Source organism: Pseudomaricurvus alkylphenolicus, assembly GCF_011683955.1.
GTDB lineage: Bacteria > Pseudomonadota > Gammaproteobacteria > Pseudomonadales > Cellvibrionaceae > Pseudomaricurvus > Pseudomaricurvus alkylphenolicus.
In genome coordinates this window covers 173,014-230,684 of sequence record NZ_JAAQPI010000001.1, presented here as the reverse complement: position 1 = coordinate 230,684, position 57,671 = coordinate 173,014, and the positions used below count along the sequence as shown (strand labels likewise).

Below are 57,671 nucleotides of genomic sequence, written 5' to 3'. Positions count from 1 at the left end.
CTGACCTGTATAGCGGTACCGGCGTTGCGGATCAGTGCCAACGGAGCATCGCCCAGTTGCGGCACCGCCGTGCATTCAAAAGCATAGTCGGCACCAGACGGGACCAAATCCTTTAATGCAGCCACCATTTGGGCGAGATCGCCCTGAGCGAGAATCGTATCCGTTGCGCCGAATCGTCTGGCGTAGTCGAGTCGGTCTTGTTTCAAATCAATGGCAATGATACGGGCGGCCCCTGCCACCCGACAGGCCTGGATCACATTCAGCCCGACACCACCACAGCCGATAACGGCGGCGACACTGCCGGGTTTTACTCTGGCCGCATTCACCACAGAACCGTAACCGGTCATTACGCCACAACCGATAATGGCGGCGCTGGTGTCGGGAATATCGCTCTGTATTGGCACTACTGCAGCTTCCTTAACCACCGTAAATTCACTCAGTGTCCCCAGGTGGAACGCCCGTTCTACAGGGCGCCCCAGGTAGCGGCTGGCCTGTGGGTGTGCATGCCCTGCCAGGGCGTGGCCAGTGACCGGAGAATTAACATCGCAAATATGTTGGTTGCCTTCACTGCACTGATGACAATAACCGCAGGGAATCGCCCAGTTTAAGATCACCCGGTCGCCTGGCTGCACCCTGGTCACTCCAGAGCCGACGGCAGTGATCACTCCTGCACCCTCATGGCCTGCCACAAACGTTTTGTTCCAAGTGTTGATGGCATCCCAATCCGTGTGGCACAGTCCGGCCGCCTTGATCTGAACCTGAACCTCTCCGGGGCCCGGCACACCCACCTCGATGGTTTCGATGCTGAGACGGCCCCGACCATCGGAGATAGCAGCGTGGCAGGTAACAGGTGTTTCCCTGTGACGATTCATTATTGAATATCCGCCGTTTCCACCGAGCTGGCTTCAAAAGTGACCTTGCGCAAGATGGTATTGCCGATGGGCACCAGATTGACGGTTTCCAGATCCCTGGTAGTGTTGTTGTAGAGGGCACCGGTCAGCGAAAGCTCGGTGGCCCAGGGTTTTTGCGGGTCTAACGGTGCTCGTGAAAATTTGAATTCCGGGGCAGAACCGGTCACATATTGATAACCACTCTGTTCGGGTGTCGCCGGTGCATATTGGAAGTTGTGGAAGCCGTCCAGGGGAAACGTCTTGGTGACTGTTTCTTCGCCGGATAAGGGCAGCGCATAGACCAAAGGCCCGTGACTGAGGTAGTAGTCGTTGTTGAGGTCCTGATGCTGTTGGACATCAGCCTCGAACTGCACATCAATCCTGTCGCCGTTCTGCCAGGTTTTCTGCAGGCGAATATATTCTCCGGAAGCGTCGATCTCTGCCCCTGCGGCGTTGAGTTCCATGTCTGTCATCCAGGCAGGTTTTCTCAACAGGATCTCAAAGTTGACCGGTTCTTCCACGGAAATGGTAAAGCTGGCACCGAATTCAAAGGGGTAGTTGGTGCTTTCCAAAATCTTGACACCGACACCATTGACCTCGGTGTCGACTTCACTGGGGCCATAGAGTGAGGCCACCAGCCCCCGGTCATGACGCAGCCACATGCTGTTGACAAAATACGGATAGATGCGACCTGCGTTTGGAACACAGCAAACGGCGACATCCTTATGCACCGGCGAATATTTGAATCGCGTTTGGGCATGGCCCGGATCATCCGGACCATGAGAATGCAGCTTGCCTTCCATGGACAGGGAATTGTCGGTCTTACAGTAGGCAATGGCGCTTTCTTCAGGGTGGCGAGCTCCCTGGCCGGCGTTAAACAGCAGCCATTCTATGCGATCGGCCCAAGCGGATGTCCCTTCTTTTTGCAACAACTGGGTGTAAGAGGCCAGCAACTCGTGAATCGAACAGTATTCGTATCCGGTGTCACTGGCGTGAGCATGGCGATGGGCCACCCACTCGTCGCCGATGGGGCCACCGCTGGGGGTTAATACCGTGTCGAGTTTTTCCAGATAAGCGTCAAGCGCGGCTTTAAGCTGGGGATTGCCCGAGGCGTAATATGCGGTCACAAGAGAGCGCAGATGCTCATAGGTGTGTACGCCGTGACCCTTAAAACGGTAGTCGGGATTCATGAGGTTGTCGTAGTGGATATCCACTTCTTCCAGATCGTGCTGGTTGTAGTCCTGATAGAGCCACAGCGCATAATCCATGTATTCCCGCTTGCCGGTCAGCTGGTAAAGGCGATCAAGGGTGTCGGTAAAGGTCAATCCATGGCCGACGCCGGCAAACGGTTTTTCCACCTTAAATGGCGTGGACTCGCCGATGGGATAGTGATGCATGGTCACGGCCACGGCACGTTCCACCGCAGTCAGCACTTCGTCTTTTCCGGTAGCCTCGTAATAACCAAGCAGCACGCGAAACAGCGATGACTGCGCCCAGAGTTCACCGTTTTCACCGCTGAAGTTATAGCGCAGATCGGGTGCGTAGATACCCAGGTAGCCGTCATCATCCTGGTAGGAGAGCATACGTTCTACATAGGCATCCACCTTGTCCAGGAATTTGCGGTTATTGGTCAGCAAGGCGGTTCGGACCAGACCGTCCCACCAGTTGGACTGGGTTTCGCTGTTCCACCACAGGTACTGGACTTCCCATTCGGCATCGTGGGAGACGGTGCCCACGTCTTTGCTCTTGACCTTGCGGGTAAGGCGGTCCTTGCCGTAAATATCATCTTCATGGATCAGGTCCGGTACCAGCTTGTCGAGCTGGCCAACAAAGCCCTCGGTGAGGTCCTGCTCCATTTGCTGCCGAATCCATCCCCGGGGTTTGACCTCTCCAAACTGCAACCACTCGAAGGTCTGTGCCGGCGGCGAAATGATCCGGTAGGTTGCTTGAAGCTCTGTTTGTGAGTCCAAGGGCTGACAGGCTGCCACTGACAGGGCCAATGGCAGGTGGGTAAACAGGGGTTTGCGGAAACGCTGTGTTTTTTTCATAGAGACGCGCCGTTGCTTGGATTTCAGGTTCAGTGTTCAGCTTGCTGGAGTTGCGGGGCGGAGTCTTCCCCCCCTGGGCAGATATTGGGGGCGTAGCGAACGGGGGGATACACGGCGCAGAGGGGTGGGGTAGTATATCCTTGAAAGATAACAGGAGACCGAGGCTTGTCGACGTTGACTCTGAAACTGCTGCCATCCAAAGTCACATGCCCACCGTGGCCACCTGCCGCACTGGAGAGAAGCCGCCCGCTGGTAGAACTCAGCGGCATGGCTGCGCCGGCCTTGGTTCTCGTGCAGGCCCCGGCAGGCTTTGGCAAAACCCTGTTGGTATCCAGCTGGCTGCGCAATCGGGAAGGAAAAGTTGCCTGGTATTGCCTCGAAGGCTCTGACAACGATCCGGCCAGGTTTGTCGCCTATTTGTTGGAGGCCCTGCGGGTTGCAAGGGCGCAGCCCGTGGCGCTCAGCCCTGAGCCGATAAGCAGCCCTGAGCCGATAACAAACAGCCCTGAGCCAATAGCAAACAGCCCTGAGCTGAACAAGAGCCCTGAGCTGAAAAACAGTGCAGACGTTGAACACACACTGGAGCCGGTGATGGCTGCCCTGCTGGTTGAACTGGCAGGCATTGACGACCACCTCTATCTGGTGCTCGATGACTACCATTGTATCGAATCCGACACCATCCATAGCGGGGTTCGATTCCTCCTGCGCCATGCGCCTGCCAACCTGACCTTGGTGGTCAATAGTCGCACGGAGCCACCGTTGGGGATTGCCGCCCTGCGAGTGGCGGGAAAACTGCAAATTATCGATGCTCAGGCGCTGGCATTTGATCGGCAGGAGGTGGAGCAGTTCATTAAAGGGCAAGGCAAACTCCAACTTGATTCGGCCTCCATTGACCAGTTGCTGGAGAGAACGGAAGGCTGGCCATCGGCCTTGCAACTGTTCGCCCTGTCGGCCTTGGATGCAGAGACCTCGGATCAATTGCTGGAAGAAATGGCTCAGGGTCATGGGCATGTTATCGACTATCTGTCTGAAGAAGTTCTGGCGCGGCTGGAGCCCGACTTGAGAGAATTTCTTTTGCACGTCTGCATTCTCGATCACTGCAACCACCGGCTGGTCAACGCACTTACGGGTGGCAGTAACGGCCAGGCCAGGCTGGAGCAATTGGAAAAGATGGGGCTCTTTATTGTGCCTCTGGACAATGGTCGCCGCTGGTACCGTTTTCACGCATTGTTTCGCCAGTTTCTTCGTCACCAACTGCAACTGGATCATCCACAATTGGAGCCGGTGCTTCATGGGCGAGCTTGCGATGCCTGGCGCGTTGAGGGGCAGCCTTCTGAAGCTCTGGCCCATGCACTCGCGGGCGCTGATGCGGTAAGAGTCACCGAAATACTGATTGCGCATGGAGATGATTTTTATGAGCAGGGCCAGTTCCGGCTGCCGAGCCGTTGCCTCGATTGGTTGACCGCGGAACGGGTGAGTCGGGATGCCCGGTTGGCACTGCTGTACACGCATCTGCAGCTGGCGCAGTGTGAATACCAGCGGGCTGAAAAGATGCTGCGTCAGGCGCAGCAATATATGCAGCAGGATAGGGAACAATGGCAACAGGTCCGGGGAGAGTTCGGTGCCCTGCGCGCACAAATGGCCAACGACCTTGGGGACAATGCACTTGCCAAGTCCGTCGCCGAAGAGGCCCTTGTGCATATAGGCACAGAGCGCTACAAACCCCGCATTATGGCGTTAACGGCGGCCGCCGGTGCCAGCTTCGGTCTCGGTGACCTGGAGCTTGCGCAAATTCACATGGCCGAAGCAGAGCAATTGGCTCGCAGCTATAACGCCAACCATGTGGTGATCTACACACTCTGTCTGCAATCGGATATCGCCGCTGCTCAGGGGTATTTGCAGAAGGCGTTTAAAGTACAGGAGCGAGCGCTGCAATTCGCCCGGCAACACCGGCTGCAGTCACTCAGTGAAATGGAATTTGTGTACCGTATCCGCGGGCAAATATTATGGGAGTGGCACCGAATCGACGAATCCGAGCAGGCCGTACAGGAGGCCGAAGCCATTGCCCGACCCTTGGGAAAACACTGGCTGCTTCAGGTCTACAGTCTGCGCTTGAAGTTACAGCAGGCCCGCGGCCAGGTTGAACAGTGCGCGCGCACAGCAACGCAGATTCAGAGCCTTCTATCCGAAGAGGGTTACCATCGCGACTGGCGTGCCAATGCCGAGGCAGCACTTGTAAACTATTGGCTGGCAGTGGATGCGCGGGCTTCACTGGAAGAATGGTTACAGGTGGTCACCCCACCCGGAGAATCGGCAGCCAATCACTATGATCAGTGTCACGCCCGCAACCAGGTCAGGGCATTGATGGGAGTGGGCAGCCTGGAGCGCGCGCAGGATATTCTCAAGGGCCTTCAAAGCCAGGCAGAGCTGCACGGATTGGTCCTGGACCAGAATCGCAATCAGATTCTGTTGGCCGAGTGGCACTGGCGACAACAGCAGCGCCAAACGGCGCTTGAGCACCTGCACCGCGCCCTGGAACTGGCGAATACCACGGGCTGCATCAGCAGTTTTCTACGGCTCGGAAAACCACTGCTGGTTATGCTGAAAGCACTCAGCGCTGAGCGTCCGCTGGGCGAATTTGAAAACCAGCGTCTGGAACGTTTAAGCGCCCTGTGCCGCGAATTACCGGAACTCACCGGGCGGGCTAAGATCCAGGTGGATGAAGCCATTATTGAAGACATTCTCGATAGTGAGGAGGTGCCAGAGTTATTGCAATACACACCGCTGAGCAAGCGGGAGTGGCAGGTGTTGAAACTGATCCATCAAGGGCTCAGCAATGAACGTATTGCCCAGGCCCTGAAGGTGGCGCCGAGTACGATCAAGACCCATATCCGTAACCTCTATCGCAAACTGAACGTTGCCGATCGCAAGGAAGCCATCGCCCTGACCGAAAAAATCCTGCTGTCCGTGCAGGGGGAGTAGTCCACACCCCAAAACTACGCCCCCATTATCTCCCCCAAGGAGGATGTTGGCCACGCCTGTTTTCAAGAGAATTTCACTCATCAAAACAATGTTGATACCAGCAACGGTGAGATTCTCCTATGACAGATACACACCCTCACAATTCTTCAGCCAGAGTCACGCTGCTAACCATGGTGCTTGCTTTGGGAGGGTTGCTCTTTGGTTACGATACTGCGGTTATTTCCGGAGCCGTGGCCTCGCTGGACGCCTTTTTTATCCAACCGCGTCAGCTCCAACCTTTTGAGGCCAATTCCCTGTTGGGTATAACCGTATCCTGTGCATTGCTGGGCTGTGTGATTGGCAGCGGTCTTGCGGGCTGGCTCAGTCACCGTCTCGGGCGCAAGCCGGTGTTGATTATCAGTGCAGCGCTGTTCTTTGTGTCGGCCCTGGGTTCCGCCGTACCGGAAATGGGTTTTCTACCCATCGGCGGCGATGAGGCGCATCTATCGCTGACACAGTTCTTTGTCTATCGCATTCTGGGGGGCGCAGCCGTCGGTCTGGCATCCATGGTGGTGCCCATGTATATCGCTGAAATAGCTCCACCGGCCATACGTGGCCGTCTGGTAGCCTTTAACCAGATGGGTGTCGTCACCGGCATCATCGTTGTGTATTTCGTCAATTACGTGATCGCTTTGCAAGGCGGTCAGGACTGGAACCAGAGCATGGGGTGGCGTTACATGTTTGCGTCGGAAACTCTGCCGGCTCTGTTGTTCTTTGGTTTGTTATTCCTGGTGCCGGAGAGTCCACGTTGGCTGGCACTTCGGGAGCGACCCGCCGAAGCGAAATCCGTACTGGCACAACTGCACGGAAAAAAGATGGCTGCACGGGAGTTCGAGGCCATCGACAACTCCATTCACAACCACTCTCATAAGCTGATGTCCTACGGTCTGCCGGTTCTGGTCGTCGGTATCTGCCTGTCGGTGTTGCAGCAGTTTGTGGGGATTAACGTAGTTATGTATTACGCCCCGGAAATCTTCAAGACCATGGGCTCGGGTAATGATTCAGCCATGCTGCAGACCATCATCGTTGGTGCTGTCAATGTTGTCTGCACCCTGGTGGCAATCGCCACAGTGGATCGTTTCGGACGTAAACCGTTGATGATTTTTGGCGCACTGGGGATGGGAGTGGCGATGACCAGTCTGGGACTGTGTTTCTACTTCGACTCCCTGGGCTTGAACGCTCTGATGATGATGTTGCTGTATGTGTGCTGTTTTTCCCTGTCCTGGGGGCCAGTCTGCTGGGTACTCCTGTCGGAGATCTTTCCCAACGCCATCAGAGCCAAAGCGCTGGCGATTGCCGTGGCCGCGCAGTGGATTTCCAATTATCTGGTGTCCTGGAGTTTCCCGATTATTGATCGCCACGAGTCATTGGTTGCGCTTTTCAACCATGGCTTCGCCTACTGGATCTATGGCGGGGTGGCGTTTGCTGCGGCCCTGTTTGTATGGAAGTTGGTTCCCGAAACCAAAAACCGGTCTTTGGAGGAGATTGAGTCCCTCTGGGCTCCTCACGCCAGAGGCAACCGGGGAGCGGCGCCGACGCCGGAGCGCGTTGCCCAGCCCGGAAGTTTCTAAATTCTACTGCGACACATCAATGGAGCTTAAACAATGAGCATTGATAAAACAGATCCTTTTCGAGAAGCCCGAGAGAGCGATAGAACGGTAGTGGCAAACTACTCCGACGAACGCATTCCCATGATTTTGCGCCATCGGGAGGTTCGTCTGGCTGCCAGAGACTGGCAAACCTACTCCTCCGATGCGCCTTGCCGTGTGCCCATACCCGAGGAGTCCGATGTCAGACAGGTGCGTCAGTTGCCAATTGAAGTGGACCCGCCGGAGCACACCGATTACCGCAAGTTGGTGCTGCCTTTTTTTCAGCGCCCGCTCGACCCGACCATGGCCCCCAAAATTGAAGCCCTGGTAGACACTCTATTGAGCGAGGCAATGACCAAAACTTCCGTGGACGTTGTCGCGGAGTTTGCCTTACCCCTGCAATCCAGGGCTTTGACCCATCTGCTGAACATGCCGATGGAGGAATCGGAGCTCTGGATCAGCTGGGGCACCCACGTGTTTCGCACCGGTGGCGACAGTCTGGATACCGAGCAGGCCGGAGCACTGGATCGTTATATTGAGCAACAGCTGGATCGCGCTGAAGACAATCCGGGCGCGGACTTTTTCAGTGAACTGCATCGAGCGCAATTCAAGGGACGGGGGTTAACCCGTGAGGAGATGACCGGCATTGCCAACCTGACCTTCGCCGGGGGCCGGGATACCATCATCAATCTGGTTTCCAGTGGCTTGGGCTATCTGGCGCAAAATCCCAAAGCACTGCAGCAACTGCGGGAAAATCCCTCCCTCATCAATACCGCCACCGAAGAATTCGTACGCTACTTTTCGCCAAAGACCCACATAGGTCGGGTGGCCACAAAAACGTTAGACATAAAGGGCGAGGCGGTGGAGGTCGATCAGCGTGTGTCTTTGTGTTGGGCGTCTGCCAATCGCGATGCCTCTGTGTTTGAAGCGCCCGCAGAGGTGCGTCTGGACCGAAAACCCAACCCTCACTTGGGATTTGGACATGGGCCGCACAGCTGCCTGGGGGCGCCACAGGCACGCCTGGTGATGCGCTCGGTGCTCAAGCGTTTGGTCGAACGCGTTTCCACCTTGGAGTTGATCACCGCTGAACAGGCGATCGAGCAGATCGGTGGTATCGAACGCAACGTGGGTTTTGAACAGCTGCACATCCGATTTTCAGAATAAGGAGGCTATAAGTCATGCCATTAGTGAAGTATATCCAGCACGACGGCTCGGAACGTCAAATTGAGGTTGAAGTGGGTCAAACGGTGATGCAGGGCGCCGTGGATAACATGATTGATGCCATCGCCGCGGAGTGTGGCGGCGCCTGCAGTTGCGCAACTTGCCACTGTTATGTGGACGAATCATGGCGATCCAAAGTGCCCCCGGCCAATGATATTGAGACCGAAATGCTGGAGTGTGCGGTTGAACCCGCAGCGGGCAGCCGCCTCAGTTGCCAGATTACCGTAACCGATGAACTGGACGGCCTGGTGGTACACCTGCCGGAGTCACAGTACTAGTACCCTAGAAGCGGCTGCTTTAATCGCCGGGAGGCGCCATAACCCTTGGGAGAATTCCAATGAATACGTATGTAGCGCGTGGCAATGCTTCGGCAAGAGGGCGTATATTGAGCCTGAGGAAGCCGGACAGCCTATTGCGGCACGGTGTGGATTATGGCGCCACTATGACTACCATAAAATCACTCGATAAAACCAAAGAAACATCCGGCAAGGGGAACACATCCCAATCGACGGCGTTGTCTGAGTCATTTCTCAACAATACCGGTATGCTCAAGCAGTTTCTGACCCGGTTTCTGAAGCGTCATCAGGATATCGAGGATGTGGTTCAGGAGACCTACCTAAGGGCCCATCTGGCGGAACAGAAATCAGAAATCCAGCAGCCCAAGGCGTTTCTATTCCGAGTGGCCAAAAACATCGCTCTGAACGAACTCAAAAAAAAATCCCGTCAGATCACGGATTTTATTGAGGATTGTGACCCCCAAGTTGTCATAGAGAATACCGACACGCTGGAAAGCGAGCTGGAGGCACAGCAACATCTGGGGCTTTATTGCGAAGCCATAGCCCAGCTGCCGGAAAAATGCCGCCAGGCCTGCCTCTTGCGCAAGGTTCATGGTATGAGTCACAAAGAAATCGCCGAGCGTATGGACCTCACCGTCAGCTCGGTAGAGAAGTACCTGGCAAAAGGGGTGTTGGCCTGCCAAGCTTATATCCAGAAGCGGGAGACGGGGCAGGCGGGCAATGGCGCCAAGTACGGAAAAGTTAATGACAAAGCCCAAGTATCACGTCATCGCCGCTAATATGGCGTAATGGCAGAGACCACAGTTGATGGACAATATTCACCAATTTACGGCCAAAGATACCATTAATGAGGAGGCCGCCGCCTGGCTGATTCGGCTCGATGGGGACGAGCCTCTGAGCGCCGGTGATCGCGAGGAGATGCAAGCCTGGATGGCTCGCAGTACCCAGCATCGCGACAAGCTGGCGGAATTGGCTCGGCTTTGGGGCAAACTGAATGTTCTGACTGAGTTGTCTGTACCCATGGCAACGCCTGCATCGAAACGTCAGTCGAGAATTCGCTCAGTCTTGCCTGTGGCCGCATCAGTCCTGCTGGTCGGTTTCATGGCACTGTTGGTCAATCAGCTGTTCTCTGAGCGTTGGCTGCAAACCAACGGAGACTACCTGACCGAAGTCGGTGAACAGCGGCGCATCGAATTAGCCGATGGTTCTATGGTCACTCTAAATACTGACAGCCGCATTCGTGTCGCATTTAGCGATCATTACCGAGATATCCATCTCTTAAGCGGAGAAGCTTACTTTGAGGTGGCGAAGAATCGCTCCAAGCCGTTTAAGGTCTACGCAGGTCAACGCAGCGTTGAAGCAGTGGGCACTGCATTTTCTGTCAGTCTCAAGCGACGTGATGTTGATGTGATGGTGACAGAGGGGCGGGTGGCCCTCGCGGCGCTGTTGGAAGAGGTGTCGACGGCTCCTGACGCGGAGCAGGGTGAAACGCTGCAAACCGCTCGTGAACCCGCAAAGGAGATTGGCCGGCTTCAGGCCGGTCAGCGTGCAGTGATGCATACCGCTGAGAGTTCTGACTCCGGCGAGAGCAGGGTACAGACCGATATTCGCGAATATAAACCGCAAGAGATGGAGCGCCTGCTGTCCTGGCGCCAGGGGCTGCTGACGTTTGCGGGAGAGCCATTGGACCAGGTGGTTGAGGAGATCAGCCGCTACACTTCCACGGTAATTCTGATTCCGGATCCAGCCGTGAGGGCGCTGAGGATCGGTGGACAGTTTGAAGTGGGTGACACGGAAGCCATGCTCGAAGCACTTGAGGCCAGCTTCGGCCTGCGTATTGTCCATTCCAACCAAGACGAAATCACTATTCTGGCGGCCGGCGAATAAACGTTGATCGACGATCGTACGGTCGCCTCCTATACTTATCGATAATCCCAGACTACTGTTGCAGTGGTTTGTGACCTCCTTCTTGTTCTACTGACATCGGGTTGTTCAGCAATGATCGCCAGGACTTTGGCCCCCGTGGGAAAAAAATTCAAAAAAAATTACGATTTTTTTGCGGGTTTGCATTTTCGGGTTGTCATCCTTACTGAAAGGTCGTTGATAACAATCCGGAAAATGCGGCTGAATCTAATAGGAAACACATTATTGTGGTTGGTCGTCGGGTACAGCAGTTACCTGGACGCCTCCAAACTCGATAGTGGCCATTGCCACCAGATCGATATACCTCAGCTCAACGCGGCTGAGGCTATTGGTCAATTGGCAAAGAAGACAGGCGCCAAGTTGCTGTTCCCTTTTGATCCGGCTAAGGCCAGGCAAGCAAATGCTGTCAAGGGTTGCTACACCACTGAGAAGGCGTTGCAACTCTTGCTCGAAGGTTCTGGTCTTACCAGCGGTCTTTCCAAAAAAGGAGTCCTGACAGTTTTTCTGTCAACAAAGGGCTCGTCCACAATAAGAGAGGAAAGCACTGAAATGCAGCAGTCCAAAAAGAATATTCTGGCAGCCCTGATCGGATTTTTTGCCGCATCGGGTGGTAATCAGGCAGCGTTGGCACAGGCCCAGGCGAACGCCGAAAACAGTCAAAACGAAGTCACTCTGGAAGAAATTGTCGTGGTTGCCACCTATCGCCAGAGTCTGATGAATGCCATCGAGCAAAAGCGCAATGCCGATACCGTGATCGAGGCCATTTCCATGGAAGACATCGGAGTGCTGCCCGGAAAATCCATTGCTGAAAGTCTGGCCAGTATTCCGGGCATCGCCGGTGCCCGTACCGACGATGGCAATATCGGTCAGTTGTCCATTCGCGGTGCCCAGGATCTGGCGTTGGCGACACTGAATGGTAGAGAACAGGTGACCGTCGGCAATGCCCGTACCGTTGACTACGCGCTATATCCTTCTACCGTGGTATCGCAAGTGCAGGTGCACAAAACAGCCAAGGCCTCTCTGGCGGAAGGTGGGCTGACCGGGGTGGTGAATATGGATACTCTCAAGCCCCTGGATTTTGACGAGCAACGCATCGTGTTTGCCGCCGAAGGAACCATTACCGAAGTGGCCGACGACATCGAGTTCGGCGATCCGGAAGGCGGTCGTACCAGCCTTACCTACATCGACCAGCTTTCGGATAATTTTGGTGTGGTGATTGCGGCGGCCCACGCCAATGAAACCATCGCCCGCGACGGTAGCCTCTCGCCATTCGATTGGGGACTCTATCGCAGCGGCACCGGAGATGCCGGTTTCGATCTCGATGGCGATGGACAGGGAGGAGACGAACATATTCCCTTTGGTTTTGAAACCAGGCAGCTCGGCGGCGAGGAGAAACGCTCCAGCATCTTCCTGGCGCTGCAGTGGAATCCCAGCGATCAACTGGAAGCTAACATCGACTTGCTGTTCTCATCCAAGGATATCGATTCCGAAGCCCAGAACACCATGTACGCCGGTACCACCTGGCTGGCACCCGGCGCCTACACCAACACCGATTTTGTCGGTGATGACCTGGCTGCCGCGACGCTGAATATTGGCGCTAACGGCAACGCGGTACAGGCGACGGGGCAGCGCATCGCCATTGAAGATGAAGTCATCAGCACCGGCGCGAACATTCAATGGAACGGTGACCTGTGGACGCTAAGCGGGGATATCGCCTATTCAAAAGCTGAATCCACCCGTCAGTTTGATAATTTTACCCTGCGCATGACCGAACCCGATTCCCGCATCTTTAACTATCGCGCCTATGGCGATAACCCCTCACTGTCCGTGAGTGGCTTTGATGTTACCGACCCGGCCAACTGGACACCCACGGGATGGCCGTCGCTGGCCCGTATTGGCGAATTTGTGGAAGACGAGCTGACCGCCGTTCGTTTTGACGTGGTCAGGGATCTGGACCTCGGCACCGAGGCATTGAAGTTTCACACTTTCAAGGCCGGCCTGCGTTATTCCGAACGGGAAAAAGTGTTCGACAAGCTGTCCACGGCCAACTCCTTCGTGGTTAGCGGTTTCCAATGGCATCCAAACTTTGATCCCACCCTGGACATCAGTCCGTTGGACAGCTCCTTTGTAGATTCAATCGCCAGTCCCAGTAATGGTCCCGACTTTATTGTCTGGGACTTCGACCAAATCGCCGAGCGCCTGGGTGGTTTTGTGAAAACGCCGTCCGTTTCCGGTCGCAATGACGAACTGGTGGCCTCTTGGGCCGTGGAGGAGGATACCGAGTCTTTCTACCTGCAAGCGGACTTTGCAGGTGAGGGCCTGCTGCCTTACCGCGGCAATATCGGCCTGCGCTACGTCAGTACAGACAGCCGATCGCCCGGCTGGGTAGATCTGGGCGATGGCAATCCGGCCGTGCCGACGACTGCAGACCACAGCTACTCAGAAGTGCTGCCCAGTATTAACCTGAGCCTGGAACTGTCCGATACGCAGGTATTGCGACTGGGATGGGCAACCGTGCTGAGCCGCCCCAATATTGACGATATGCGTTCGTCGGCGCGGGTTTCTCTCAATACCTTAGCCAATCGTCTGGAGGGTTCGGGGGGTACCCCGGAGCTGGACCCTACCATTGCGGACCAGAGCACCATCTCCTATGAATGGTATCCGGAAGACGGCACTTCGCTGGTACTGGCGGCTCACTATTCTGACTTGGAATCATTTGTGGCTGAGTTTACCAATCAGACCACCATCAACGGACAGACTGCTCAGGTTTCCGGTGTCGGTAATGGAGAGGGTGGCTATATTCGCGGTCTGGAAGTGGCGCTGTTAATGAATTTTGACGATTTGCCCGCGCCTTTTAATGGCCTGGGCTTAAGTGCCAACTATGCCTACACAGAAACCAATGTGGACCCTTCCGGCGATAACACCTTTGGCCTGACCGGCCTCTCCAAAGATGTGGGTAACGCGGCGCTTTGGTGGGCTGGCGAAAAGATCGAAGCGCGAGTCGGTGTCGACTATCGCAGCGAATACACCGATATTGACGACTTTGGAAACTTCCTGACCATTAAGGACGTTACCACTGTGAGTACCAATTTCGCCTACAACTTCAACAAGGATCTGCGAGTCAATTTCTTTGTCTCCAACCTGACGGATGAAGAGCGTAGCAAGTATACCGGCGGTGTACCGCAGAGAACCTCGTTTACCTCCAGCTATGGGCGTATTTTGGGGCTGGGCGTTCATTACACTATGTAAGTCACAAGTTGACATCCTCGCAGTGAATGGTCTTGTTCGCCAAGATCGTGTTCCACTGCACTTGGGCCCCATTTGCGTGGGGCTTTTTTTCTCCAGATTTATTTGGAATGAAGAATGATCACTCGTAACACTCACACCAACCCGCGGCGGTTACTATGTTCAGCATCTGTTTTTGCGGTACTAACGCTGGCGGGATGTAAAGACGAAGTCGAACAACCGCTTTTGCATGTACCTTCGCCCGACTGGCGCGACCAGGTGATTTACTTTTTGATGATCGACCGCTTTAACGACGGCGATCCCAGCAACAACGATCAGGGTTACGGTGAATACAATCCGGCTCTGGAAAGCCACTACAGTGGTGGCGATTTAAAAGGCATCGTGGACCAACTCGATTATGTACAGGAGCTGGGAGCCACCGCCATCTGGCTGACTCCCCCGGTGGCAAACCAATGGTGGAGTAAGGATTCCAGCTATTCGGGCTATCATGGCTATTGGGCACGGGACTTTAAAGAAGTGGATGAACACTACGGCACGCTGGACGATTATCGTGCTTTGTCGGATGCGTTGCATCGCCGGGACATGTACCTGATCCAGGATATTGTGGTTAACCATACCGGCATCTACTTTGGCTACCCGCAAGGGTTCGACCCCGAGGATACGGCCCGGAATTTTCAGTTGTTTGAAACCGACAGCCCCATACAACAGGCACCGGATATGGCGCCGTTTGATCAGGTCGACCGCACCAATCCGCAACACGCCGAGGCGGCAATTTATAACTGGACGCCACCGATCAACGATTATCACGATATCGACCAACAATACACCTACCAGTTGGGTAACCTCTCGGATCTTAATACTCGCAATCCACTGGTGGTGGATGCTTTTAAGGAAAGCTATCGCTACTGGATGGAAGAGGTGGGAGTAGATGCCTTCCGTATCGATACGGTCAAGTATGTGGAGCATGAGTTCTGGCAGCAGTTTCTTCACGACGACGACGGTATCTACCCGGCGGCGAAACAGCTGGGCAAGGATCACTTTCTTACCTTTGGAGAAGTCTTTGAGTCTTCACCTCCCTATCAGGACAGTGGCGAGCGCACGGTCGCCAGCTATTTAGGAAGCGAGGAAGAACCGCAGCTGAACTCCGTCATTGGTTTCCCGTTGTATTTCGAGATCAATCAGGTTTTGGGCGAAGGCAAGCCCACGAGTCAGTTGGCCTATCGACTGAAAAAACACATGGCGGTTTATCCGGATCCCTATGTAATCCCTAATTTTATTGACAACCACGATACCAAACGATTTCTGGCCGGTGGCAGTCTCGCTGCGTTTAAGCAGGCTCTGGCCGTGATGTTTACCATTCCCGGTGTGCCGATTATTTACCAGGGCACCGAACAGGGGCACAGGGGCAGTCGCCAGGCCATGTTCGCCGGCGGATTCCAGGCAGAGGAGGACCAGTTTGATCAGCAGTCCGACCTCTATCGCTATATCCAGACACTGAGCGAACTGCGTACGGGGCATCGGATACTGACCCGGGGCGACCTGCGGCCATTAGCCTCGGAAAAGAGCGGGCCGGGTGTGTTGGCCTATGAGCGTCGCTATCAAGGTGAGAAGGCACTGGTGCTGATGAACACGGCGAATCATCGCATTCTGGTTAACCAGCTGGATGTGGAGGTGGAACCGGGCCAGACCTTTGATCCATTGTTTGCCTTGAACAGCAGCGGCCATGTGGTTGCTGATGCCCAGGGACGATTGAATATGGAGCTGGAGGCCAACGCGGTGCTGGTGCTGAAGACTGCGGGCACGATTGCTGACCATTCCCCGGCTACCCAAAAAAGCGACGAGCTGAGATTTTCTTTCGAGCAAAACATCAATGCAAAAAACCTGACCCGTGACACGCGACTGAGCGGCACCGTCAGTCGTGGCAACACACATCTTTTGGCGGTTATCGATGGCAATCTCGATAACGCTCAGGCCATTGAAGCCGACGCCGAAGGTCGCTGGCAGTTTGAGTTACCCATCCGGGACCTGGGCCTGGCAAAACGCAAACTTCAGCTTTACGCGCCTGAGCATAACGCCGTCAGTGCCGCCATGGTGTTCCACTCGCAAGTAACTGACGCCGACATAGTACGACGGGTAGACGATGGCACCGGTGATGCCAGCGGCCCTGAGGGTCGCTATATTCGCCCTCAGCATGAGGCCAGCGGTGCCCAAGGGGATATCGAGTCCGTCTCGGTTCGCAGCTCCGGCCGCAATCTGGAATTGGTGCTGACTATGAAAGAAGTGAGTGATGTCTGGGTACCGGCCAATGGCTTCGACAATGTCAGTTTTTCCACCTTTATCGATATTCCCGGCACAAGCGGCATCGATGTTTTGCCGATGTTGGACGCCCGTTTGGAACCGTCCCAGGAGTGGGATCTGGCTCACGTGGCCTACGGCTGGGGCAATTATATGTACAAGAGCCTGGGGGCGGAGGCGACCAAAACCGGTGAAATGCTGGGCGTTGCGCCCAAGATTACCGTGGACAAGGATGCTCGCACCATTCGCTTTTTTTACGAAGGCAGCAAGATCGGCATTGATGACTGGAACGATGCGCAGATTTACATCACCACCTGGGATATGACCGGGGAGGGTAACTATCGGGAGTTGGGTGAGACCCCACAGGCCTGGAGCTTTGGCGGCGGCCACCACGGCGAACCGAGAATTCTGGACGATGTTCGAGTCCGTGTGGCCAAGCCCGACAATCTGGCTGTGCACTAAAACGATTTACAAAAGACAAACGCAGGAGTTATTTATGGGAAAACTATTGGCTGGAATCTGGTTATTGTCACTGGGCCTGGTTGCCCAGACAGCGCTGGCGGAGCGCGCGCCTAATGTGGTGCTGTTGATTGGTGACGATCACGGCTACCCGTACTTTGGCTTTATGGGGGACCAACAGGTAGTGACGCCCACCATGGATATGATCGCCGAGGGTGGGGTGGCTTTTACCCAGGCCCATTCAACCGCCAGCATTTGCCGGCCGTCATTGCGAACCCTGATGACCGGCCTGCACCCGGTGCAATACAAACTGCAGGAAAACCGCATTCTGGAAAAACGCCGCAAGGCCGACAAAAACTACGCCTCGCTGAGCCAGAAAGAGAAAGGCATGTGGCACGAGGTTGAAAAGGCGGCGGCCATGCGCGAGTTTGATACCCTTCCAAAATTGTTGGCCAAGAAAGGATACGTGAGCTGGCAGGGGGGTAAATGGTGGGAAAACTCCTATAAGAACGGTCACTTTACCGAGGGTATGACCAAAGGCTGGGATATGTCTTTGTTTGGCAAGGATGACTTTTTTCATGAAATGATGGGCGCCGATGGCACGGAACTGGGGCGAACCACCATGAAGCCGCTGTTTGACTTTATCGACAACAACCAGGACAAGCCGTTCTTTGTCTGGTACGGCCCCATGCTGCCTCATACTCCCTTTGATGCGCCTTACGAGCACAGCAAGTACTACCAACACAAAAACCTGTCGGAATCCGCCCGGCTCTATTACAGCAATATCACCTGGTGGGATCACGGTGTCGGGCGTTTGATGGATCATATCGAATCACGGGGCCTGATGGACAACACCCTGTTTATCTACGTCAGTGACAATGGTTGGGAGCAAGACGCCAGGGTGGAATACGCGGGGGAGGGAATCACCTACGAGAACGACGCTGATTTCGCCAACGGTGGCCACAAGGGCAAGATCGGTATGTACGACATGTCGTTCAGAACGCCGATTATTTTTTACTGGCCCAATCGAATTCAAGGCACTATGAACGAGACCAGCCTGGTGACCAGCGAAGATATTGTGCCGACGATTCTGAATCTGGCCGGTGTTAAAAGCCCGAAAGGTCTGCCGGGCTATTCGCTTACGCCTTTGTTGCAGGGGCAACCCATGGCACAACGGCAATCGATCGTGGGCTATGTGAATCAGCGCCGCTCAGCCACCGATATGATGGGGGAGCGAACGGAGGGCTACTATGTGAGAACCCTGCGCTGGCACTTTATGTGGTTTAAAGACACCGGTGTGATGGAACTCTATGATATTCAGGTGGACCCACGATCAGAGCGTAACTTGATTGATGACTATCCGCATCTGGTGGAGGGATTCAAGCAGGACATCAAGCGCTGGAAGAAAAAAATGAAAATGAAAAAGCCGATTAACGTCAGTTGATCGTCGTTTTAAATGGATGTATTTGAGAGACTGATGGTGCCGCGTTCTGATTTTAGTGGTTGGCGTTCCGGGTTTGCCGCAGCCGTTATGCTGTTGGTAGGTTGTTTAGCGGCCAGTGCCCTTGCCAAGGGACCGCAGGTAAGCTCAGGCAAGCTGGTTGTGCATCGCGATTTTCCATCCAACTATGTGGCCAGTCGGGACATTATGGTTTGGCTCCCGGATGGGTATTCGGCATCGAATAAGTACGACGTGGTCTATATGCACGACGGCGACGCGCTCTTCGATGCCTCGACCCACTGGAATGGCCAGGAGTGGGGGGTGGATGAGACCTCCGCAGACTTGATATCCCGAGGCAAGGTGCGCCCCTTTATTGTTGTCGGCGTGCCCAATGGAGGGGCGCTTCGCCACAGTGAGTATTTTCCGCAAAAGCCCTGGGAGAGTTTCAGCCCGCAACAACGGCGCGAATTGCGGCAAAGCAAACGCCAGTCCGGCGCGGCGGTGTTTCATGCCGAGGTACAGTCGGACAATTACCTGAAGTTTCTGGTGCAGGAAATCAAGCCCTTTATCGATAAACACTATTCCGTTAACACGGGGCCTGCCCATACCAGGGTGATGGGGTCCAGCATGGGAGGGCTGATTTCCATTTATGCGTTGAGCGAGTACCCGCATATCTTTGGCGCCGCCGCCTGCTTGTCCAGCCATTGGCCGGGAGTTTTTCATGTGCAGGGTAATCCGATTCCGGAAGCGTTCTATGCTTATTTGGAAAGACATCTTCCCGCACCTGGTCAGCATCGGATTTACTTTGATTTTGGTACCGCCACGCTCGATGCCCTCTATCCGCCGCTGCAGGCACGGGTCGACGGTATTATGGCCGCCCGGGGGTATTCGGATGCCGAATGGATTACCCGTCGCTTCCAGGGAGCGGAACATACGGAAAATGCCTGGCGCCAGCGTTTGGATATTCCGCTGCGGTTTTTGCTTGGGAAGGATGAATCCTTGTGATTTAGCCGGGCCGCCCGGAAAACACACTGCTCTACCGGTTGATTATTGATCATCAATGTTCGGCGAAGACTTGTCTGCATGGCACACAAATGACAATAAATTTATATAAATCAGTGGGATAGAGTTGTTATACTCCCAATTTTCGAAAGTGGTAGTATAATGGTTATACTACTACTATGTGTTTCTGGGAGTATAACCATGCAACAGTATTTGGATCAGGCAACTATGAACGCCTACAGCGACTTGCTGGCCGCCTGTCGTCAACCCGCTTTTGATGGTACGGGCCTCTCATTCAGCACCAAAAGCGTGCGCGGAAAATCCTATGTCTATACCAATACCAAAGTTGGTCGGGTGCCCGTCCAGCGTTACCTGGGACCTGACAACGCCGAAACACATCAACTGATCGAAAAAGAAAAGTCTCTCTGGGCCCAAAACGAAAAGGACCAGAAGGTTCGGGCACGCCTGGTTGACATGGTGCTGGCCGGGGGAATGCGAGGGATGCCGCCGCAGGAGGGTAAAATTCTTAGAATGCTGGAGCGTGCCGGGGTATTTCTGGCGGGTGGGATACTGGTAGGCACACCGGCTTTTAATGCCATTGGAGCGGCAATGGGAGTGAATTGGAGCGCGCAGTTTGAAACCCGGGACATGGACATCGCCGTCGATAACCCCCTGCCCGTCGCGATCGGAAACGATCCGATAGACCTAAAAAGGATTTTGGAGGATTCTGGCATGGGCTTTATCGAGATTCCCATGCTCAACCGCAAGAGTCCGGCCACCAGTTTTAAGATTACGGGCGGGGAGTACATTGTCGAATTGCTCACCCCCGAGCGTGGCAAACCCGCTAAAGGCCCCATTCATATACACGCTTTTAATGCTGCGGCGGAACCGTTGAGGTACCTGGACTATTTGTTGGAAGAGGTGCAATCCGTTGCATTGCCATATGGTATTGGTATTCTTGTGAATGTGCCTGACCCAGCCCGCTTTGCCTTGCACAAACTGGTGGTCAGCCAACGCCGGTCTTCCATTGAGATTGCAAAGTCCGCCAAGGATGTGGATCAAGCACAACAATTGTTGGAGATACTGATGGATACACGCCCCGGTGCGGTTTATTCGGCGCTGGAAGCTGCCGAGTCGATAGCGGGCAAGTTTATTAAACAGATGCGTGTTGCTGCGAAGAGGCTTCCTCCGCAAATTGCGACGGAATTGCTTCACTGACGGGAGAGAAAAGACACCGATATTGCGGAACCTGAATCTGCGTCGGAGTTTCATCGAAAGATTACCGTTGTGGTATCCAACTCTGGCAGGTCGGTGTTGACCTCACGAGAGGGGAAATTTCGCAACTGATTTTGCGTGGCCATTCGTCGATGTTCTCTATTTTCATTGATTCGCTGAGTTGCAGTGCCAGTACCAACCTTGATGCCGACCCGCTGGAGGCGTATCACAGTCGTAACAACGGTTAGCCGACAACCCCCTGTGCGATCATCTATAATTTTCCTAACGTGCGACGGGTTCCTGTGGTCCGTCAGACAATAGGGTCCGCCAATGAGCGATATCAACAACTTACGAATCCATTTTTATGGTGTACAGGGCAGTGGCTCCATTTTCCCTTCGCTGAGTGAACGCAAAGCCACGCAAGACCATATGGATCGGGAGCTGCTGGCCTGTATCTTCGCCGATCTGGAGCAATACGTCGGCAAAGACGGTCGAATATCCGCCCGTGTCGAAGAAATCATCGGTGGGCCACCTACGCCTAATAATCTGTTGAACTATAGAGACAGGTTTAATATTCCAAGTCCACGGGTTTACGGTGGCTGGACCACCTGCGTACATGTTGAGACGGCTGATGGGGCCGATATCGTCTTTGACTGTGGCAGCGGCTTTCGTGTGTGTGCCGACAATCTGGTGCGTAAATGGGGAGACCGGGAAAAGCGGGAACTGTATATTTTTGGCAGTCATTCTCATTACGATCATACTGAGGGATTTGATCAGGCGGCGGTGTGCTTTGACCCGCGCAATCACATTCATATTTCCGCCAACCGCACATATCTGCGAGCCCTGGATCAGAATCTGGGTATCTTTACCCATCACGTGGATTCCAGCCACAAAGGCGTGGTAACCCCACTTTACTATGAGCTGATGCCGGCCAAATTCTATTCCTGTGAGATACGGGATCTGGCTCAGGAACCTCCATCGGCGGATGGTGATGCGCTGGCCAACCGCTACCACGATTTAAACAGCAGTTTTCAGATAGGAGAGACCTGTATACAACCCTTTGAGGTGTTTCACCCCAGCCCTTGCCTGGCTTATCGGGTTGAACGCAGGGGAAAGGTGTTTGTGTTCTGCACCGATCACGAACTTCGGCGTGGAGACGACCCGACTGATCCCAGGCAACGTGACAGTCTCGAAGCGGAAGCCCGCCTGCGTGAGCACAGTCGCGATGCTGACGTGCTCTATCGCGACGGTCAGTTTCTGCAGGCTGAATACGATGGATTTCAGGGGATTGGCAGCCCGGTCGGCGTGTCGCGTCTCGATTGGGGCCACAGTTGCATTGAGGATGTGATTGACATGGCGGTTGAGTGCCGGGTAAAGAGCACCTATATTGGCCATCATGATCCCAATCGCGACTGGTCGGAGCGCAACTGGTTTGATGAAACCCTGAGGCGCAAAAGCGAGCAATCGGGATATCATCTGCAGCTTGCTCAGGCAGAAACGGTTATTGATCTATGAAACTATAATAGTTTTCGCGCGAGGGAAAGGAAGGCGGTATTAACGTTCTCACCCGTCTTGGCGCTGGACCTGATTATATCCGTGTTGAAAGGTTCAAACGCAGTGCTTATCTCTTCATCGGTAATTTCCCACTCCAAATCTGATTTATTGACCACCGGGATAAAGGGAAGCCCGGGAATCTGTTCTTCAATGTCACTGATCAGTTCCATTGCGCATCTCAGGGACTGTGCTCGGGTGCCGTCAATCACTAACAAATATCCCGAGGCGCCGCGAATATAGCTCGCGGGCACTGAAAAGGTTTCTTCAGCGCCAGCGATATCCCATAGCATCAGTTTAATATCCCCACCGTCGATTGTGACGATCTTTTGATCGACTTTAACCCCCAGTGTCGATTGGTATTTTTCGTCATAGATACTGTGTACAAATTGCTGTACCAGGCTGGTCTTGCCAACGCCCCACATACCTAACAAGGCGATTTTTTTTGATTTCATCGTCTCGGCCCAATAGTGTGACGCTTGTAGAGATCAGTTTAGGCCTTAAGCGTAGAGTTTTCCTCTCGATAGGAGCCTATGGCTCTCCTTGCCTGTCAGGGGGACATTCTCAATAGTCCATCGAATCTGCCAGTGCCTCCATCACAGCTACTGCCAGTCGTTCGCCCAGCAGTGTATGTTTACCACAGTATTCGACCACGGGTTGAGCCCTGTGGCCGCTATCATTCACGGCGTTAATAAAGGCGATGGCGTCGGTACCGGTTCCCGTAGCAATGCGCTGTGAAACCGGGCTCAACACGGTGCGCTCTTGCAGTGCGGCTGCCTTGGCCTCGGTCGCGATCATCACCGCTTCAACCATAGCCGCCGGTGTAAACAGCGCGGAGCTGATGATCGCCAGGTTGATGGTGCCGACTTCCGTGACCGGTTCGAAAACAGGGTGGTGATCGGCCTTATCACCGGCACGCCGGGCATTTTCCATTCCACTGGTGAGCAGGACACACAGGCTCACGCCCTGCAGTACCACCTGTTTTACGCGCATAGAACGCATGGAGGCCGCCGTCATCATGCCCACCAGGTTTCCCTGCCAGCCCTGGCGTTGGCAAAAGGATTTCAATGTCTGTGCGGGGGTGGTTTCGTCTGAGTCATCATAGTCGTGCGGATTGACCCGCAAGTTTACAAAGTGGTCGGCCCAGGCGAGGCCCCCGCCGAGGACAGCTGAGCTGAGCACTTGCCTGGGCTGTTCCAGCGCCAGGTGTATGTATTGATCGGTTTGAGTGAGCCAAACACCCTCGATCAGTGGTTTATAGGAAGAAGGGGTGCGCATAAGGTCAAAAGCTCGGATGTCTCGATAGGTGTTCAGCATTTATCATATCAATAAATCTTTCTAAATCAATGGGTTATATCTATCCGAGCTGTTGGATACCAATGGGTGAAAAATAAGAGTGTTGCAAACCGACCAAGCGGTTTGTATACTCCTTCTCACTCTGAAACAGACCCGACCCCGGAAGCCAGGCTATGTCCCCAGTTCGCGATCCCGATGTGACCCGCCAGAAGATCCTGGAGGTGGCCGCCGAAGAGATGCGCGTGCATGGGTATAAGGCTGCCAGCCTGTCGGAGATTCTGTCCAAGGCAGAGGTGTCCAAGGGCGCGCTCTATCACCATTTTGCCAATAAGCAAGAGCTTGGCTACGCGGTGTTTGAGGAGTTGTACGCAGAGGAGTGCCTGTCTCGCTGGCGAGGTGCCCTGGCGCAGGAGGATGTACTCGATGGCATCTGCCATATGTTGTCGGATTTCGAGGACCAATGCAGTGATGAAGACATTGCCTGCGGTTGCCCGGTAAATACCATCTCCCAGGAGATGGCCGCCGTGGATGACGGTTTTCAGAAACAGACGTTCAACATGTACCAGCGTCAGGCCCGGATGATTGAGGAAGCGCTGCTGCGAAGCTCGGAGCAGGGGCTGGTCAAATCCGGTATCGATTGTGAACAGACGGCGCTGTTTATTGTTGCCGGATTTCAAGGCATCGCCAGTATGATGAAGGCGAGCCGCTCCCGCGAGACTTTGCATAAACTGCACGCCGGTCTTGCTGATTACGTACAACATCTTCGGGCCTGAAAGCCTGCCGCCTCTAGTCCTTAGGGGCAAAAAATTTACCCCACAACATACCGCGCAGTCGGTTTGGTGTGGGTTTGTTCAGACCGAGCGGTCGGTTTGAAGAAGGTATCAGAACCATATGACACAAACTGCAAAGCTCTTCAGAAGGAGGTAATGCGATGCAATCCCCCCAAGACTGGGTCAGCCGCTATGCGGACTGGCTGATTCGACGGCGCTGGCTCATTCTTATCGGCGCACTATTGTTGGCACTGATGGCCGCCAGTGGCGCCCGCCTGATCGGATTTAACAACGACTACCGGGTTTTCTTCAGTGAAGACAATCCCCAGCTGCAGGAGTTTGAGCAACTGCAGCGCACCTACACCAAAGTCGACAATATTCTGTTTGCCGTAGAGCCACTGGACGGTGATGTATTTTCCCCCGATGTATTGGAAGCCGTGGAGGCGCTCACCGCTCAGGCTTGGCACTTGCCTTACTCCCTGAGAGTGGATTCGATCACTAACTACCAGCACACCTATGCCGAGGGTGACGATCTGGTGGTGCAGGATCTGGTGGAGAATGCCAGTGGCTACAGTCGTGGAGAGTTGGGTGAGGTAAAAACAGTCGCCCTGAGCGAGCCGCTGCTGGCTCAGCGCCTGATTAATGCTGACGGCTCGGTTACCGGCGTTAATGTCACCTTTCAGATGCCGCAAAAGAGCCTGGACGAGGCGCCCACCGCGGTTGCCGCTGCCCGCCTGTTGGCGGAGGAAATCGAAGATCGCTACAGCGTGCAGGTACATATGACCGGCATGGTGATGTTGTCGAACGCGTTTTTTGAATCGGCCATGTCCGACATGAGCACGCTGGTGCCGATCATGTATGGCGTGATTATTCTGATTACCTTCCTTCTGGTTCGTTCGGTCAGTGCCACTATTGCAGCGTTGACTGTGATTGTTCTGTCGATGATGTCGGGCATGGGGTTGGCGGGGTACCTCGGGATTCAGCTATCGCCGCCGTCGTCTTCTGCGACCACAATCATTATGACCCTGGCAGTGGCGGATTCGATCCACATACTGGTGACTTTATTCGCGGGCATGCGCCAGGGCTTGAGCAAACACGACGCTATTCGCCAGAGTTTGAAGCTCAATATGGGCCCGGTGTTTCTTACCTCGGTGACCACTGCGATTGGCTTTCTTTCAATGAATTTCAGCGATGCACCGCCATTTCATGACCTCGGCAATATCACGGCCATTGGCGTGATGGCGGCGTTTATTTTGTCGGTAACGCTGCTGCCGGCGCTGATGGCGGTACTGCCTGCCAAGGCCGCCAAGGGATCGTCCAGACTCGGTCTCAGCATGGACCGTTTGGCGGATTTTGTGGTGGCTCGCCAGCGTTTTATTTTGTTCGGTAGTCTTGTGTTCTCCCTGGCGTTGCTCAGTATGATTCCGCTCAATCACGTGGAGGATGACTTTCTTAACTACTTCGATGAATCCCAGGAGTTTCGACGCGACTCGGATTTTATCAACGAGCGTCTGACCGGCGTTTACCAGCTGCAGTATTCATTGAAAAGTGGTCAAAATAACGGTGTCAGTGACCCTGAGTTTTTGCAAAAGCTGCAGGCGTTTACCGATTGGCTGCGTACGCAACCGGAGGTGCGTCATGTCAACACCATCAGCGATACCTTTGCGCGCCTGAACAAAAACCTGCACGGGGATGACGAAAGTTACTATCGCTTACCTCAAGACCCGGAGCTGGCGGCGCAGTATTTATTGCTCTATGAATTGTCGCTGCCCTATGGGCTGGACCTTAATAACCAACTGAATGTGAGTAAATCCTCTACCCAGGTGATTGTGACCCTGAACAATGCCGGTTCAACTCAACTGAAAGACATTGCTGAGCGTGGCAGCCAATGGCTTAAGCAGAATGCGGGACTTGAAGCTTATGGGGTCGGGCCCTCTATTATGTTTGCCTATATTGCTGACCGCAATATTCAGGGCATGCTGGTGGGCACCCTGGTGGCCATGGTGTTGATCTCATTGCTGATCGGGTTTGCGCTGCGCAGTGTCAAACTCGGCGTACTCAGTTTGATCCCCAATCTGTTGCCCGCCGGCCTGGCTTTTGGCCTCTGGGGAGGATTGGTCGGTGAAGTCAATGTGGCGGTTTCCATGGTGACCGGCATGGCACTGGGTATTGTTGTGGATGACACTGTGCACTTTCTCAGTAAGTACCTGCGCGCCCGCCGCGAGCAGGGTCTGGATTCGCAAGAGGCGGTGCGCCACACCTTCTCGACGGTAGGCGTGGCCATTGTGGTGACGTCATTGATATTGGTAGCGGGTTTTGCCGTGTTGGCGCAATCTTCGTTCGGTATGAACTCTAATATGGCGATATTAACGGCTATTGCCATCGGTATGGCGCTGGTTGCGGACTTCCTGCTGCTGCCTGTGCTGCTGATGAAGCTCGATCGCAAGCCGCTTTCTCCCACTTCGACTCAAGTTATTTCTCACTCTTCAGATAAGGAGCAAGACTATGATCCGCAATTGGCCTAAGCCCCGTACCCTGATTCGTTTCGCCGCGCTGCTGACATTGGCGGCGATGACACAGGCGGAGCCGACATCTCTGTCAGCGTCGCAGCAATTGGGGCTGGAAATCGCCCGGGAGGCGGACCGCCGCGACCTTGGATTTGGCGACAACGCATCAGAATTGACCATGACTCTGCGCAACCAATACGGTGAAGAAAGCGTGCGACGCATGCGCAACAAAACCCTGGAGCAGAATGACGACGGTGATAAATCGCTGATCGTGTTTGACAACCCCCGTGATGTAAAAGGCACCGCCTTTTTGTCTTTCACGCATAAAGCCGGTGCAGACGACCAGTGGTTGTACCTGCCGGCCTTGAAGCGGGTCAAACGTATTGCTTCCAGTAACAAGTCCGGACCGTTTATGGGTAGTGAGTTCGCCTATGAGGATATTTCCTCACAGGAAGTGGAGAAGTACAGCTACAACTTCCTGCGCAACGAGAGCTTCAATGGTCGCAATCACTTTGTCATTGAGCGTGATCCGGTAGATCCCAAATCCGGCTATTCGCGCCAGGAAGTATGGCTGGACACCGAGGAATATCGCGTCTGGAAAGTGGATTACTACGACCGCAAGGGCGATCTCCTAAAGACCTTGACCCTGAGCGATTACCAGCAGTATCTCAATAAATACTGGCGCGCCGACCACTGGCTGATGCAAAACCATCAGACCGGTAAGAGCACCGAGCTGAGCTACAAGGGCTGGCGTTTCGCTAACGGCTATCGCGACCGTGACTTTACCAAAAACAGTCTGGCGCGAGCCAAATAATCGGACAGCACAATGGTTAACGTCTTTTCCTTATCAAAAAAAAGGGTCAGCAGCCTCCTTGGGGGGCTGCTGTTGGCGCTGGCAGGGCAGAGTTATGGGAATGAACTCACCGGCTATCTGGCAGTGGAGTCTCGCTCCTTTTTTTCCGATGCCCTATACACTGACCAGAGTGATTATGGCGCATCCGCGTCGGCCGAAGTTGAGTACTACCATGACTGGGACGACTACCGTCAGCGCTTTGTCGCCACGGCCTATGCGCGTTGGGATCCTGAAGACAGTGAACGCAGCCATGGGGATATTCGTGAGCTTTATTGGTGGCGGGAGTTCGAGGAGTTTGAAGTTTATGCCGGGGTGCGCAAGGTTTTTTGGGGCGTTACGGAGACTGTCCACTTGGTGGATGTGATCAACCAGGACGATGCTGTGGAGAATCTCGATGGCGAAGATAAACTTGGCCAACCTATGATCAGTGTGCTGATGGAGCGGGACTGGGGTACGTTGGAGGCGTTTGCTTTATTGGGATTTCGTGAGCGTGCGTTTGCCGGAGACAACGGCCGACTGCGCGGGCCCTTGGTTGTCGACGATGACAAGGCGCTGTACCAGTCCGGTGCCGGAGACAAACACATTGATCTGGCGCTGCGCTGGAGTCAGGTGTTTGGCGATTGGGACCTGGGGGTGAGTCATTTTATGGGCACAGCCCGTGATCCGCAGTTGTTGCTTGACGCAGGCGCGGCAGCTTCCGAGCAATCTCAACCCCTGGGTCTTCGTCCTTACTACGCTCAAATCCAACAAACGGGTCTTGATGTACAAGCCACTCTCGGCGATTGGCTCTGGAAGCTGGAAGCCATCTCCGTCAAGCAAAAGGGCGAAGACCGCCAGAGTGCGGCGGTGGGTGGTTTTGAATACACCTTTGTAGGAATTTCAGATTCCGCGGCCGACCTGGGGGTGTTGCTGGAATATCAGTTTGACGATCGTCGCGGGTTAACCGAAACGACCGCGCAAAATGACATTGCCTTGGGGGCAAGATGGGTGCTCAATGATATTCAGAGCACTGAAGTGCTGGCGGCTCTGAGTGTGGATCTCGACAACGGCAGCCGCTTTGCCAGCGTCGAAGCCAGCCGCCGCCTCGGTGACAAGTGGTTGCTGGAGGCGGAGCTGCGTTTGTTTAGCAATACTGCTGACGACGACCCGGCCTATACCCTGCGCGACGACGATTATCTGCAGCTGGAATTACGGCGGTATTTCTGAGTGCCTGAATCTTAGGATTTTCTTCCCGCGTAGGTCGGATTAGCTCCGCTTCGCGGAGCGTAATCCGACGGTTCCGCTGGTGTTGTTCGTTGGCTGCGGCCCGGTTTTTAACACCCTGGGATGTTGCTGTAACAGGCGGTTTATAGGCGGCCGCCGCCAATTTAAACCTTCGGCGGATTACGGCTTCGCCTAATCCGCCCTACATTCGCGCGGCCGTTGCAGACATTATCGAATGCCCATCGTGCCCTGAACCAGGATTATGAACTTCCGGTTATGGCACTTTTCTGCCTACTCATTCCAGCTTTACGCTTCCTGCAGGTCAATAGTTCGAGCTTCAAATCATCTTTCGAACACTCTCGTTGGGGATGTAGGGAGCTGCGGATTCGTCCAACGCCTGAAACTCAAACTGGCGGTTGATGGGATTGATCCACTGCTTGGCCCTTGGCAACAGCTCGCGATCATCAGACTGCATACGACCACGGGCGACGATAATACCCATGTCCGCACCGAGGTAGCTGTATTCACCCTCACCATAGACTCGCAAATAAAAGGCGTCTTCTTCGTCACCCACGTTATTCCAGTCGATGCTTTGGCGCACATACTCTATTTCACCGTCGTCGCCCATACGCCAAATACCGGATTTTGGTGCTTTGGTGATGAGTCTCACTTGATCTTCGGTATGCTTCAATACCAGCTGAGTCCAGCTGCCAAAATCCGCCCAGCGGCTTTGAACCAGATCGTAATCAAACTCAAAATCGACATCCATAAACTCCAGCAAGTGGAACAGCATCAAGGGCGCGCCACCGTACTTGGATGTGACCAGATTGGTTAGCGGGCTGGCACCGCTGATCCGAGGATTGATTTCACCCAGGTAAACTTCCCCATCGTCGGTGTCCACCAGGTAGTCAAAGCAAAAGGCGCCGCGATAACCCTGTTCATAAAGCTTGTCTCCCATGGCCTTAACCATGGAGATAATCTTCTCCCGCTGCTTGCCGGCCAACAGTCCCGGAATAATGTCGTTGCCGCACCATCCGCCTTTGTAGGGAGTCAGCTCGGCGTAGCCGGTAATGTCGGTTTGCAGTGGCCCGACCAAGGTGCCGCAACGGGTTGCCACAGCCTCAACGGTACCGGGAACATGGTTGATGTATTTCATCACCTTCAGGGTTTCGCCAACGATATTGTCTGCGTGTTTATCCCAGTCTTCACGGTTGCGAATAAAAAATGTGGTTTTGCCGGAGTCGCCGTAGGGTGTTTGTACCACCAGGTTTTCGCCCAGACGCGCCTCTGTTGCCAATTCCATCAGCGCGTCGTAAGTGTCGGCGGTAACGTCAACCAGGTTGGGGGCACTGGGAACACCTGCTTCATTGGCCAGTTGCGTTGTCACGATTTTCGAGTCGATATGCTTGCGCAGACTGGCCGGAGGCAGTGCCATCTCCAGGCCAAGACGCTTGGCGATGGCTTCGGTCTCTTCATCAAACATCACTGTCAGCAGTTTGCCGCCACCTCCATTGGCTTCGAGCAGATCGGAGGTCTGCTTGTGGCTCAATAGGTAGTTGACCATATCCTCCATCGATTGAAATTCCCGTTCGCCTTCCAGCTTGGGATTGGTGATGCGAAAATGACCGCCGTCAAACGAGTCGAAAAAGGTGACGTATTTAAAACTCTGCACCCATTGGCCTATGCCTAACACGTTGTAGGCAGTGGGCGAAACAAAGTAGATCGGTGTTTTGTTCTTGCGGAAGAAGCGATAAATGTCAGACAGGCCTTGTAGCTTATTCTCGTTGGTCATAGTCAGGTCCTCTACCTTCGGGTTCAGGTTTGGTGAACACCACTTTGTCATGAGGTTCACCATCCATGTGCCTACGCTATAAGTTATATTGAATAGTGGATGTGGCATTCTTGTTCGCTGAATTGATCAAATGACAGCACCAGATTTTGATGCGGCCACAGGTATTGAACTTGCCCTGTGGCCGGAAAATAGGCGGCGGTATAAAGTGTTCCGGACGGATATAGCTGGTGTGGGCGATACAGTGGCGGTTGCAGAAAACAAAGCGCGGTTTCCTGCGCGGACAGATCCGATCGCGCCGATAGCGCATTCAAGGCGTCGAGGCGAATCTGTGAATCCTCCAAAAACAGTGCCGTGTCACCACTGACCGGCCCCCTTTGATTGGTGGAGGTGGTGACCTGCCCAACGCTTATATCCTGGCCGGGGGCGACAAACACCGTCGCGTGAGCGCCGGTCTGGTCTAGCAGCGCGATGTTGTAATCCAGATGAATTGGAATACGGCGAAGTACCGCGATCGCTTCGTTAACCGTGTTACAGGTTTCCAAAATGTATCGCAAGACTATGGTGACGGCGAATCCGTCACCTTGAAGTTTATGACCTCCATAGGCAATAGACAGGGCAAGCCCGGCGTCATTCATGCCGTCGAGTACACCCCAGACACCGTCGGCCATGGTAATGACTTGTTTGTCCAGCCATTGGGTATGCAACACGGTACCTTCACACAGAATGGGCGGGAAATCGTAGTTTCGAACAAGCGCTGTCTGTTCCCGAAACGCAATCAATTGGGAGCAACCGGAGTAAAAAGGGGGTGGTTGGTAAAGGCTCAGATAACGCGCCTGGAGATCATCAGCGTCCACCAGCTTCAGTATCTGTTTGTAAATCGGAAACAGTTCCGGCATGTAATGCTTAACGGCGTCCACGCATTCGAGGTAAGTGGGTCTGGCCGACTCACCTTCGTCGAGGTACCAGGCCCGATAGGCGGGCCAGTTGTTGTCGAACAGGCGACGGAATTTTTCGCCCGGAACGGCTTCCTTAATAACTTCGAACTTCAGATCTTGCATTGGAGTTGCGCCTCCAGTAAGACGATGCTGAGTGTCCGCCAGCGACCCGTCAGGTCAGGGCCGCCTCGGTGATAATAGCATCAGTACTTGTGGCAATACCCACCGGCGAGTTGTCCCAATCGATAATGTGTTCCAGGCTTTCGGCAAGATTAAGTATCGCGGCATCGGTTCCTCTGGGGCCGGAGATCTGCAGGGACAGGGGCAGATCATCATCTCCCAATCCCAAGGGCAGCGCACAGGCGGGCATACCGGTCAGATTGGCATCATAGAGAAAGCTGGCCCAGTCCAGCCACGGGAACTCAATTGACTGACCGCCAATGGTATCGGGATGGCGTTGGCCGTGCTTGAATGCCTCAAAACCCAAGGTGGGGGTCAAGAAGAAGTGGGTTCCATTGCGTTCAAACATCTGACCATAGGCGGCGTCAATAGTGGCGCGATGCGCCTCGGCTGCTGCGAATTCCTCCGCACTCAGTTCTGCGCCAAAACTCATCATCTCCAGAGTGTTTGGATCAAGCCCCTCCAGTGGAGCGGGTTTCTGCTGCTGGAAACTCCAGGAATCGTAGTGGGCGGACGTTGCCCAGGCGATAACAGAAGAGGGCAGGTTGGGTTGATCGTGGATCAGATGCGCACCGGCCGCTTCCAGGCGGATTAACAGGTCACGAAACATGCGCCGGGCATCGTCGTCCAAAGGAGCAAAACCCAGGTCTTCCGAGACAATAATGCGCTGACCCTGCAGCGGCATTGGCCCTGAATTGTGAGCCTGAAGGTCATCCAGATACGGGAATTCCTCATTGTTAGCCGCCAGCACGGAATACATCAGCCGGGCATCGGCAACGCTGCGAGCCATAGGACCGTAGGAAACCAAGGTGCTCCAGGAGGGGAAGCAGGGCTGGCGGGGTACAGCTTTGAATGATGGCTTAAATCCGACGATGCCGCAAAACGCCGCCGGAATGCGGATGGAACCGCCGCCGTCACCTCCGAGAGACAAGGTCCCCGCACCGGCCGCCACCGCCGCACCGGCACCGCCAGAGGAGCCACCGCAGGTGCGCTCAGCGTTCCATGGGTTAGAGGTCAATCCATAAAGGGACGATTCGGTGATGCCCTGCAGGCTGAACTCGGGGCAGGTGGTCTTGGCGAAGATCACCGCTCCAGCCTGTTCTAATCTGCTGACCGACTCGGAGGTTTCATCCGGAATAAAATCGGTCAATGTGTGCGAGCCGTTGGCGCAGGGTAATCCGGCCAACCACTGGGAATCTTTGATGGTAATGGGCAAGCCACAGAGCGGACCGCCCAGCCCCTGAGCCAATTGCGCGTCTGCTTCCCGTGCTGCCTCTCGGGCTCTGTCATAGAGTTTGACGGCAAAGGGGTTGAAGGCTTCAGACACACGTTCTGAGTGTTGAATGGTTTCTTCAAGCAGCTCTGCTGCCGAAATGCGCTTCTCGCGCAGTGCTTGGAGCAGCTCTACGGCTGTACAGGCAATCATACTCATCTAGCTATCTCATCCACTTGTGGCGCCCTACACCTTGGACCATAATGTATGCCTATTTTGAGCAAATGACAACACCATGGACCATGATGTATGACAATTTGAGCCTTGAGACCTTTTTGGGCATCGCCGGAACGGTCACTCAGGCAGAACTTCCCCTGGTGCGCAGCCAGGGGCGACTGGGGGACTATGCGGTGGTCTATCGTATTTATCGCAATAAACTCGGAGGTGGATTTGGCGACCAGAGCAAGCGCCCCTACGCCTGGGCGATATTGGTCTATATAGATGGCGTACCTCTGCGCTTGAACAGCGCCAGGGGGGAGTGCCGTGAGTGGTCAAATCTTGACGGTGCCGCTCAGTGGCTGACTGGTCAGGGGTTTACCTACTGGTGGACCCGCAATGACCTGGAGGTGCCTGAGCCCGACTTGTCTGAAGAGGAAGAGGGGTAATCTGCTAAAGACAGGGTAAGGTTATTTCCATTCAATAAGCATCGCCGCTTTGGTTTTCCCGGCAGTGGGTCGCCTGACTCGCAGGCCAAAGCGGATTCTTTCGCAGCATTAAATCATTCCTTTGTTTCGGCCATTTTTGACTGAGGGCGCCCCTTTGTCTTGTGTCTAAGAGTTAGGTTGCAGGCGGCCACGGTTTTCGGGTTAATGTAGATAAGTGAATATATTCTCACTTATTTAAAAGTTTAAAATGATGATTCCTTCACTTTTAAATAAATAAAAAGTAAATAAAAACAGTTACTTATAATATTTTATATTTTAAGTTGTTGACTTTGTTCTGCATGAGGGTAGGGTATATATTGAAGTTTGTGATATTTAATAAATATAAATACCCACGAGGAAGAGCCCTGTTATGAAGACTTCAAGATTTCCCCAATCGCTCCTGTATACGGCGGTGATGATCTGCGTCGGCAGTTCACCATTAGCCTGGGGTTTAGATACTCTCCAGATCGAGGAGGTGGTGGTTACTGCGCAAAAGAGAGCAGAGAGTATTCAGGATGTGCCCATTGCAATATCCGCTTTTTCCGCAGAAGAACTCCGTAATACCGGAGCTTCAAGTCTTCAGGATCTGACCGACTATGTTTCGGGTGTGGAGCTGTTTGACGATCGTGGGTCCGGTCAGCCTACCTGGGTTATTCGAGGTGTGGGGCTGGCGGATTTCAACTCAAACAATACACCCACGGCAGCAATCTACGACGATGAGTTTTACCTGATCTCCAATGTGATGGGTGGAATTGGCCTGTTTGACACTGAACGGGTGGAAGTCCTCAAAGGCCCACAGGGCGGCGTGTATGGCCGCAATACGACAGGTGGCGCGGTACGAGTATTGTCTACCCAGCCTTCGTTGGATGAGTCAGATGGTTATCTGACCGCCTCATACGGACGTTGGGGCCGTTACCATCTGGAGGGAGCGTTCGGTGCGCCCATTTCAGACACAGTGGCTTATCGCATTGCGGCTAAGACAGAGCAGGCAGGGGGATGGCAGGATAGCCTGGCCACACCCGGCGATGATGAGTACGGGGACCGGGATTTCTCCGCACTGAAAGCCCAGTTGCTGATTCAGCCCAGTGATGAGCTGAAGATCTGGTTGAAAGTAAACGCTGGTGAGGACAATTCTGAAACGACATTGGGTCAGGCGGTTGGTGCTTATGATCTGAATACTGGCGGCTTCTGTGGTGCTGTACAAAGTGGTCGGCGCGATCAAGCCAGCTGTGCCACTTTTGCATCCCTGACTGACTCCATTATCGGTGGTCCTGGTGGACTAAACCCGGCGGAGCAGAACGACGATGGCTCCAGCACACTTTCCAACCCTGTTAATGAACTGGACAACTCGTGGATGGGTATTACTGCTCGAATCGATTGGGATTGGGAAAAGGTAACGCTGACTTCCATTACCGGATACCTGCAATACGACAATCGTTTCGTGTATGACTTTGATGCGACCGAGCGAGTCTTTTTAACCGAGAATGGAGACGCGGAAATCCAGTCCTGGTCGCAGGAGTTTCGTTTTACATCGACCTCGGATGGTGTTCTTCACTGGATAGCTGGTGTGGTTATCGCCGGGGAGCAGAACGATGAATTTCGAATTGCCCACCACGACGATAATGTGTTGTTTCAAGCCGCGTTCTCCTGTGATGAATCGGGGACTGTTTGCGATCCTCGATTTCCGTTTTCCAGTTTTCAATCCAGCCGCGGCTTTTCACAGGAAGGCGAATCCTGGGCTGTCTATGGGCAGGCTGATTACGAGTTGAGTGATACGGTGACTGTCAACGGATCACTGCGTTACACCAAGGAAGATAAAGAGTTGGATGGTGGGTTTCTGAATGCCAGATCCAATGGTTATTTCCTCCATCAGGGAACCAGTGCCGACTACGAACTGGAAAAAAACTGGTCGGGTCATATCGGTATCGATTGGACTCCCACCAACAATTCTCTCATTTACGCCAAAGCCACGAGAGGTTTTAAATCCGGTGGTTTTTATGGGGGCTTCGCCATTACGCCACAGGACCTTCAGCCCTATCGCGAAGAAGTGGTTTTGGCCTATGAAGTGGGGTTCAAAACTGACTGGCTGGATCGTCGTCTGCGCATCAATGGCAGTGCCTATTTTTATGATTATCGGGATGTACAAGGTTTCGTCACCGGTTTTGACGAAACCCTGGGTACCATTCTGACCAAACTGGGTAACCTGGGAGATGCGGAGCACACTGGCGTTGAACTGGAGGCTCAGTGGATACCCGAGTCTGTCGAGGGATTGAGTTTCGCCGCCAGCCTGGCGTGGCTGGACGCTGAATTTACCGACTCGGATAGCGTGATCCTGTCCCAAGACGGTACCCCCGCTAGCGTGGAAGGTTTACAGCGTGCGACAGCTCCTGAATGGAGTTATACCTTCCAAACCCGATACGAGCGCAGTATTGCTGATAACCTGCTTCTGGGGGCGCAATTAAATTACAGTTATCGCTCAGATGTGAATCCATCCGGCTCCTACGCCGGGGTGCTGGATCGTGGTTTGAATCCCCACGATGGTTACGACCTGATTAACGCGAGGGTGTCGATTGGCACCGAGGAAGAGCGCTGGAGTGTGTCATTGGTTGGTCGCAATCTTGCCAACGAGGACTATGTGGTGAGTTCGTCGACCGACGACCTGGGAAGCTTCAACGATGTACCCGGTCTGCCGCGCAGTTGGTCTGTGGAGCTGGATTACCGATTCTGAGAACACTCATTTCCTTAAACGAATGACACATCATTTTAACCTCCGTAGCCGCGGGCTCTGAGAGCCTGCCCCGCGTTATCGGGTACCGCGACCGGTCGCCCTCGGAGCGGGCTGCTACAGAGAATACAGAGATAAGCGGACGCAATTAATGAAAAAACTACTGACAGCCACGGCTGCTTTTGCCAGTATACTGACGGCATCCTGCGGCACGATTCAATCAACGGAACAAGTACAAGCCTTTCAGCATTGCTCGGGCAAGCAGTTCATGTCGCTGAGCGACGATGTTCGTCCCGAATGTTTCCGTCATGCTCACGAGGTGTTTCCGTCGAGCCGAATTGAAAAGGGAGACTGGATCAGTGAATTCTCCCGGAGTGACAAGCGTCTAGAGTTCACTTATCAATATAATGGTGAAAACTTTTCGTTGAGTGATTTTGCTCATCGAAATCTCACAACAGGAATCCTGGTGGCGAAAGGGGAGGCGATCCTGCACGAGGAGTATTTTCTTGGTGCTGACGAAAACTCGCTGTTTACCTCATTCTCCGTTGGCAAGTCGATCGTCAGCACCCTGGTTGGGCTCGCCATTGAGGACGGCTATATCGACTCCATTGATGATAAGCTGACCAAATACCTCCCTCACTACAGCCATTCGGGATACAAGGACGTGACGGTCAAGCAGGCACTGCAAATGTCATCGGGGGTTAAGTTCGATGAGGCCTACGATGTCAGCGGTAAGGTCTCTGAGTTTTCCCGTTTGTTTAATGGCGCGATCATTGATCGAACCGCGAGTTTTAGCGAAGTGATGAGCAGTTTGGAGGGGGTGCATCAACCAGGGAGTGTCTTCAATTATTCGAGTGGCGAAAGTTCCGTGTTGAGCGAGTTGGTGATTGCCGCCACCGGAAAGAGTGCCTCCAGCTACCTGTCCGAAAAGATATGGTCACAAATCGGCATGGAAAAAGACGCTTATTGGTGGGTGGATAAGGAAGGTAAGGAGTTTGGAGCCGGCAGCTTAAGCATATCCTTGCGCGACTACGCACGTTTCGGTTTGGTAATGCTCAATAAGGGTAAATTTTCCGGCAAGCGCGTTCTGTCTGAAGCCTGGGTTGACGAAGCGACAACCGCCGATGCCGATCACTTGCAGCCGGGCCAGCTCTATGAGGGCTTTCCTCTCGGCTATCAATATCAGTGGTGGACCTTCCCCGGTGGTGAATCCCACCCCTATTCTGCTCTTGGGGTTTACGGACAATATGTCTATGTTAATCCGGCGTCTGAGCTCGTAGTCGTTATTACCAGTGCCTGGCCGGAGCCGGAGAATCCCCAACGGGATGCGGAAACCTTTGCCCTGTTTGCCGCTATCGAGCACTCTATTGAATAATCCCTCGAACAAAAGCTGCCCTGAAATTAAAGGAGTTTCCCCTGTCAGCGCAATTCAACTATAGTAGCGAGCCTAATGGCCAGTAAATCGACCGCAGAATGAACGCGTCCACCACACAGGAACGGAAGCAGCCCCAACAGGAAAGGGCCCAGAAACGTCGCCAGCAGATTCTGGCGACGAGTATAGAGATCATGAAGTCGGAAGGGCTGGACAGGCTGAATACGGCGTATATCAGCGAAAAGCTCGGTATTTCTGTGGGGTCAATTTATCGCTACTTTCCGAACAAACAGTCCATTCTTTATTCAATGGTGGCCGAGTGGCTGGATCAAAACCGACAGGCACTTGAAGAAATCGAGAAGTGGCCGGTCGAAGAGATGTCGGTTCACGACTTCGTTCACGATTTTTTTCAGCGCATAGCACCTATTTATCGCTCACATGGTGCATTAACACTGCTATTGCGGATTCTCGTCGAAGTACCGGAGCTGCGTGAATTGGGTGATCGTCACGATGAGTTCGTGATTAAGCTGCAGATGCGAATCCTAAACCGGCTTGGCGTCGGCAAGTCACGTGCGGAGCGTCGAAGAATCAGTGAATTATGGCTAAACCAGGGGCATTTTGGCTTGGCCCTGATGATTGAGCAGGGGCCTCGAATGGCGAATCGTACCCAGCAGGATCTTGTCTCAATGCTCGTCGGTTTGATGGAACGGCACTACATCGATAATTGACCATCATCCAGAGATGCTCCACAAGTTTCTGTAGAAAAGTGCCATAAGCGGAAGTTCATAATCCTGGTTCAGGGCACCGTGGGCCTTCGATGATGTCCGCAACGGCCGCACGGATGTAGGTCGGATTAGAAGCGCTTTGCGCTTCGTAATCCGACGTTCCGCCGAAGGTTTAAATTAGCGGCGGCCGCCTATAAACCGCCTGTTACAGCAACATCCCAGGGTGTTTAAAATCGGGCCACAGCCAACGAACAACACTTGCGGAACCGTCGGATTACGCTCCGCGAAGCGGAGCTAATCCGACCTACGCGGGAAGAAAATCCTGTCGTTTCGAACGGCAGCTCCTCGGCACATTCCCGTCGCTCAGGCGAGGTCTAAATAGACCATTTTCCTCTGATAGCCCGTACCTATATATTCCTTGCGCTACGCTTTCTCTGTCTATATTATTGAATAATTATTCGGTTAATTGGGGTGGAGGGAAGTTCTGTTATGTTTCTCTATAGAAATTGGAGTCTTCTGTTGGTGACCCTGTTTTCCTCCTTCTTTGGAGCCACACTGGCCATCGCGGAGGTGGTAAAACCCGACAAAATAACCCGTGACGAAATATCCGGTGATATCTTCAAGCGACCAGGCATGACCAGGGAGCAGCGCGGGGATTCAGCCATATTGGACGTTACCAGCCTGTTATCAAGCGACAAGAAATTCGTCTCCGGCATGTATCAGGCAGGGCCAGGTCGCTTTGAGATCAAGGACGGTGGCTATGGCGTCGATGAGTTTATGTACTTTCTGAAAGGCAGCGTCAAGCTGACATCAGAAGATGGATCGATTCAAGTGATCAATGCCGGTGAAGCTGTAACCATTCCCAAAGAGTGGAAGGGGCTTTGGGAATCAGACGGCTATACCAAGATTTACGTGATTTACTCTGGTAAGGGTGATTTGGAGTAAGCAGGATGTCCAAAAATTCCTCACTGAACATCAGTCGGCGCGATTTTATTAATGGTTGCGCGCTTGGGATCGCGGCCGGAGCGACCTTATCGCCAATGGAGTTGTTGGCCGACAGAACCGTTGCGCAGACTGCTGGCCCCTATTACCCTCCGTCCCTGACCGGACTAAGAGGCAATCATGCGGGAGCCTTCGAAGTGGCCCATTCTGTTGCCTGGCAGGGGAAAAAATGGCGTCGCCCAAAACACCAAACCGATGAGCTGTATGACCTGGTGGTGGTTGGCGGAGGTATATCGGGTTTAGCGGCTGCCTATTACTATCAGCAGGAGCAGAGTCAGACTGCCCGAGTGCTGGTGCTGGAAAACCACGACGACTTTGGCGGTCATGCCAAACGCAACGAATTCAATGTCGGGGGGAAAACCATTATTGGCTACGGCGGAAGCCAGTCAATTGACGGCCCCGCCAGCTACTCGAAAGAAGCCAGCGCGCTGCTCAAGTCCCTTGCCATCGATACTCAACGTTTTTACAAATATTTCGACGATGATTTTTACAGCCGTTGGAAGCTGGATGGTGCCCTCTATTTCGACAAGCGCAAATTTAGTCAGGATCGACTGATAGCCGATCCTTTCAGGGATTATTCTGACGAGCCCAATGCGGACCATTCCGCTACGATACGAAAATTTCCAATCAGCCAGAAGGCGCAGGAAGAGCTGATTGGTTTACTGACAGCGCCTAAGGATCCTTTCAAGAATCTGTCACCATCGGAAAAAAGAAACAAGCTGCGGAGCCTTTCGTATATCGACTATTTGCAACAGCATCTGCGTTTCTCGAAAGAAACTGCTGATTTGCTGCGCGATCGCTCTGTAGGGTTTTGGGGCGTCGGCTGGGATGCGCTCTCCACACTGGAGGCTGCAAGGATGTCCATGCCGGGCATGGAACCCTTTGCAGAGCTGATTGAATCCGAGTATCAGGCGGAAGACGACGAACCTTATATTTTCCATTTTCCCGATGGCAATGCGGGCATTACCCGAGCTTTGATCAGGCAGTTGATTCCGCAAGCCGTACCTGGCAACACCATGGAAGACCTGGTCACTGCCAGGGCGGACTATGGCCTGTTGGATCAGGCTTCGTCGCCGACTCGAATCCGGCTTAACAGCACTGCGGTTGATGTCCGGCATACAACGGACGAGTCCAAGGTTGATGTCACCTACGTCACGGGTGGTCAGGTCCATCGGGTTCGTGCGAAACACGTGGTGATGGCTTGCTACAACAATATTATTCCTCATATCTGCCCTGAGCTGCCGACAACACAGCGTGAAGCCATTGCCTATGCCACCAAAGTGCCTTTGGTGTACACAAACATCGCGTTGCGAAATTGGCGGTCATTTGCCGAACTCGGTATGGATCACCTCACCATTCCCAAGGCAGATCTTCACCAAACGATGTCATTGGACTATCCGGTCAGTATGGGCGGCTATGAATTTGCGAAGAACCCGGATGAGCCCATTCTTGTGCATGCCACCTATGCACCGACCGTTCCGGATCAGGGGTTGAGCGCAAGAGAACAACACAGGCTGGGACGTCACAAACTCTATCAACTGACGTTCGCGGAGTTTGAACAGTCTCTGCTGAATCAATTGGATGGAGCGTTGGGCCGAGCCGGTTTCGATGTTGAGCGTGACGTTGCGGGTATTACCGTTAACCGCTGGCCTCACGGCTATGCTTACGAATATAACGACTATTCAGATCCGGTAAATTGGGGGCCAGACAATGGCCCTCACATACAGGGGCGGGCGCAAATAGGGCGGATCTCTATCGCCAATTCCGATGCTTCTGCCTATGCCTATGTTAATGGCGCCATTGATGCGGCGCACCGTGCAGTATCGGAGCAGTTAGGGCGAATGACTTAGACACAGGGCAAAGAGTTCGTTAAGGCTGGAGATACCGAACTTGGCGTAGGCGCGCTTTCTCAAGGTGGCAACCGTCGCTGCCTGAATACCAAGCTCCAACCCAATGCCTGTGTTGGTCATTCCCAATAGTGCTCTGGCGCATACCTCCCGCTCACGATTGCTGAGGGGTATATTCAAGCGAGCGATGACTGCCTCCATTCGCGCTGCCGTCGGTCGGGTAGTGGAACTCAATTGCTCCGGGGGCAACAGGGTATAGTTTTTCTCCAGCAGAGAAGATAGCAGCTTGGCCAGCAATTCAAGTTGTTTGATATGCTCGGGCGAGAAGTCTCCAGAGTCGGTACTTCGGTACAGGTTGATCACAAACCAACGCCCTGCAAAATGGTCTATTAGGGAAATTCGATCCTGCAGTAAGTGCCGTTCAAAGATGTCCTCGCGATATTCACGGCAGTCGATATCTTCGACACGCAGCCGCGTTAGCGCCGGTTGCTCGTCTTGTGAGGTCAGAGTCCTCACCTGTAGTGTGTTAGGGTCGTAGCGATAGGCACCCCTGGATTCGTACTGCTTCCCAGCCTGCTTTGCAAGATTGACCGGGCCAGTGCTCTCCGCAGCCACTAAGTGCGGGATCAGTTGTTCATCGAAGAAGAACAGGGAGAGGTGGTCCACATCGAGTGACTGAGCCAGGAACTGCATCAACACAGAAGGAAACTCAGCTCTGCCGCAGTGTTCCACCAGTGTATGCAGTCTGCTGACAGTATGTTTCAACGAAATAGCTTTTAACATGGATGTACCTTCTCCAGAGGACATACAAATAAGCACCGACTGACTAGACTGGGATACCCAATAACGCAATTGGAGTGTTACGGTGACCACGGTTCCGACAATAAACGATATTACCTTAGCAGAGCTGAGTGAAAACCCCTATCCCATTTACGCACGTTTGCGAAAACAGGCCCCCATAGCCTGGGTGCCCGCGGCCAACATCATTCTGGTGACCCGCTTCGACACGATCAAGTATATCGATACGCACCCGGAGTTCTTTCCGGCCTTCAACCCCCAATCACTGCAAATCAGGGCTATGGGGCATTCCATGATGCGAAAAGACGGGGAAGATCACCGTCTGGAGCGCGCGGTTCTGCAAAAATCAGTCAACAGTGACACCATCCAGGGCTATTGGATGCCACGATTTGAGCGCATAGTCGACGAACTCATTGACGGCTTTCGGGACAAATGTGAGGCGGATCTGTTCACTGACTTTGCTGCACCTATGGCATCGCTCTGTTTGATGGAAATCCTGGGGCTCACCAATGTGAATTGGCAGGATCTTTGTGATTGGTCTCAGACGCTGATGGATGCTGTCGGCAACTACGGCGACGATCCGCAAATCTGGGCCCGACAGCAACAGGTCTCGAGCCTGATCGACAAGGCGTTGGATCAGATGATCGAGATCAAGCGAGCGACTCCCGACCCAACGTTTATTTCGCAAATGGCCAATAGCGAGACGCTCTCGCTTGAGCAGATTCGCGCCAATGTCAAGGTCATCATTGGTGGGGGCATTAATGAACCCAGGGATGCCACCTGTACGGCCCTGTACGGATTATTGTCCAATCCGGAGCAATTATCCCTGGTGCGGGAGCAACCTTCGGAGCCAATGTGGGGTAAGGTTTTTGAGGAAGCGATACGTTATTGTGCACCTATTGGTATGTACCCGAGAAGGGTGGCCAAGGACATGGAACTGGAGGGGGTTGCACTTAAGCGGAATGACCAATTGGGGCTAGTGGTAGCTTCGGCCTGCCATGACGAGAAATACTGGGATCACGGTGATCGGTTTGATATCAACCGCAAACGGTGTACTCATCTTGCCTTTGGCACCGGTCCGCATCTGTGTCTGGGATTTCGTACAGCCCGTATGCAAGTGGGGCAGCTTTCCGTTCCAAGTCTGATCGCGCGACTGCCCGGTCTGCGCCTTAACCCTGAAAAAGCGGCTCGGTTTGGTGGTTGGGTGTTTCGAGGCCCATTGTCACTGCCAGTAAAGTGGAATCTGTAGTATTCTACCGCCGCTCGATAAGGGTGCCGGTTTACCCCCTAAGTCAGAGGTATCATGACAGACAGACGTTCAGAGATATTATTGCTGGTGGTCGCAGCAATTGCGGCAGCGGGGTGGATTCTCTCCAAGTTGGCGCTGCAGGAATTTGAAGCTCATACCTTTATCGCTATCCGCTTTGCGCTAGCCTCATTGGCCCTGACTCTGTTTTGCACAGCCGAATTGCGCAGCTTGAGCCTTAACCAGATATTTCGCTGCCTGGCCACCGGCGCCACCATGGGCGGGGGCCTGCTGATGTGGGTAGTGGCTCTGCAGTTGACCGATAATGTCGGTGAGGGCGCTTTTATTGCCAGCCTGGCGGTTATCTGTGTGCCCCTGATCGGGTGGCTGTTTTTTGGTGAGAAGATCACAGTCAGTCTGGTGGCGTCATTAGTCCCGGCTCTGGCGGGGCTGTATTACCTGGCGAAAGACAATATGGTTCCGGGCCAGGCATTCAGTCTGGGCACTTCGCAATTGTTGTTCCTTGGCTCGAGTCTGGCCTTTGCTCTACACCTGAATTTATCCAATCATTATGTTCAGAATATACCGGCGTTGGCGCTGGCATCTTTGCAGTTGGCCATGCCGGCTGTATTGGCCGGTTTGACGGCATTGTTGTTTACCGGGAAAAATACTCAAGTGGGATTGGCAGAGATTTCGTCCAACGCATGGCTGCTATTGCTGGCCAGTGCACTCTTGGCGACCAGCCTGCGGTTCTATCTGCAGACCAGCGCACTGCAAGATATCAACCCGACTCACGCGGCCATGATTTTTTTGGCGGAACCGGTGATGACGGTGATGCTGAGTGCCTGGTGGTTGGGTGAACGTATGACTGTCAATCAAATGCTAGGATGTGCTTTGATCTTTTCCGGGGTGCTGTTTTATCGAGGAGCGCCTCTGCTTAGAAAGCGTTTTCGATAAGCCGTTCTCTTTACTAATACACTAGCCGGGCAAGCCGTGCTTTTTCCCGTTGGTGTTCATGCCAACTCTGCCACAGAATCGGCAGAATGATGAATGAGATGCCGAGAAGGGTCCATTGATCCAGTTGTTCGCCGAACATCCACCACCCCAAAAGGGCGGCGAAGACCAATCCGGAATATTCCGCAACCGAAATGGCGCTGGCGTCGGCCAGCCGAAAAGCGAAAATACAACACCCTTGATAGGCAATCAGACAAAGGCTGGTTCCAATACACAAAATCGCCAGGTCAACATTCACGGGTTTCCAATTGGCGGCGGCAAACCCCGCCATCACGGGGAGGGCCAGTGCATTTGCCCAAAATATCGTATTGATGGTGCGGGTACCCTTCGGCAGCCACTTGACTGACAAATTGTAGGCCGCGATAGCGAAGGCTGTGACAAACGCCAGCAAGGAGGCCAAACCAATGTCCTGAGGCCGAAGCGCGACAATAACACCGGTCAAGCCGAGGGTCGCTACCAGGATGCGGTGGATTTTAATGGGTTCCCCGAAAAACAAGAGCGCAAGTACGAGGGTTAGCATGGGTGCTGCGTAGAAAATAACATTGGCGGTTGCCAGTGATAAATAAAGCAGTGCGACAACGGCACAGGGCGCGCCGATACAGGTCATCAGGGCTCTGAACAAGTGTATCTTCAGCTTTCCCGGGGCGCGCTCCCTTGAGGAAAGGCGGGACCAAAAGGGCAGTAAAAACAGCACTACAGCGATTTGACGTAAAAACAGGTATTGAAAGATGCTGACATTGTCGGCATAGAGTTTGACAAAAACATCCACAAAGGTCGCGAACAGGTTGCCAATGATCAAGGCAGAAAAAGCCAGTAGAATTACGCCCGTTTTTGTCATCAGATCAAGCCTGAGGCGTCCTCTCCATGCCAACATGGGGCAGGTCATCCTCCAGATATTCGTCGGTCACCACGACAAAGCCCTGCGACTGGTAGTAATTCTGTAAATAGGATTGCGCAGAGATGTGACACACCTTATCCGGCCACAACTGATCCAATGTGTTGACGGCTCTTGCCAGCATTTGGTGGCCGATACCCTGGCCCCTGACCGACGGGGCAGCGGCGACTCTGCCGAGGGAGGGCATGTCCGGGTAACTGCAACCGGGCGGCAGTATGCGCAGACAGCAAACCACTTCCTGGTCTTGCATGCCGAACAGATGCAAGGCGCCGGGAACTGTGTCCTTTCCGTCCAGATCCGCATAGACGCAGTCCTGCTCAACAACAAAAATATCAGCCCTGAGCCGCAGAATGCTGTAGAGCTCGTCGACGCTGAGTTCATTGAAGGGCTTGATGTACCACTGCATAGTAGAATTCCATTATAGTTTAAGGCGATTGCTGACGGAATAATGAGAGCGGTTATTCTACGGCGATGTCGAATCGTTGCAATAACAATTGTTAATGGTCAGGCGTCCGATCAGAGCCCGAGGCGCTTTTTTATCCGGCTCAAACTGACGGGGGTCAAACCGAGATAGGAGGCGAGCAGAGTCGCTGGAACCCGGGTCACAAAGTCGGGAAAAAGCTGATAGGCTCTCTCCACCTTTTGTTCGTTAGAGTTTAACAGCAGCAGTTCTTCCTTGATTTCTTTAGCCAGTAGATGGATTTCCAGTTGCTTCAAGTGATAGTCCTTCCACTGCGGCTTGCTGTCTACCAATTTGCGATAAACGGCAACGGGAATCTGATACAGTTGGCAGGTTTCGACTGTGACGATTTTATAGGGTATGGGTTGTCCCGTGATCAAGTGGCGCATAGCGAATATGAGGTCGTTCTCCCAAAAGAATTCCTTACTGTATTCCTTGCCTGCTTGGGTGAAAAATACAGCACGAGCCAATCCGGTTTTGACGACATACAAGTGGGTGGGGATCTGATGGGCAGGGATCAATTCCTGCTGCGCCGGTACTTTGATCAATCGAGCGGCTGCCTCGAACTGATCAAAGCCATCCACAGGGGCTTGTAGGGTATGGCTCAGGATTTCAAACAGCTCAGACATATTTAAGTCAGCTTGACCTGGTTGATTCACATTGTACAGATAATATAGGCAACCCATGCCACCTGACTACTGTGGATTTACAATGTAACCGCCTGCCATCACATAACCCTAAACCACCGTTCCAGCCGGTAACCCTGTTCGTCCACTAACGAGAGTTGATGCCAACCGGGATTAACCGCGATGGCCTTTTCGTGTATGTGGCGTGTGCTTCCCAGGTACTCGTTATCCAGATGCCAGAACAGGGCTGCATTGCTGAGCCGGTGTTGGGCCTTAAAGATGGTGCGCCCCAGTTCACCGTTGATTTCCACGGGTATTTTTATACGGGCGCCTTCCGCCGGGTATTCCAGTTGCATTGGCAGATCCTGAGCAATCAGCGGGAGTTTTTCGTGGCAGTCCTGCCGCCATGGGGGCAGGAGCTGATGACCGGGATGTATCCTGCGGTAATGGAATTCTGCCACCGGCGGCAGTACAAAGCGAGAGACTGTCTTAATGGCGGAGACCGGTTGGCACGCTCCATGTACGCGCCAATACATGTCGGGATCCAAGTGAATGCGTTGATGATAGGGAGAGATCCGGGTATAGACGGCTTCACTGGGTGCATGGACTTGTGTGGTTGGACAACCGCCGGCTGGCAGGTGGCCGTCAGCTGTACAGACGGTAATTTCCTGCAAGGCGTGATGGGGTTTCTGTGGCCAGTCGACATCGGGCAGCAGTCGAAACAGGTCGAGCATGATCGGGGCTGCGGCCTTGCTGCCGGTCAATTCCATAGCTTCCTCGCCGTTGGCATTACCTGCCCATACGCCTATGGTGTAGCGGCCATTGCTGCCGATAGCCCAGGCGTCGTGCCAACCGTAACTGGTGCCGGTTTTCCAGGCCAGCTTGCGACTGCTGTCAAAGTCCTGCCAGGCGGCCTGAACGCCGGGCCGTTTTACGTCGGTTAAGGCCATCAAGGTTTGCCAGGCGGCGCCTTGTCGAACCGGGAATTCCAGGGTTGCAGTGCTCCCGTCAACCAATGTCTCACCAATCAACAGGGATGCCTGCCTGAAGGAATCAACCCGACCATCGGCGCTGGCAGCAAGCCCGGCATAGGCATTGGTAATATCCCAAAGCGTGGTTTCCGCACCTCCCAAAATCAGGGACAAACCGTACTCATCCGCCGGACGGAACAGCGTCGTTATTCCCAGAGTCTCCAGGTCCTGTTTGAATACACTGACCCCATACTGCTGTAATAGCCGCACCGCCGGCACATTGAGTGACTCAATCAGCGCCTGCCTGGCGGTTACTGCGCCTCGATAGCCGCGGTCGTAGTTTTCCGGGCTGTAACCATCGTAAAAGCTGGGAACATCCAACACCAGTGAGTCTGGCAGCAATTGACCCTGTTGCAACATCATAGAAAACAGAAAAGGCTTAAACACGCTGCCCGACGAGCGCGGGCGTTGAACGATATCCAGGGCAGGGGAGTAGAGTGGATTGCGTCTGTAGGTTTTATTGCCGACATAGGCCAGGACCTGATGATGGCGATTGTCGATCATCAGAATGGACAGATTATTCACTCCGGTCTTGCCAAGGCGCTCACTGTGGTGGTGGGCAAGGTCATTGGCTTGCTGCTGCAGACCGGCATCAATGGTGGAGCGGAATTGATGTTTGTCGGGATGCTGCGTCATCAGCGTGGACAGTAAATGCCGGGCACGATCAGGTAAACGCCGGGGTGCTTCCGGCAGTGGTTCCAGTTTGGCCAGCTTCAGGTCGAGCGAGTCCAGATGACCCTGCAGATGCAGCTTGTCCAGCAGTCGATTGCGTTTGTGGCGCAAAGTATCGCGATTTTTCCCCGGGTTAAGACTGGACGGACGATTGGGCAGCAGGGCAAACAGCGCGGCCTCGGCCCAGGTCATGGAGGACATATCGCGTCCGTAGTAGCGCCAGGTGGCTGCAGGCAATCCCACCTGGTTGCCGCCATAGGGAGCGTGGGTGGCGTAGAGCAGCAGTAATTCTTCTTTGCTGTAGTGCCATTCCAGTTGTAGCGCCAGGGCCACTTCGCGCACCTTTTGCGTGTAGGTTCTTGCGCGGTTGCCGCTGAGCATGCGTGCAAGTTGCATGGTCAGCGTGCTGCCGCCTGAGACTACTCGACCTGCCTTCAGGTTGGCGACAACGGCCCTGGCCAATGCCAAAGGGTCGAGGCCGGGGTGAACATAAAACCGTTTATCTTCATAGGTCAACAGCGCCTGCACGTACTTGTCGGGCAATTCCCTAACGGGTGGAAATCGCCACTGTTCATCTTCGGCGATGGTTGCCGCCAGTAACACTCCCTCTTTGGAATAGAGCACCTTGCTGTAAGAGGCCGAGTGCAATGTGGTGGGCAATGGCCTGACAATCAGAACGGCGGCGCCGACCAAGGCTAATGCCATGACTATACCTACGACGATTCCGGCTTTGTGCAGGGTGGATTTCACAGGTTTGACCTTTAGGGTATTGATGACAGTACTTGTACCCATCGACCGGCGGTAGTGGCTCGGATACCACCGTCGTACATGGACTCCACCCGCCAGCCCGGCAGATAAAAGCGCCCGGCGTAGGTGGCATTCAATGTGATGTCTACCGTGATCTCTCGACGGTATTGACGCTGCCACCAATAGTAATTACCCAGCGTAAAATAACTTAACACCCGGTCGTCACGGATGTCCTGATATTCCAGTTCCTTAGCGGGTTCAATTCCAGCCATGCGATCATTCCCGATTTCCCAACCACTCGGTGTAATCACTGATAACGCCAGATTTTCCAGGCGGGAATGGGGATTTGCGGCACTGACGCTAACTCGGGCCTTAAAGTCTGTCCCCTGCCGTAATGCACCGATATCAAGTGGCAGGCCTTGCATATCCACAAAAGAAACGGAGAGTCTCACACCCTGGCTGCTGGCCTTTTCTTCGGCATTCGCCGGGGTGCCGCGGTTGCCCAGCAACACGTAGATGGGTTTTTCCCCTTCGTTTTTGACCTCCAGTTTGATGGGTGTGTCGCTGTGAATATTTTCGTCGCTGTCGATGATCCTGCGCAGCATGGGAGAAATCAGCTCAGTCTTCTCTTCGGCCTGATTATTGATTTTCCAACTGAAGGGATGCGCCTGTTGTTTGGTATCACTGTCAAAGTAGTTCGACAGCGCAATCAGCGCCCAGGCCTGGGATTGAGTGGAAAGGTACTGTGGCTTTGACAGCTGCATAGCCACCTGCTGTGCCATATCCCAGGCTTTCTTCGGTTTGTCCATATGCTTATAAGTTATCGCGAGCAGTGCAGTGTCTCGCAGTTTTGAACCATAGGTATAGCCGGCCCAGTCGTAGTCGAGTGGTTGATTATCGGCTTGGCTCAACAATTCCTCCGAGGCCTCCAGCACACCTGCTCGCGCATAGGCAGCCGCTAACAACCATCGGGCAAGACGATGATTGGCGCTGGTCGCAGGCAGGGTGGCCAGCTTTTCTTTTAGACGATTCATCGCATTAAAATCGGCGGCGTCCGCCAGCGTCAGGCTGTAGAGCAGATAGGCATCGGTGGATTCGTAGCCGTCACGGTTTCCGACTTTACGGGCAAAGCGTTTCTGGGTCTTCAACCAGCGTTCGATCACCGAGGCGGGCACCGGATAGCCGACATTGCGAGCTTCGAGCAGAAAATGCCCTACATAGGTGTTGGCCCAGTGATTGGAGTAGTGGCCACCCGGCCAATAGCTGAATTCGCCGCCGGCACTCTGGTAACCGGTGAACTTGCGCAACCCCTCCTTGATATTAAATTCGATATCCGTCTGTTGTTGATCCGTCAGGGGCAACAACCGGTTGAGAAAAATCTGCGGAAACAATTTGGAGGTCGTCTGTTCAAGACAGCCGTGAGGATAACCGATCAGCGAGTTCAGTCGGTGCTCCAGATTGATCGAAGGCACACGACTGAATTCAACATAGCTGTAATTGGTGTTGGGCATGCCGTTAGGCAGCAGGCTCAATGTCTGACTTTCGCCAGCCTTGATAGCAGTTCGCTCGCTAACGGTCTGTGGCAAGTTGGGGGATCTTACAGGAATGGATACCTCGTGACTGGTTTCGTGCTCTCCGGATTTCGCCTTTACCAACAGGCTGCCAGTACCCACGCTGGCGGCGGCAGATAAATCGAAACTGATGATCTGATCGCCGGGGCGGGTAAAGCTGAGGCTTTTCTCGGCTTGCGTTGCGCTGATCAATGAGTCGGTGTCCACAGACAGCGCAACTTCCTTGATGTCGGGGTCGGTCACAAACACATTGACCGGCAATTTCAAGCTCTCTTCGGGTCCGAGGACACGTGGCACCGTCGCCAACAGGGTCAGAGGTTGCGTGACTTTCACCGTCCCATCCGTTTTACCAAAAGCAGCCACTCCTTCAGAGATATCCCCAGCCACCAACATCACCCGCACACTGCCCATATACTCCGGCAGCTTGACAACATGCCTGGCCTGTTCTCCGGCCGGCAAATAAAATGGCCCGAGAAATTCTACAACCGGTGGAAATCGACGCTTCTTTCGCAGTGCATCTGTATCGTCTTCGGCATCGCTTCCGCCAATGGTTAACAGTCGCTCCGTATTGAAGACAGACGAATTTGACAGCAGATCGTACATATCCCAGGTCAGTACGCCGAGGGCTTCACGTCGGTAGAGGGTGTCATAGGGGTCAGGTGTTTTGTAGTTGGTAATGCTCAACAGCCCCTCGTCCACCACGGCCAGAGTGTAAGTCATGGCTTTGCTTCGGGATTCCGCTACCACGATCTTCAATTCTGATTGCGGTTTGACCTTCTCCGGCAGTGTCAGCTGCGGTGCAAGACGACCGTCCGGGTTATCCACCAATATAGGAGTGATGCCGTAGAGTCTCACCGGGCTGTCGTTATTCTTATCTGCAAAGGCCTGAACATAAGTAACATGGGCGTAAACGTTGGGGGCCATGTCTGCTGTTACTGGAATGGAATATTGACCCTCCTCGATATCTTTTTCAATCCACTGTTGGCTGAGAATCCGCGTCCCGGATTCCAGTGTCAGTAGTATTTTGCCTTTGTCGCTGCCGGCAACGATCTGGGGGATCGTCAGTGTCGCTGTGTCTCCAACCGCATAGCGTTTCTTGTCAGTGGTCAACATCAGTTGGGTTTCGCCCGAGGGGTTTTTCTGCTGCTGGTAACTCCAGCCGAGATACACCACCTTGCCAGAGCAGTGGTCTCCCTGGCGGTCACAGACTCTCATTAAATAGCGGCCCCAGGGATAGTCCTGCCCCTCAAGCGTCCAATGGCTGCGGCCAGCCTCATCCGTTTTCAAATTGGCCTCCACCAACGGATCGGCGTGGTTGCGACTGATGTAGGAGGCAATGCTGTCACTGGAACTGTCCCACCACCAGCGCCAGCCAATGCGATAAAGTTGAAAATCCAGTTCGCTGTTGGCAATGGGATTGCCCTCCGCATCCACCAGCATCATATTGATCTGATGCTGTTCGTCCCTTGAGATAGACCGATTCCAGCCGCGACCTTGAGGAATATGCAGACCAACCAGACGTGAGTAGGGTTGGTAGGCAACACTGGCGTACTGAATACTGAAGTTGCCGCTCTTCTCAAAGACCCGTGTTGTAAACTGGAGCTTAACGTTTCCCGGCGCGTTATTAATAGATGGGGCAAGGGAGAAGCTGGCTTTGCCGTTTTCGTCAAGGTTACCCTGAAACACCTTCTGTTGGCGCGACTGCAGTTCTCTGGTCGGGTCGTCAAACACATATTGGTCGTAGCCGGCGACGGTGGTTTTTACTGCCCGGACATTCATATCAATATCCGCTTTTAGGCCAGCAGCCGTTGCACCATTAAGCCACTGGGAAAAAAGCCCCGCTTCGATGGAGGGACCATCGCCGGCGGACAGTTTGTCCGAGGGGAACGTCAACTCGATTTTAAGGCGATTGGGTTTGATGGTTTCGACTGGAACCACTTTGCTGAAATAGTCACCGCCGTAGCGGATGACCGCACGCCAGCTACCGGTGGGGGAATCTTCATCCGTTCTTAGCCGGAAGCTGTAAAAGCCATTCATTGGCTGGGTATGAGTGATACTGTCAAATTTGTTGCCGCGCGGGTCAAAAAAATCGAGAGTCAGCGGGTAGTTCTCCGGCAGCTGCCCGGTCCGGTCGTGAGCAATAAATGTCAGGAATATCTCATCCCCAGGACGCCATACACCGCGCTCGCCGTAGAAAAAACCTTTGATGCCACTGCCTGCTTGTTCACCGCCGGTATCAAAAACGTTAGTGGACAGAGACTCATTTCGAGGCAGGCGTAAAAAGCCCACGTCTTCATTTTGCGAGGCCAGCAGATAAAGCGGGGCACTGACCGGCGAGAACTTCAACATTCCCTGTGGGTCCGTCTTGCCTCTCGCGACGGGCTGATGTTGGCGATTGTAGGCAACCACTTCAACATCACGCAGGGGCTGTGCGCTATTGATGTCGGTGGCTACCACCAGCATTGATTTGTCTACCGCCATTTTGGCAATCAACCCGATGTCGGAGGCATGAAAATAGCGAAAGTCCTTGATGGGGTTATTGTAGTGTTGGTAATAGTAGTCCTTGCAGGGGTTTTCCCGGTCAGTCCACTGGTATCGCCCCTGGGAGTGATAGTATCGTTGAACCCAGCTGGGGTTGTTTCGCGTCTCCTGAAATGGCCAGGGGTTGCCTGGGGGTAGGGCATCCTCGGGCTGAGGGCGCGGAGTCTCGCACTCCAGAATGCTGTGGCTCTTGTCAATTTTGACTTCAAACGCCAGCAGATCATTGCCAAAATCCTTCAAGTAGTCACTGACATCCAGATCAAATTGCGTCCACTGATCCCTGGGGATCTCCGGCAGCTGTAAGGTTTTTCGCCAAAGTGCCGCAGTGGTCGACGAATCGGAATAACGCGCCGAGAGATTACGGGACTGAAGAAACTGACCCAGGTTAGCGGCTTTTAGCTGATAGGCGGTAATCTGTACGGAATCGACATTTACCGCTTCAATCGGGATGGTCACCCGTGAATGGCTCGGCAGAATATGCGTACTGTCCTTAAAGCGTACACCCGGCTGTTCTTCAAGCAGAGTCAAGGTTCTGATCACAGGTTCGAGCAATCTGGCATTACGGGTACTGCGTATGCCCTCAAGGACTTCGATGGAGATATCACCGCTCAGTGGGCGCGAGGGGTATGCCCTCAGAACATTACCATCGACGCGCATGCTGGCGGGCGCCTGACCATCGATTCTGACCAGTCCCATAAACGACTGACCACGATCCAGGGGCTCCGAAAACTGAATGGCGATGTATCTGTCTTTTTGCTTTCGAGAGTTGACGCCCAATACTTCGAAACGATTCAGTGCGGGAATGGGAAGCGTTGATTCACCGGAGCGGTCAACTCCAATGGCAGAACCATCCCAGCGCAAAGTCGCTGTGGATGCGTCAGCACGTCGTTCGATACCGGACACTGTAAATTCATGTTCGACCTCGCTGAGGTGATTCCAGGTGATGGCCAATTCCAAGCCTTCCTGCTCGGCGTCCAGGATTTTCTCCAAGGCTTGGATCCGATCCCGGTCATTGAGTGTGACTTTGCCGTTGATGGTGTGACCATGGGTTTTGGGATCTATCGCCAGCCCATCAATCTGTACACTGAAATCCTGTTGATAGGCCTTGATTTTAAACTGGTGGGGGTACAGCGAATTCTTAATGCCCTGGAGCTTGTTCGGGAACAGCGTCAACGCATATTCCACATCGCGGTCCAGTGGTTGCTCAAAACGGATGCGTAGCGTTTTTTCAGAGTCAAAGACAACCTGCGCGTTTACTCTCGGTTCTATGGCAACGATTCCCAAAACCGGCTGGTTTAAATTCACCTCGCCGGCGGTGACTGGATGGGTAAAACCGATGAGGAGATCATCGTGGGCCGACACCCAACCCTCGGGGGAGAATTCAAGGTGAGGCGCCCAGCCGGAGGAGATCGGGGTTGCCTGAGATTCAGCATGAGTAACCGCCGGATGTTTGCTCGCAGGAGCATCCGCGGACTCGCCGCAGCTGACCATCCACAAGACCAGGAATACAGAAAACAGGACTCTAATGGCACTCATCGTCAGTTCCTTTGCCGTGCTGATTGAGGTTGCCTTGATTGTATCAGGCAGAATCACACACGCCAGGATAAAGCGCCAAAATCATAATTCGTCACAATTGACCTGAGGAATGACATAGGTAAGACGGGATTAATGTTTTACCTGCGTGTAGGCTGAATGGACTGAAAGCTGCGAGGGGATTTGCCCGTCTCATATAGGACTTAATAGCTTGCTGTTTGTTACGATTCAGGTGGAAGAAATGTCACTCATCCGCTTCCAGCACGCCAGGTATTCGTCCAAAATCACTTGTGCCCGCGGAGCTTTTTCGCCCCGGGTGCAGCGTTGATAGTGGGTGATCAACTTTTTAAGGTGGCGACTATGAAGCGCGTTTTTCCGATCCCAAAGTTGTCCGGTGAGGGAAACCTGGGGTTGCGATGACGACCGGCAGCTACCCTGTGCATAAATCAATTCGTAATCCCGCCCTTTTTCAGTCACCAGGGATTCGTACAGTAACCCGAACTCTCGATTAGCCAAATACTCACGCAGATCATATTGGGAAGTGGTAGGGCAGAATATAAAATCCAGCTGGGCCAGCGAGTTGTTGACTTCGAGCCTACTCAGTATGTCTACCATGCACTCGCCACCGACCCCGGCAATGATAACCAGGTTTCGGTGTTGGCTGTCGATGCGCAACTGCCCGGCATCGCCGGCAATAGCGTCATAGTGCTCACTGGCAAATTCGCACAGCCTTGGCTTCAGCTCCTCGATCAAATGTGGCACCTGGTCAACAAATATGACTTTGCCGCACAGTTGCTGACGAATCAGGTGAATACCCAGGTAGCCGTGGTCACAACAGCAGTCCCAGATGTGGGAATAGGGCTCAGGTGCAGATGCTACCAGGTCAGCGATGGCGTTGAGGCGAGCACCCAGGCTGGGTGGGGTACTGCAGATATCGGAGGAGGTGTTGGCTGTCGTCATTGATGGAGCTGTGAGCAAATGGGAAAGCCGGGTATTGTACCAGTATCTGCCGCGCCTGATGTAGCAGGGTCAAGTCTTTACAAGTAATCCACACCTGTCATTTTTACGGACAGGTCCCATAGTTTCCTGAGAGTGGTCAGCGAGTGCCTTCCAGAGGGTACAACCCGTGCGGGGCCGGATGTCTGTTTACGGCGTGAGGGACCGCAGTATTCGCCACCCTTGAGCGTCAGATCGGTAGCGGCCTGAAGGGTTGGCCAAGCCCCCTGTGCCGGCGTGTTAAACAGGGCCCTTACCAGTGGCGTCAATAGGGTGAACCAGCCGGGCATGTGCCTGGACAGCTCTGTGTCAGCGATGCCCGGATGGCAGGCCACTGATATGCAGTGAGAGCCCGTGGCTTTCAGGCGTCGGTTCAACTCAAGGGAATAGAGCAGGTTCGCCAGTTTGCTCATTCGGTAGCGCTCCATTGCTTCGTATCCCGTTTTTGCGTTGATATCTTCAAACAGAATTCGACCGTCGCGCCCCGCCAGACTGCTGGTGTTAACTACCCTGGCGCCTGGTGTCCGGTTTAACTTGCCGAGCAATAAACCGGTGAGCGCAAAAGGACCAAGGTGGTTTACCCCAAACTGTGATTCAAACCCGTCAGCCGTCAGTTCATAGGGTGGAATCATGATTCCTGCATTATTGATCAGCAAATCCAGCCTGGGCAGGGCCGCCAGATGAACAGCTGCTTCTCGGATTGAAGCCAGGTTGGACAGATCGAGAGGCTGGAAATGCAATTTGGCCCCGGGTGACTCTCGCTGAATCTGGTCAATAGCGTTCATGGCCTTGGATTCGGATCGGCAGGCGATAAGCACTTCAGCTCCCTTCGCAGCTAGCACCCTTGCTACTTCAAAACCCAAGCCGGTATTTGCTCCGGTAATTAGCGCAACCTTTCCCGCCTGTGGTGGAACATCCTGATCTGTAAAGCCCTTACTCATTGTGGAACCTCATTAGGCAGCTGATTGCCAGTGAATATATTAAATACACATTTAATAAGTTTGACTGTACAACATATTAAATGCCTGTACAATATCTTTTTCAAAAGTAGCAATGAGTAGAGGCAAACCATCCGATGGCAGAGCAGCAGCGGCGGAGAACCCAGGCAGAGAGGATTGCCGCGACAGAAGACGCTTTATACGAGGCAGCCATCCAGGTGATCGCCCGGGACGGCGCAGGAAAACTCACACTGGCGAATATTGCCAAGATGGCAGGCGTCAGCCCGGGTTTGGTCAATCACCGCTTCGGTTCCAAAAGCAATTTGCTGCAGATGACGTGTATGAAAGTCCTGGATGCCTGGTCAGAAATCTTGTCCGAGGTCACAGAAGCTCATTCCGAGTCAAGCTTGAAGTCCCTGGAGGCACTCTCTCGGCTTTATCTTGAAGGTGTGAGTTCGAAATCCGATATTGTTATGGCGCAAGGGCGCCTAATGGCTGAAAGCGTTAATTCGCTGGGTGAGTTGCAGCCTGCGTTCAAAACTTATAACCAGCGGGTGTGTCAGTCTATTGTTGAGCTGTTGAAACCGGGACAAAACCGCGGTGAGATCAAAAGCGATGTCGACCTGAAAGCCTTTGCAGTCACCTTTGTTGGAACCTTGCGTGGGGTAGGGATGCTGCATCTGGTCGATGATAGCATTGATCTGGAGGCAGCTTGCGGCATGGTGGTTCTGATCTGCAAACAGTTATTGCAGCCAGATACCAGTGATTCCAAATGACCTATTGTGTTCTCTTGCTCCAATGTTCCTTGCGGAATTTTCCGGGTGTGATTCCAAAATGCTTGGAAAAACTACGAGAGAAATGCGCTTCGCTGTTAAATCCGCACTCCAGCGAAACTTCAGAAAGGGGGCGTTCGTAGCCGTCAGGTTCGCTTAGTCTGCTGGCGGCATAATCCAGCCGATATCGCAAGATTGCCCTCTTGAAACTGTCTTGTTGTTCTGCCAATACCCGTTGCAGTGAGCGGACCGACATTCCTGTTTCAGTGGCGGCACGTTCGATACTGGCAGACGGCTCCCTCGCATGCTGTTCAAGCCAATATTTGATTCTAGCATTGCGGTCCATTGGTGGTTGTCGTGCCAAAGCTTCTATGGAGTGCTGCTGAAAACAGTTGCTGACAAGCTGCCTGACCGAGGGCAGGGCGGTTGCTATATCTGCCTGAGTCCCTGGTCTGAAGGTCTCTTCTACAAAAGCTCTCAACGTCGAGGCGAGTATTGCGCCTAACCCC

Annotated in this window: 41 protein-coding genes (2 of these 41 only partly in view); 25 read left to right on the top strand and 16 right to left on the bottom strand. The window is 53.7% G+C overall.

The window, feature by feature from the left end; genetic code table 11:
* On the bottom strand, positions 1-872 hold the 5' portion of the coding sequence (locus HBA55_RS00925) for a Zn-dependent alcohol dehydrogenase (protein ID WP_166985578.1). Its footprint begins 241 nt before the window's first position; only the first 872 of its 1,113 coding nucleotides appear in the window; the start codon lies at positions 870-872; its stop codon lies beyond the left edge, outside the window.
* Positions 872-2,938, bottom strand: a complete 2,067-nt coding sequence (locus HBA55_RS00920) for a beta-L-arabinofuranosidase domain-containing protein (RefSeq protein WP_166985575.1) — start codon at positions 2,936-2,938, stop codon at positions 872-874. Before HBA55_RS00920 ends, HBA55_RS00925 begins: the two co-directional genes overlap by 1 nt.
* Before the next feature lie 165 nt (positions 2,939-3,103).
* Here HBA55_RS00920 and malT point away from each other — a divergent pair, with 165 nt between their 5' ends.
* From malT to HBA55_RS00860, 12 genes are all read left to right on the top strand, one after another.
* Entirely contained in the window at positions 3,104-5,920 is a 2,817-nt protein-coding gene (gene malT / locus HBA55_RS00915; protein WP_166985571.1) for an HTH-type transcriptional regulator MalT, read from the top strand.
* Positions 5,921-6,039: 119 nt separating this feature from the next.
* Complete coding sequence (gene xylE / locus HBA55_RS00910) at positions 6,040-7,530, top strand: D-xylose transporter XylE (protein WP_166985568.1); 1,491 nt, start codon at positions 6,040-6,042, stop codon at positions 7,528-7,530.
* Positions 7,531-7,563: 33 nt separating this feature from the next.
* Positions 7,564-8,712, top strand: coding sequence for a cytochrome P450 (locus HBA55_RS00905; protein ID WP_166985565.1), 1,149 nt, complete (start codon positions 7,564-7,566; stop codon positions 8,710-8,712).
* Between the two features lie 14 nt (positions 8,713-8,726).
* The gene (locus HBA55_RS00900; protein WP_166985562.1) at positions 8,727-9,047 is read left to right on the top strand and encodes a 2Fe-2S iron-sulfur cluster-binding protein; all 321 of its coding nucleotides are present in this window, start codon (positions 8,727-8,729) and stop codon (positions 9,045-9,047) included.
* Positions 9,048-9,106: 59 nt separating this feature from the next.
* A complete protein-coding gene (locus tag HBA55_RS00895; protein ID WP_206019477.1) occupies positions 9,107-9,844 on the top strand; it encodes an RNA polymerase sigma factor in 738 nt (245 codons plus the stop codon).
* A 28-nt stretch (positions 9,845-9,872) separates the two neighbouring features.
* Complete coding sequence (locus tag HBA55_RS00890; protein WP_166985559.1) at positions 9,873-10,952, top strand: FecR family protein; 1,080 nt, start codon at positions 9,873-9,875, stop codon at positions 10,950-10,952.
* Between the two features lie 261 nt (positions 10,953-11,213).
* A complete protein-coding gene (locus HBA55_RS00885; RefSeq protein WP_166985556.1) occupies positions 11,214-14,237 on the top strand; it encodes a TonB-dependent receptor in 3,024 nt (1,007 codons plus the stop codon).
* A gap of 114 nt (positions 14,238-14,351) precedes the next feature.
* Positions 14,352-16,991: an alpha-amylase family glycosyl hydrolase gene (locus HBA55_RS00880; RefSeq protein WP_166985553.1), complete on the top strand. Its 2,640-nt coding sequence runs from the start codon at positions 14,352-14,354 to the stop codon at positions 16,989-16,991.
* A 34-nt stretch (positions 16,992-17,025) separates the two neighbouring features.
* Positions 17,026-18,432 carry a sulfatase family protein gene (locus tag HBA55_RS00875; RefSeq protein WP_166985551.1) on the top strand — a complete coding sequence of 469 codons (1,407 nt, stop codon included), beginning with the start codon at positions 17,026-17,028 and terminating at the stop codon, positions 18,430-18,432.
* 33 nt (positions 18,433-18,465) lie between these two features.
* Positions 18,466-19,434, top strand: coding sequence for an alpha/beta hydrolase (locus HBA55_RS00870; protein WP_206019476.1), 969 nt, complete (start codon positions 18,466-18,468; stop codon positions 19,432-19,434).
* A gap of 198 nt (positions 19,435-19,632) precedes the next feature.
* Entirely contained in the window at positions 19,633-20,649 is a 1,017-nt protein-coding gene (locus HBA55_RS00865) for a GSU2403 family nucleotidyltransferase fold protein (RefSeq protein ID WP_166985548.1), read from the top strand.
* Between the two features lie 327 nt (positions 20,650-20,976).
* The gene (locus HBA55_RS00860) at positions 20,977-22,161 is read left to right on the top strand and encodes an MBL fold metallo-hydrolase (RefSeq protein ID WP_166985545.1); all 1,185 of its coding nucleotides are present in this window, start codon (positions 20,977-20,979) and stop codon (positions 22,159-22,161) included.
* Between the two features lie 2 nt (positions 22,162-22,163).
* On the opposite strand, the gene HBA55_RS00855 is transcribed toward HBA55_RS00860, so the two are convergent.
* Positions 22,164-22,652, bottom strand: coding sequence for a Rab family GTPase (locus tag HBA55_RS00855; RefSeq protein WP_166985542.1), 489 nt, complete (start codon positions 22,650-22,652; stop codon positions 22,164-22,166).
* 109 nt (positions 22,653-22,761) lie between these two features.
* The gene (locus tag HBA55_RS00850; protein WP_166985539.1) at positions 22,762-23,514 is read right to left on the bottom strand and encodes an adenosylcobinamide amidohydrolase; all 753 of its coding nucleotides are present in this window, start codon (positions 23,512-23,514) and stop codon (positions 22,762-22,764) included.
* Positions 23,515-23,666: 152 nt separating this feature from the next.
* Between HBA55_RS00850 and HBA55_RS37720 the strand changes: the two genes are divergently transcribed.
* The 4 genes from HBA55_RS37720 (at position 23,667) to HBA55_RS00830 (ending at position 28,829) form a co-directional block, all read left to right on the top strand.
* Entirely contained in the window at positions 23,667-24,266 is a 600-nt protein-coding gene (locus tag HBA55_RS37720) for a TetR/AcrR family transcriptional regulator (protein WP_166985536.1), read from the top strand.
* A gap of 158 nt (positions 24,267-24,424) precedes the next feature.
* A complete protein-coding gene (locus HBA55_RS00840; protein ID WP_166985532.1) occupies positions 24,425-26,788 on the top strand; it encodes an efflux RND transporter permease subunit in 2,364 nt (787 codons plus the stop codon).
* Positions 26,769-27,584, top strand: coding sequence for an outer membrane lipoprotein-sorting protein (locus HBA55_RS00835; protein WP_166985529.1), 816 nt, complete (start codon positions 26,769-26,771; stop codon positions 27,582-27,584). The genes HBA55_RS00840 and HBA55_RS00835 overlap by 20 nt, the downstream gene beginning before the upstream one ends.
* A gap of 12 nt (positions 27,585-27,596) precedes the next feature.
* Complete coding sequence (locus HBA55_RS00830; protein ID WP_166985526.1) at positions 27,597-28,829, top strand: hypothetical protein; 1,233 nt, start codon at positions 27,597-27,599, stop codon at positions 28,827-28,829.
* Between the two features lie 334 nt (positions 28,830-29,163).
* Here HBA55_RS00830 and HBA55_RS00825 read toward each other — a convergent pair whose 3' ends face one another.
* From HBA55_RS00825 to HBA55_RS00815, 3 genes are all read right to left on the bottom strand, one after another.
* On the bottom strand, positions 29,164-30,618 hold the full coding sequence (locus tag HBA55_RS00825; protein ID WP_166985523.1) for an ATP-binding protein: 1,455 nt from the start codon (positions 30,616-30,618) through the stop codon (positions 29,164-29,166).
* An 83-nt stretch (positions 30,619-30,701) separates the two neighbouring features.
* Positions 30,702-31,676, bottom strand: a complete 975-nt coding sequence (locus HBA55_RS00820) for a C45 family autoproteolytic acyltransferase/hydrolase (protein ID WP_166985520.1) — start codon at positions 31,674-31,676, stop codon at positions 30,702-30,704.
* Between the two features lie 49 nt (positions 31,677-31,725).
* Positions 31,726-33,165, bottom strand: coding sequence for an amidase (locus HBA55_RS00815; RefSeq protein WP_166985517.1), 1,440 nt, complete (start codon positions 33,163-33,165; stop codon positions 31,726-31,728).
* A gap of 65 nt (positions 33,166-33,230) precedes the next feature.
* Here HBA55_RS00815 and HBA55_RS00810 point away from each other — a divergent pair, with 65 nt between their 5' ends.
* From HBA55_RS00810 to HBA55_RS00785, 6 genes are all read left to right on the top strand, one after another.
* Positions 33,231-33,611, top strand: coding sequence for a hypothetical protein (locus HBA55_RS00810; protein WP_166985514.1), 381 nt, complete (start codon positions 33,231-33,233; stop codon positions 33,609-33,611).
* A 409-nt stretch (positions 33,612-34,020) separates the two neighbouring features.
* Entirely contained in the window at positions 34,021-36,378 is a 2,358-nt protein-coding gene (locus tag HBA55_RS00805) for a TonB-dependent receptor (RefSeq protein ID WP_166985511.1), read from the top strand.
* A gap of 148 nt (positions 36,379-36,526) precedes the next feature.
* Positions 36,527-37,750, top strand: coding sequence for a serine hydrolase domain-containing protein (locus HBA55_RS00800; protein ID WP_166985508.1), 1,224 nt, complete (start codon positions 36,527-36,529; stop codon positions 37,748-37,750).
* Between the two features lie 98 nt (positions 37,751-37,848).
* On the top strand, positions 37,849-38,475 hold the full coding sequence (locus HBA55_RS00795) for a TetR/AcrR family transcriptional regulator (RefSeq protein ID WP_166985505.1): 627 nt from the start codon (positions 37,849-37,851) through the stop codon (positions 38,473-38,475).
* A gap of 486 nt (positions 38,476-38,961) precedes the next feature.
* On the top strand, positions 38,962-39,417 hold the full coding sequence (locus HBA55_RS00790; RefSeq protein ID WP_166985502.1) for a cupin domain-containing protein: 456 nt from the start codon (positions 38,962-38,964) through the stop codon (positions 39,415-39,417).
* Between the two features lie 5 nt (positions 39,418-39,422).
* Entirely contained in the window at positions 39,423-41,324 is a 1,902-nt protein-coding gene (locus HBA55_RS00785) for an FAD-dependent oxidoreductase (RefSeq protein WP_166985498.1), read from the top strand.
* On the opposite strand, the gene HBA55_RS00780 is transcribed toward HBA55_RS00785, so the two are convergent.
* Positions 41,307-42,104: a response regulator transcription factor gene (locus HBA55_RS00780; protein WP_166985495.1), complete on the bottom strand. Its 798-nt coding sequence runs from the start codon at positions 42,102-42,104 to the stop codon at positions 41,307-41,309. The genes HBA55_RS00785 and HBA55_RS00780 overlap by 18 nt on opposite strands.
* Before the next feature lie 82 nt (positions 42,105-42,186).
* On the opposite strand from HBA55_RS00780, the gene HBA55_RS00775 reads away from it, so the two are divergent.
* Together HBA55_RS00775 and HBA55_RS00770 are read left to right on the top strand one after the other, a co-directional pair.
* Complete coding sequence (locus HBA55_RS00775; RefSeq protein WP_166985492.1) at positions 42,187-43,368, top strand: cytochrome P450; 1,182 nt, start codon at positions 42,187-42,189, stop codon at positions 43,366-43,368.
* A 54-nt stretch (positions 43,369-43,422) separates the two neighbouring features.
* On the top strand, positions 43,423-44,322 hold the full coding sequence (locus tag HBA55_RS00770) for a DMT family transporter (protein ID WP_166985489.1): 900 nt from the start codon (positions 43,423-43,425) through the stop codon (positions 44,320-44,322).
* Between the two features lie 13 nt (positions 44,323-44,335).
* Here HBA55_RS00770 and HBA55_RS00765 read toward each other — a convergent pair whose 3' ends face one another.
* From HBA55_RS00765 to HBA55_RS00735, 7 genes are all read right to left on the bottom strand, one after another.
* The gene (locus tag HBA55_RS00765) at positions 44,336-45,217 is read right to left on the bottom strand and encodes a DMT family transporter (RefSeq protein WP_166985486.1); all 882 of its coding nucleotides are present in this window, start codon (positions 45,215-45,217) and stop codon (positions 44,336-44,338) included.
* 4 nt (positions 45,218-45,221) lie between these two features.
* The gene (locus tag HBA55_RS00760) at positions 45,222-45,680 is read right to left on the bottom strand and encodes a GNAT family N-acetyltransferase (RefSeq protein ID WP_166985483.1); all 459 of its coding nucleotides are present in this window, start codon (positions 45,678-45,680) and stop codon (positions 45,222-45,224) included.
* A gap of 110 nt (positions 45,681-45,790) precedes the next feature.
* Complete coding sequence (locus tag HBA55_RS00755; protein WP_166985480.1) at positions 45,791-46,363, bottom strand: Crp/Fnr family transcriptional regulator; 573 nt, start codon at positions 46,361-46,363, stop codon at positions 45,791-45,793.
* A 98-nt stretch (positions 46,364-46,461) separates the two neighbouring features.
* Positions 46,462-48,813, bottom strand: a complete 2,352-nt coding sequence (gene pbpC, locus HBA55_RS00750; protein WP_166985477.1) for a penicillin-binding protein 1C — start codon at positions 48,811-48,813, stop codon at positions 46,462-46,464.
* 11 nt (positions 48,814-48,824) lie between these two features.
* Complete coding sequence (locus HBA55_RS00745; RefSeq protein ID WP_166985474.1) at positions 48,825-54,458, bottom strand: alpha-2-macroglobulin family protein; 5,634 nt, start codon at positions 54,456-54,458, stop codon at positions 48,825-48,827.
* Positions 54,459-54,683: 225 nt separating this feature from the next.
* Positions 54,684-55,415, bottom strand: coding sequence for a tRNA (adenine(22)-N(1))-methyltransferase (locus HBA55_RS00740; protein WP_166985471.1), 732 nt, complete (start codon positions 55,413-55,415; stop codon positions 54,684-54,686).
* A gap of 77 nt (positions 55,416-55,492) precedes the next feature.
* Entirely contained in the window at positions 55,493-56,392 is a 900-nt protein-coding gene (locus HBA55_RS00735) for an oxidoreductase (RefSeq protein ID WP_166985468.1), read from the bottom strand.
* Positions 56,393-56,526: 134 nt separating this feature from the next.
* Between HBA55_RS00735 and HBA55_RS00730 the strand changes: the two genes are divergently transcribed.
* Positions 56,527-57,165 carry a TetR/AcrR family transcriptional regulator gene (locus HBA55_RS00730; RefSeq protein WP_166985465.1) on the top strand — a complete coding sequence of 213 codons (639 nt, stop codon included), beginning with the start codon at positions 56,527-56,529 and terminating at the stop codon, positions 57,163-57,165.
* Position 57,166: 1 nt separating this feature from the next.
* Here the strand turns inward: HBA55_RS00730 and HBA55_RS00725 are convergent, their stop codons facing one another.
* On the bottom strand, positions 57,167-57,671 hold the 3' portion of the coding sequence (locus tag HBA55_RS00725) for a helix-turn-helix domain-containing protein (protein ID WP_166985462.1). It continues 452 nt past the right edge of the window; the window shows 505 of its 957 coding nt (coding positions 453-957); the start codon falls outside the window, past its right edge — the gene reads right to left on this strand; the stop codon is at positions 57,167-57,169.

Excerpts from the sequence above, each read along its gene's own strand:
- HBA55_RS00920 (WP_166985575.1), bottom strand. The coding sequence starts at position 2,938 with ATGAAAAAAACACAGCGTTTCCGCAAACCCCTGTTTACCCACCTGCCA.
- HBA55_RS00815 (WP_166985517.1), bottom strand. The coding sequence starts at position 33,165 with ATGAGTATGATTGCCTGTACAGCCGTAGAGCTGCTCCAAGCACTGCGC.
- HBA55_RS00730 (WP_166985465.1), top strand. The coding sequence starts at position 56,527 with ATGGCAGAGCAGCAGCGGCGGAGAACCCAGGCAGAGAGGATTGCCGCG.
- HBA55_RS00790 (WP_166985502.1), top strand. The coding sequence starts at position 38,962 with ATGTTTCTCTATAGAAATTGGAGTCTTCTGTTGGTGACCCTGTTTTCC.
- HBA55_RS00795 (WP_166985505.1), top strand. The coding sequence starts at position 37,849 with ATGAACGCGTCCACCACACAGGAACGGAAGCAGCCCCAACAGGAAAGG.
- HBA55_RS00850 (WP_166985539.1), bottom strand. The coding sequence starts at position 23,514 with ATGCTGAACACCTATCGAGACATCCGAGCTTTTGACCTTATGCGCACC.
- HBA55_RS37720 (WP_166985536.1), top strand. The coding sequence starts at position 23,667 with ATGTCCCCAGTTCGCGATCCCGATGTGACCCGCCAGAAGATCCTGGAG.
- HBA55_RS00880 (WP_166985553.1), top strand. The coding sequence starts at position 14,352 with ATGATCACTCGTAACACTCACACCAACCCGCGGCGGTTACTATGTTCA.
- HBA55_RS00785 (WP_166985498.1), top strand. The coding sequence starts at position 39,423 with ATGTCCAAAAATTCCTCACTGAACATCAGTCGGCGCGATTTTATTAAT.
- HBA55_RS00780 (WP_166985495.1), bottom strand. The coding sequence starts at position 42,104 with ATGTTAAAAGCTATTTCGTTGAAACATACTGTCAGCAGACTGCATACA.
- HBA55_RS00825 (WP_166985523.1), bottom strand. The coding sequence starts at position 30,618 with ATGACCAACGAGAATAAGCTACAAGGCCTGTCTGACATTTATCGCTTC.
- HBA55_RS00855 (WP_166985542.1), bottom strand. The coding sequence starts at position 22,652 with ATGAAATCAAAAAAAATCGCCTTGTTAGGTATGTGGGGCGTTGGCAAG.
- HBA55_RS00765 (WP_166985486.1), bottom strand. The coding sequence starts at position 45,217 with ATGACAAAAACGGGCGTAATTCTACTGGCTTTTTCTGCCTTGATCATT.
- HBA55_RS00835 (WP_166985529.1), top strand. The coding sequence starts at position 26,769 with ATGATCCGCAATTGGCCTAAGCCCCGTACCCTGATTCGTTTCGCCGCG.
- xylE (WP_166985568.1), top strand. The coding sequence starts at position 6,040 with ATGACAGATACACACCCTCACAATTCTTCAGCCAGAGTCACGCTGCTA.
- HBA55_RS00875 (WP_166985551.1), top strand. The coding sequence starts at position 17,026 with ATGGGAAAACTATTGGCTGGAATCTGGTTATTGTCACTGGGCCTGGTT.
- HBA55_RS00805 (WP_166985511.1), top strand. The coding sequence starts at position 34,021 with ATGAAGACTTCAAGATTTCCCCAATCGCTCCTGTATACGGCGGTGATG.
- HBA55_RS00895 (WP_206019477.1), top strand. The coding sequence starts at position 9,107 with ATGAATACGTATGTAGCGCGTGGCAATGCTTCGGCAAGAGGGCGTATA.
- HBA55_RS00890 (WP_166985559.1), top strand. The coding sequence starts at position 9,873 with ATGGACAATATTCACCAATTTACGGCCAAAGATACCATTAATGAGGAG.
- HBA55_RS00820 (WP_166985520.1), bottom strand. The coding sequence starts at position 31,676 with ATGCAAGATCTGAAGTTCGAAGTTATTAAGGAAGCCGTTCCGGGCGAA.
- HBA55_RS00865 (WP_166985548.1), top strand. The coding sequence starts at position 19,633 with ATGCAACAGTATTTGGATCAGGCAACTATGAACGCCTACAGCGACTTG.
- HBA55_RS00755 (WP_166985480.1), bottom strand. The coding sequence starts at position 46,363 with ATGTCTGAGCTGTTTGAAATCCTGAGCCATACCCTACAAGCCCCTGTG.
- HBA55_RS00905 (WP_166985565.1), top strand. The coding sequence starts at position 7,564 with ATGAGCATTGATAAAACAGATCCTTTTCGAGAAGCCCGAGAGAGCGAT.
- HBA55_RS00810 (WP_166985514.1), top strand. The coding sequence starts at position 33,231 with ATGACAACACCATGGACCATGATGTATGACAATTTGAGCCTTGAGACC.
- HBA55_RS00735 (WP_166985468.1), bottom strand. The coding sequence starts at position 56,392 with ATGAGTAAGGGCTTTACAGATCAGGATGTTCCACCACAGGCGGGAAAG.
- HBA55_RS00745 (WP_166985474.1), bottom strand. The coding sequence starts at position 54,458 with ATGAGTGCCATTAGAGTCCTGTTTTCTGTATTCCTGGTCTTGTGGATG.
- HBA55_RS00800 (WP_166985508.1), top strand. The coding sequence starts at position 36,527 with ATGAAAAAACTACTGACAGCCACGGCTGCTTTTGCCAGTATACTGACG.
- HBA55_RS00770 (WP_166985489.1), top strand. The coding sequence starts at position 43,423 with ATGACAGACAGACGTTCAGAGATATTATTGCTGGTGGTCGCAGCAATT.
- HBA55_RS00860 (WP_166985545.1), top strand. The coding sequence starts at position 20,977 with ATGAGCGATATCAACAACTTACGAATCCATTTTTATGGTGTACAGGGC.
- HBA55_RS00830 (WP_166985526.1), top strand. The coding sequence starts at position 27,597 with ATGGTTAACGTCTTTTCCTTATCAAAAAAAAGGGTCAGCAGCCTCCTT.
- HBA55_RS00740 (WP_166985471.1), bottom strand. The coding sequence starts at position 55,415 with ATGACGACAGCCAACACCTCCTCCGATATCTGCAGTACCCCACCCAGC.
- HBA55_RS00840 (WP_166985532.1), top strand. The coding sequence starts at position 24,425 with ATGCAATCCCCCCAAGACTGGGTCAGCCGCTATGCGGACTGGCTGATT.
- HBA55_RS00900 (WP_166985562.1), top strand. The coding sequence starts at position 8,727 with ATGCCATTAGTGAAGTATATCCAGCACGACGGCTCGGAACGTCAAATT.
- HBA55_RS00870 (WP_206019476.1), top strand. The coding sequence starts at position 18,466 with ATGGTGCCGCGTTCTGATTTTAGTGGTTGGCGTTCCGGGTTTGCCGCA.
- HBA55_RS00760 (WP_166985483.1), bottom strand. The coding sequence starts at position 45,680 with ATGCAGTGGTACATCAAGCCCTTCAATGAACTCAGCGTCGACGAGCTC.